Origin of the sequence: Nonomuraea sp. NPDC003804, assembly GCF_040610675.1 — a bacterium.
Taxonomy (GTDB): Bacteria; Actinomycetota; Actinomycetes; order Streptosporangiales; family Streptosporangiaceae; genus Nonomuraea.
Genome location: NZ_JBEXMT010000047.1, coordinates 1 through 55516, shown reverse-complemented (window position 1 = coordinate 55516; position 55516 = coordinate 1). Strand labels below are relative to the sequence as shown.

Below are 55516 nucleotides of genomic sequence, written 5' to 3'. Positions count from 1 at the left end.
CGCCCTTCTCGAACCTGGCGGCCGTCAGCAGCAGACCCGAGATCAGCTGGGAGGAGGCGGAAGCGTCGATCGTGACCTCGCCGCCGGTGATCGGGCCCCTGATCGTGAACGGCAGGGCGTCGTTGTCGACCTCGGCGCCGAGCGCGCGCAGGGCGGCGAGGATCGGGCCCATGGGCCGGGTGCGGGCGTGGGGGTCGCCGTCGAAGAAGACCTCGCCGTCGGCCAGCGCCGCCATGGGCGGCACGAAGCGCATCACCGTGCCGGCCAGGCCGACGTCGATGCGCGCGCCGCCGCGGACGGGGCCGGGCGTGACCTGCCAGTCGACGCCGGAGGCGCTCTCGTTGGACGGGGTCAGGTCGGTGCCGAGCGCGCGCATGGCCGCGGCCATCAGGTCGGCGTCGCGGCTGCGCAGCGCCTGCCGTACGGTGCCCGGGCCGTCGGCGAGCGCGGCCAGCAGCAGCGCCCTGTTGGTCACGGACTTGGAGCCGGGCAGGGGGACGGTCGCGGAGACCGGAGCGGACGCCGTCGGGGCCGGCCAGAGCGGAGCGGGCATGGTGCAAGCCTATCGGCAGCCGGCGCCTGACCCGCAGAGCGCACGACCAGGGGAGCTCGGGTCCCGGCGTCGCGTGGGGTGCGGGGCAAGATAGGGGTGCCGGGCGGCGTGGGGTGCCGGGCGACATGGTGGGCGAATCGGCCGATCGCGTGGCAGGGTGGAGGCATGTGCGGCAGATACGCCTCAGCGCGCAAGAAGCACGAGCTTCTGGAGGAGTTCCAGGTCGAGCAGGACGCCTCGCCCGACGAGGAGTTGTCGCCCGACTACAACGTGGCGCCGACCAAACGGGTCTACGCGGTGCTCAGCCGGGTGCCCAAGGACACCGAGCGCGGCGACTCGGGTGGGGAGAGCGAGGCGCGAGCCGCCAGCCGGGCGGTGCGCCAGCTGCGCGTCCTGCGGTGGGGCTTGGTGCCGGTGTGGGCCAAGGACCCCTCCATCGGCTCCCGCATGATCAACGCCAGGCTCGAGACGGTCGCGGAGAAGCCGGCCTTCAAGAAGGCGTTCGCCTCCCGCAGGTGCCTGCTGCCTGCCGACGGCTACTTCGAGTGGATGCCCGTCGAAGGCGAAAAGAAGAAGAAGAAGCAGCCCTTCTACATCCACCCCGAGGACGGCGGGGTGCTCGCGATGGCCGGGCTGTACGAGTTCTGGAAGGACCCGACCAGGGCCGCCGACGATCCGTTGAAGTGGCTGGTGACCTGCACGGTGATCACCACGCAGGCCGAGGACGACCTCGGGCACATCCACGACCGGATGCCGATGATGATCGAGCGGGAGCGCTGGGCCGAATGGCTCGACCCCAAGCTCGCCGACACCGAGCAGGCCTCCAGGCTGCTGGTGCCCGCCGACTCCGGCAGGCTGGTCGCCTATCCCGTCTCCACCGACGTCAACAACGTCCGCAACAACGGTCCGCACCTGATCGAGCCGCAACAACCGGAGGAAGAAAGCGCACTTTTCTAGCGGGTCGGTGTAAGAACCTCGCCTGATGGGCATCCGGTGAGGAAAGCGATGCTCTTCGTCAACTTCGAGTCATCGCTCCATTCACCACCCCCCGAACGCGCCGGGCGGGACCTCCGGGGAGTTCCGCTGCCGGCTGCCCCCGCCTACCCGGAGGTGCGGACGTGGACGACACGACCGCTCGCGAGCGCCTGGAAAGCATGCTCGCCGAGCTCGACAGGTCGATCGGCGTGCTGCGTGGAGACCCGGTGGCCGTGGCCGACCGCTCGGCGGCCGACGCGGGCTCCGACCTGACCGACTCCGACCGCGCCCAGGCCATGCTGTCCGTGGCGACCGCCCATCGTGGCGCGATCGTGGCCGCGCTCAAGCGGCTCGACGAGGGCACCTACGGCGACTGCGTCGACTGCGGCAGGCCGGTGCCCGAAGGAAGGCTGGAGGCCCGTCCGGAAGCCGCCAGATGCGTCCAGTGCCAGGCGAAGCGGGAGAGAAGGCGCTGACCCTCACTTCTTGAGCGCGCTGGCCACCAGGTGGATGCCTACGGTGTCGTCGTCGTCGGGGTGGGCGTCGAGCTCCGTGCGCACCAGCCAGGCCAGCGCCCGGGTGTCGGTGGCCAGCACGTGGTCCACGGTGGAGGGGGACAGGACCGTGCGCGGCCTGATCCACTCCACCTCGAGGCCCGCTCCCGTGAGCAGCTCGCGCAGCTGGCCGCTGCTGAAGCAGCGGGTGATGCTGCCGTCGGGCCACGGCACCAGCATGACCTCGCCGGTCTGGCGCAGGTGGGCCCAGTAGTTCTGCTCGGCGAGTATCGCCATGCCCAGCACCAGGGAGTCGACGCACACCAGGGCGCGCCCACCGGGGCGCAGCACGCGGACCACGTCGTCCATCGCCGACTCGGCCATCAGCTCGATGGACAGCGCCCGCTCCTCCGCCACCACCGCGTCGACGCAGCCGTCAGGCAGGAACCCCAGGTCGTCGGCGCGGACCTGGCGCACCCGGTCGGCATCGCGCAGCAGCTGCTGCCCCTCCAGCGCCCGGCGGAAGTCGACGACCTCGATCACCTTGTGGCCCGCCTTGGCGGCGTGGCCCGACCAGCGCCCGCGGCCGCCGGAAAGATCGAGGATGGTGGAGGGACGACCGGGAAGCCAGCGATCGAGCTGCTCGGCGACGACTGCACGATAGAACGTCCAGTACGGCCCGAGCGTGCCTGAGCCGTTCAGTTCCTCGGCCGGAATGGGCAGCACACGCGTCTCCTGTGTTCCGGAAAAGGTACGTTTGTTTTTCCCCGTACCGAGTCGTTCGTCACCTCCATCTTGTGGGAACAGACGCGTGCGCGGGCGTGTTGCAGACGAACATGCTCACATTGCTCGAACCCGTCCCCGGTGGCCTGCCGGTCGCTGACGAGCGGGTATCCTCCCCTGAGTACGGTGTACCGGCACAGCAGGCCACCGGCGATCTTAGGGGGGTGGGTCCGGTGCCCGCGACAGGCACGGAGACTCTGGAGCAGCGCAGCGAGCGGTTCGAGCGTGACGTCATGCCGTACCTCGACCAGCTCTACTCCGCCGCGCTCCGGATGACCCGGAATCCGGCTGACGCCGAGGATCTGCTGCAGGAGACCTTCGCCAAGGCGTTCGCGTCCTTCCACCAGTTCCAGGAAGGCACCAACCTCAAGGCCTGGCTCTACCGGATCCTCACCAACACCTTCATCAACAGCTACCGCAAGAAGCAGCGGGAGCCGAAGCAGTCCGGCACCGAGGAGATCGAGGACTGGCAGCTGGCGCGCGCCGAGTCCCACACCTCGGGCGGGCTGAAGTCCGCCGAGGTCGAGGCCCTGGAGCACCTGCCCGACGGCGACATCAAGGAAGCGCTCGCCGCGCTGCCGGAGGAGTTCAGGATCGCGGTCTACCTGGCCGACGTCGAGGGCTTCCCGTACAAGGAGATCGCCGACATCATGGGCACGCCCATCGGCACGGTGATGTCGCGACTCCACCGCGGACGCAGGCAACTGCGGACGCATCTCGAGGACTACGCACGCGAGCGTGGCCTGGTCCCGGCGGAGGGATCCAAATGAGCTGTGGTGAGCCGCACGAGACGGACTGTCGTGAGGTGCTCGACAAGGTCTACGCCTATCTCGACGGTGAGCTCGCCGAGGGCGAGTCCGTCGACATCAGGGTGCACCTCGACGAGTGCAGCCCCTGCCTGCAGGAATACGACCTCGACAAAGCGGTGAAGGCGCTGGTCGCCAAGCACTGCGGATGCGATCCGGTGCCCGACGACCTGCGCTCGAAGGTCCTCGACCGCATCGCCAGGGTGCGCGCGGAGCTGGGCGACTAGCATTGCGCGCATGCGCGTGTTGGTGACCGGGGGCGCCGGCTTCATCGGTTCTCATCTCGTCGACGCCCTGCTGGAGGCGGGGCACGAGGTCGCGGTCGTCGACGACCTGTCGTCGGGCCGCCAGGCCAACCTGAGCGGTGAGGCCTGGCTGCACACGCTCGACGTCAGGGATCCCGCCCTGGTCGAGCTGGCCGTCGCGTGGCGGCCCGAGGTCATCTGCCACCTGGCCGCCCAGATCAGCGTCCGGGCGAGCGTGGCCGATCCGATGCGCGACGCGCGGGTCAACGTCGAGGGCACGATCCAGGTGCTCACCGCCGCCCAGCGCGGCGGCACGCGCAAGGTGGTCTTCGCCTCCTCCGTCGCGGTGTACGGCAGGCCGCCGGTCATCCCCGTCCCCGGCGACGCGCCCACCGACCCGCGCTCGCCGTACGCGGCGAGCAAGCTCAGCGGGGAGACCTACCTGGCCGCCTTCAAGGCGCTCCACGGCATCGACCACACCTCGCTGGTGCTGTCCAACGTCTACGGCCCGCGCCAGTCGCCCGACGGCGAGGCGGGCGTCGTGGCCATCTTCACCGACGCGCTGCTGTCGGGCGCGCCGACCCTCCTGTACGGCGACGGCGACCAGACCCGCGACTACGTCTACGTCAAGGACGTCGTCGACGGCTTCGTCAGGGCCTGCGGCGAGGCCGGCGGCGGCGGGCGGTTCAACCTCGGCACCGGCATCCAGACCACCGACCGCCACCTGCACACGCTCGTCGCCGCCGCGGCGGGCGCTCCCGACCGGCCGGGTTTCGCACCGCCCCGTCCGGGGGACCTTCCCGCTATGGCCGTCGATCCGCTGCCCGCCTTCGAGGGTCTCGGCTGGCAGCCGCGCACGGACCTGACGACCGGTCTGAAGGAGACCGTGGAGTGGGCCAGAAGTCGCCGCCGGTAGTTGGTTGATTACGCTTTGCTTGCGATTCCCGAGTCCCCTCCCTGTCGCCTGACGACTTCTGTAGCGTGAGCCTCATGCGCATGTTGACAGCACTGGCGGCCCCGGTGATTCTCCTGGTCGGCGGCGGTGGGGCCGTCCCGCCGGGCGTCTCCTGGACCTGATCGCCCCGGGGGGCCGCAATGCGTGGACTGCCGTGGGCCGCGAAGGTCTATCTGGTCGTCGTCATCGGGGCGGCGGCCGTTCTCGTCGGGCACAGCCTGCTCGCCGGGCACCTCGTCCCATCCGGCGACTACGGCACGCTCCTCGTGCTCGCGTTGCTCTTCCTGGTGTGCGAGTCGATGCCGACGCTCCTCAACGTCGAGCAGTTCGCGGTGTCGGTCAGCTTCTCGGCCGCGCTGGCCGCGGTGGTGCTGGTCGGCCCCGAGGGCGCGGCGCTGGTGGGCCTGACGGCCGTGCTGAGCGTCCGGCCCGGCCTGCCGCTGGTGAAGCGGCTGTTCAACGGGGCGCAGTTCGCCATCTGCGGCTACGTGTCCGGCAAGGCCTACCTGTTCTTCGGCGGCGTGCCGAAGGTCCCGCAGGTCAACGCCTTCGAGGCGCTGATCGGGCCCTACGCCGCGGCCGCCGCGCTGTTCGTCCCGCTCAACATCGTGCTCACGCTGACCATGGTGTGGCTGGTGACCCAGGTGCGGGCCGAGGAGCTGCCGGTCAGCGGCATGACCCAGTTCCTGCTGTCCTACTTCGGCTACGCCACCTTCGGGCTGCTGGTGGCGGGCCTGTGGGCCACCGTCCAGTCGATCTCGGCCGTGCTGGTGCTGCTGCCGCTCTTCGTGGCGCGCTGGGCCCTCGGGCAGTACCACGCGCAGCAACGCTCCTACGACGCGACGATCGCGGCGCTGTGCCAGGCGGTCGAGACCAAGGACTACTACACCCGCGGGCACTGCACGCGCGTGTCGCTGGCCTCCACGATGATCGCGCAGGAGATCGGCATGGGGGTGGAACGGCTGCGCGCCATCCGCTACGCGGGCATGCTCCACGACGTGGGCAAGCTCGGCGTGCCGACGAAGGTGCTGCAGAAGGACGGGCCGCTGACCGAGGAGGAGTTCGCGGCGATCCAGCTGCACCCGATGCGCGGGCTGGAGATCGTGCGCGGCATCGACTTCCTCGACGAGGCGTTCGCGGGCATCATGCACCACCACGAGCGGCACGACGGCAGGGGCTACCCGATGGGGCTGGCGGGTGACGAGATCCCCGAGTTCGCGCGGATCATCGCGGTGGCCGACGCCTTCGACTCGATGACCTCCGACCGCTCCTACCGGGGGGCCCGCCCGGTCGAGGTGGCGGTGGCCGAGCTGCGCAAGGGCGCGGGCACGCAGTTCGACCCGGTGATGGTGGCGGCGTTCGTCAAGGCGTTGGAGCGGGAGCCGTGGCAGCCGCCGCGCAAGGTCGACGCGCCGCCGGCCGACGCGGCCCAGACGACGACCAAGGACCACGACGACCCGACGATGCCGATCGAGGTGGTGGGCGGATCATGACGGCCTGCCGCGGCCCGGCTGGGGGAAAGGCCGGGACATGATGACGGGGGACACGGCGACGGCCGGCAGCGCTGTCCGGGGGGCCGGGGGGCCGGGGGAGCCCGCGGCGGGCCGTACGAGGGGGACACGATGAACCGGGCCTTCCAGGGACTCGACTCGGGGCAGTTGCTGCTGATCGCGGGCGCCGGCCTGGTGGCCGTCGCCGGCGTCGCCCACACCGCGGCCGTCGGCCTGGTCCGCCCCGACATCGCGGTCGGGTTCGGCGCGCTCATCGCGATCGGCGAGCTCGCCAGGCTGACGATGCCCGGCAACAGGGAGGTGGCGCCCATCGGGGCGGCCGCGGCCCTCGGCTACACGCTGCTGCTCGACCTCAGCAACGTCCCGCTCGGCCACACCGCGCTGCAGGTGGTCGCGGTCATCGCGGTCGGGATGATCGCCGGTGCGCTGCCGCACCTGGCGGTGGGCCGCCCGCCCAGGCTGGACGCGATGGCCAGACGGCTGCTCACCGGCGCGCTCCTCGCCTTCGCCTTCCGGCCGCTCGCGCCCGCCCTCTACACCCTCACCCAGGAGCCGACCGAGACCTGGTGGCCCGCGCTCATGGTGATGGTGATGCTGATCGCGGTCACCCTCCTGGCCGACGTGCTGATCGCGGCCATGCTGAGGGCCGAGCAGGTGCGCACCGCGTTCAAGGTCGCCGTCAGGGACGAGCTCAGGATGGCCTTCCCGCTGGGCGCCGCCGTGGCCGCCTCCGGGGTGCTGCTCGCCCTCGCCTGCCACAGCATGGACCTCATGGCGCTGCTGGTGTTCGCCGCGCCCCTGCTGGTCACCCAGGTGGCCTTCCGCAAGTACGCCGGCATCAGGGCCACCTACCTGCAGACCGTGCGGGCGCTGTCGAGGGTCACCGAGGTCGGCGGTTACGTCGAGCCCGGCCACTCGCGCCGGGTGAGCAGGCTGGCGGTGGCGATCGGCAGGGAGCTCGGCATGGCCGAGCCCGAGCTGCTGGAGCTGGAGTACGCGGCGCTGATGCACGACATCGGGCAGCTGTCGCTGCGCGACCCCATCCCGGGCGGGGCCACCGTGCTCACCGATCCGGCGCAGGCCCGGCGCATCGCCGAGCTGGGCGCCGAGGTGATCAGGCAGACCGGCGTGCTCGACCGGGTGGCCGATCTGGTCAGGCGGCAGTGCGACTCGATCGCCGAGGACCCGCCGCGGGCCAGCCGTATCATCAAGGCCGCCAACGCCTACGACGACCTCGTCGGCGGATCCACCGACCGCGACCGGGCGGGGGCCGCTTTAGAACGGCTCAGGCTCGGCATCGGCGGCGAGTACGACCCCGAGGTGATCGAGGCGATGGCGCGCGTGGTGGACCGGCTCGCCCCTGTGCACCGGCTCTGAGCCCGCGTCGGCGGCGACAACGACGCCGGCCTGGCGTCCGCGCGCCCGGTGACCGTGACAGAGTTGCAAGCATGCAAGAGGGGAGTCCGCGTGGCTGAGGTGCGCGCCGAGATGGTGGCGAACGTGTGGCAGGTCGTCGTCGCCGAGGGCGACACGGTCGTGGAGGGCGACACGCTCGTCATCCTCGAGTCCATGAAGATGGAGATCCCGGTGCTCGCCGAGGACGACGGTGTGGTCACGCGGCTGAAGGTGGCCGAGGGCGACGTGGTGCAGGCGGGCGACCTGATCGCCGTCATCGACTAGCCGGACGTCGTCCCTTCGGGGTTCAGCCGGTCGAGGAACTTCTCCCTGTCGACCACCGTCCGCTCGATCGTGCCCGTGCCCACCACCCGGGCGCGTTCGCGGGCGGTGAACGTGAACACCAGGCGCCTGCCGTCCACCGCCGTCAGTTCGGCGCCGATCTCGACGTGGGCGCCGACGGGGCTGGCGGCCAGGTGGTGGAGCTCGACGCGGGTGCCGACGGAGGTCTGCCCTGCCCCGAGGTGGTCTCTGACGGCCTGGACGGTCGCCATCTCCGCCAGCGCCAGCAGCCTCGGCGTGGCCAGCACGGGCACGTCACCGCTGCCGATCTTGGTGGCGAGGTCCTCCCTCTCGACCATGATGAGCAGCGACGCGTGGAGACCCGGGGCGAGTGTCATGCGGCCAGCCTACTGAGATCACATCTCGGGCACCGGACAGACAGAAAGCCTCACCAGGCACCAGGATAGGTTTGTACAGCTTGCGGCAATCTTGTGGTGACGTATTGGTACAAGCCGTACACTTCTCAGAATTCCGTGACCTCTGCGTTACCTCGCCGCGATACAAATCCGCTTTGTTGGAGAACCCTGGGGTCGGAGAGGTTGAAGACGACAGGGGGTAACGGGGGAGACATGGTGGCCCAAGGGACGACGCTTGCGGGGCGATATCGTCTGGACACCCGCATCGGCGCCGGCGGCATGGGTGAGGTATGGCGTGGAGAGGACATCGTCCTCGCCCGCACCGTCGCCGTCAAGGTGCTGCTTCCAGGCCGCACGGACGACCCGGGATTCGTCGCTCGCTTCCAGGGCGAGGCGAGGGCGATGGCGACGATCAACCATTCCGGTGTGGTCGACGTCTACGACTACGGGGTTCACCAGGTGGCGGGTGCGGGGGCGACCGTCTACCTGGTGATGAAGTTCGTCGACGGCGAGCCGCTCGACCGTTTACTGCAGCGCCTGGGGCGCATCGCGCCCGACCAGGCCATGGAGCTCATCGCTCAGGCGGCGGGGGCGCTGCAGGCCGTACATGACCAGGGCATCGTGCACCGCGACGTCAAGCCCGGCAACCTGATGGTGCAGCGCGACGGCACGCTGGTCCTGACCGACTTCGGCATCGCCCGCCAGGACGTGGCCAACCGGCTCACCGACGCCGGCATGGTGCTGGGTACCGCCGCCTACTGCGCGCCCGAGCAGGCGGAGGGCGCGCCGGTCACGCCCGCGGTCGACATCTACGCGCTCGGCGTGGTGGCCTACGAGTGCCTGGCGGGCATACGCCCGTTCGACGGCGACAGCCCCGTCACGATCGCGCTCAAGCACATCCGCGAGGCGCCGCCGCCGCTGCCCGCCGACATCCCGCCCGCGGTGCGGTCGGTGGTGGAGCGGGCGCTGTCGAAGGACCCCGCGCGACGCTGGCCCAGCGGCGCGGCCATGGCGGCGGCGGCCCGGCAGGCCGTGCGGGAGCCACACGCCGCGCCGCCCGTCTCTCCGCCTCCGCCGTCGCTGACCGACCTGCCGGCGGCCCACCAGGGCGCGCCGGCCACGCCGTCGCCGGCCACGGGCGCCATCCCGCCGCCCGACCAGTCCACGGTCGCCACCCAGGGCCCGCGGCGCGGCGCCCGCAGGGCCGCCAAGGCCGGTGGCGGCAGGGGCGTGCTCGTGGCGGGTATCGCCGCGGTGGCGGTGCTGGGCGTCGGCGCGGGCGCCGTCGCGCTCACCGGCATGGACGGGCCGGAGCCGGGCCCCGTGGTCACCTCGCCCGTCGCGGTCGGCGGCAAGACGAAGGCGATCAAGCCCAAGCCGCCGAAGTCGACCGAACCCACCGACCAGCCCGAGCCGTCCGAGGAGCCCGAGCCGACCGAGGAGGAGCCCACCAGGCCGCCCACCACGCAGCCGCCGACGAGGAAGCCGACGGTCACGCCCACCGGCTCGCCCACGCCCACCCATCAGAAGCAGCCGATGGTGCCGGACGTCGTCGACCTGTTCGTCGACCAGGCCACCGCGAAGCTGCAGAAGGCGGGCTACAAGATCCGGGTCAAGGCCGTCATGGTCATGGAGCCGGAGAGCTGCCCGAAGGTGTCGGCACAGGTGCCCGCGGCCGGCAAGCCGCTGGCCAAGGGCATGACGGTGACGGTGTCGACGGTGAGCGACCAGTGCCCGCCAGGCAAGTCGCCCAGCCCGTCGCCGTCGCCGTCCCCGACGCCTAGCGGCGGCTCGCCCTCCCCGACGGGCAGCGCCAAGCCGTAGCCGCTCAGACCCCCGTGGTGTTGCGGGGGTAGGCGACCTGCGGGTCGGTGGCGATGTTCACCAGGTACGGCACGCCGGAGTCGAACGCCCGCCGCAGCGCGGGCCCGATCTCCGACGGCTTGGTCACCAGCTCCCCGCCGCCGCCGAGCGCGGTCACCACCTGGTCGTAGCGCGTCTCGGGGCGCAGCTCGGCGGCCACGTCGTAGCCGTACAGCAGCTGCATGGGGTGCTTCTCCAGGCCCCACATGCCGTTGTTGCCGCACACCATGACGACCGGCAGCCGGTGCCTGACCAGGGTGTCGACGTCCATCAGCGAGAAGCCCGCGGCGCCGTCGCCGAGCAGCAGCACCACCTGCGAGGAGGGGCGGGCCAGGCGGGCGGCGATGGAGTAGCCGAGGCCCGTGCCGAGGCAGCCGTAGGGGCCGGGGTCGAGCCAGTTGCCCGGCCGGCGGGGCTCGACGTACTTGCCCGCGTAGGAGACGAAGTCGCCGCCGTCGCCGATCACCACCGCGTCGTCGTCGAGCACCTTGGCCAGCTCGCCGTAGATGCGCATGGGATGGATCGGGTCGGTGGAGGCCGCCAGCAGGTCGGCGTCGCCGGCGATGGCCTTGGCGGCCGCCTGGGAGAGCGTGTCGAGCCAGGAGGAGTAGCGCGAGGGCTTCACGCCCGCCTCTCCGCATGCCGTACCGAGGCTCCAGAACACCAGCGACAGGTCGCCGGCGGCCGAGGCGGCGGGCTGCATGTGGGTGGCCAGCTGTGACGGCGCGTCGGCGAGGTGGACGACGCGGGCCAGCGGGGCGCCCTCCTTGCCGCCGAACCAGCCGTAGCCGAGACGGAAGTCGAGCGGCGTGCCGATCACGACCACCAGGTCGGCCTGGCCGAAGGCCAGCCCGCGGGCGCGGGTGACCAACAGCTCGTGCCCCGCGGGCAGAATGCCGCGGCCCTGGCCGTTGGGGATGACGGGCAGCCGCCACGCCTCCACGAAGTCGCGGGCGGCCTCCTCGGCGCGGTCCATCCACACGTCGGAGCCGAGCACCACCACGGGGCGTTCGGCCTCGGCCAGCAGGGCCGCGATGCGGGCGATCGCGTCAGGATCGGGCTCGAGCGGGGAGGGCGTCTGGGTCTCGGCCTGGTGCATGGGCGAGGGCGAGAACAGGTGGTCCATGAAGAAGTCGATGAACACCGGCCCCCGGTGCGGGGCGATGGCCGTGCGGAAGGCGAGCTCGACGTCCTGGCCGATCGAGTCGGCCGCGGTGGCGGTGAAGGACAGCTTGGTGATCGGCTCGAGCAGCGGAGGATGGTCCATCTCCTGCAGCGCCCCGCTGCCCCAGCGCGACTGCGGCGCCCGGCCGCCCATGACCACGACGGGCGAACCGTTGAAGTGCGCGGTGGCGACGCCGCTGACGCCGTTGGTGATGCCGGGCCCCGCGGTCAGGACGGCGAGGCCGGGCTTCCTGGTCAGCCTGGCCGTCGCCTCGGCGGCGAACACGGCGCTCTGCTCGTGTCGGACGTCGAGGATGCGCATCTCCTCGTGCACGGCGCCGTCGTAGAGGGGGAAGACGTGCCCGCCGGACAGGGTGAACATGGTCTCGATGCCGTAGGCCTTGGCGACGGCGACTGCGGCGTCGCCGGCGTGCTTCGCAGACTCCATGGCCGGGAACCTACCAGCCGCTCACCGTTCCAAACAGGTTCCACAACAGCCCCTTGGGTCAGGGCTTACGACCGACCGCGCCGTATCCGTCGACCTCCGGCGGCGTGATCCCGTCCGGACGCCACCTCGACACCGACACCAGCCCCGGCTCCACCAGCTCCAGCCAGTCGAAGAACCGGGCGATCTGCTCGGGACTGCGCTGCATGTACGGCAGCGCCCCGCTCTCGTTGTACTGCTGGTGGGCCTGCCTGTTGGCCGCGCTGTGCACGTTGCTGCCGTCGTTGAGCGCCAGATAGCTGCCGGAGGGAAGGGCGTCGAGCAGCCTGCGGACGATGGACAGCGCCGCCTCGTCGTCGACCACGTGACCCATGATCCCGCTCAGGTTGAGCGCGATCGGCTTGCCGAAGTCGAGCGTCTTGGCGGCGCCCGTGAGGATCGTGTCGGGGTCGCGTACGTCGGCGTCGATGTAGTCGGTGGCGCCCTCCGGCGTGCCGGTCAGCAGCGCGCGGGCGTGGGCCAGGACGAGCGGGTCGTTGTCGACGTAGACGACGCGGGACTCGGGCGCGATGCGCTGGGCGATCTGATGGGTGTTGTCCGCGGTGGGCAACCCGGTGCCGATGTCGAGGAACTGCCGGATCCCGGCCTCGGCCGCCAGCCAGGTGATCGTCCGCCCCAGGAACGCCCGTGACGCCCGGGCACCTGCCGCCATGCCGGGGAAGATCTTCAGGAACTCGTCGCCGGCGACCCTGTCGACCTCGTAGTTGTCCTTGCCGCCGAGCCAGTAGTTCCAGATCCTGGCCGAGTGCGGCACGCTGGTGTCGATCTCTCGCATCGCCCCAATCTAGCCATCGCCGCCCGTTTCCCGGGTGACGGTCCTGATACCTGTTGGTCGCGAACTTCCGTCGTGACCCCCGCGTCTACCAGGCATGGGAATGATGACGGGGGCGGCGGTCATGACCGCCGCGAGCATGCTGCTGGGAAGCACGGGGGCGACGCTGCCGAAGGACTTCCTGCTGTGGGAGAACCGGTCGAGCGGCTGGGACATCTGGGAGGTGTCGGACCGGCCCTCGATGCCGCTCATGGTCGACGCCTGCCACGACAGCTACTGGAACAGGCGCGGGGGCGTCGAGAAGGGGCGCGTGGCGGCCAGGACGATCTACCGGCAGCAGGAGATCGACCTCGGGGGCGAGCAACTGGCGCTCTACCTGGACGAGGCGGGCGCCCGCGCGGCCATGGACGCGATGCGCGCCGAGCTGAAGACGTGCGCCTCGCGGGGCGCCGGCATCGAGCGGATCACCTACTACAGCAAGCCGCTCAAGCTCGGCGACGAGGCCATCAGGGTGGGGGCCAGGTACTGGGAGGGCGGGCTCAGGCAGGTCGCGGTCCGCAGGGGCGCGGCGGTCATGGTCTACACCGAGACGGCGTGGCCGACTCCCTCGCTGCCCATGAAGGAGTTCGGGACGCTGCTGAAGGACGCCAGGGAGATGGCGGGCAAGGTCTGCTGGCTGCCGGAGGCGGCCTGCTAGGTCCTGGGGCGAGGGGGCCCGTCCGCGACAGCGGCATCGGACACCCTCGCCACCGCACCGCGGGCCGAGCTCCACGACATGCTGATCGCTGCCCCCTCGGCGACCGGCGCCACGCATGACAGGCCGCGGTCGCTGCTGTCGTCGCTACCCGCGCGGCCTTCCGCACACCCGCGAGCACCACCGACGCCCGACCGCACGGCGAGGCGACCTGAGGCGCCGGTCCCACCTCGTCCACGTGCCGGGGCGCCGAGAGAGAACGGGAGCCCCCGGGGAGAGACCTCGCCTTTCAGGGGCGGCGCAGGCGGGTGACGAACTTGTAGCGGTCGCCGCGGTAGAGGGACTGGGCCCACTCCACCGGGTTGCCGTCGGCGTCGAAGGCGTGCCTGGTCAACAGCAGCATCGGCAAGCCCACGTCGACGCCCAGCATCTGCGCGTCGTACGGCGTCGCCAGGACGGTCTCGATGACCTCCTCGGCGTCCGTCAGCCGCACGTTGTAGGCGTTGTGCAGCGTCTCGTACAGCGACGAGTGCACCTCGAGCTCCCGCCGCAGCCTGGGGAAGCGGCGCGCCGACAGGTGGGTGGTGTCGATGGAGACCGGTTCGCCGTTGGCCAGGCGGAGCCGGTGGATGCGCAGCACCCGGCCGCCCGGGTTGATCGCCAGCCGCCTGGCCAGCGCCTCGTCGGCGGTGATGTAGCTGATGTCCAGGATCTTCGTGTCCGGTTCCAGCCCCGCGGTGCGCAGGTCGCCGATGTAGGAGGTGAGCTGCAGCACCTGGGCCACCTTCGGCTGGGCGACGAAGGTGCCCTTGCCCTGGATGCGTACCAGCCTGCCTTCCACCACCAGCTCGGTCAGCGCCTGGCGGACCGTCGTGCGGGAGGTCTCGAAGCGCACGGCCAGCGTCCGCTCGGGCGGCAGCGAACTGCCCGGCGTGAGGCTCTTGGTGAGCTCCAGCAGACTCCGTTTGACGTCGTAGTACTTGGGTACGCGAGGGGACTCTTCTGTCACGCGCTCACCTTCACTCCAGCCACGGCGGTGAGGGCGTGTCTGATCACCGCGAGATCATCGGAACTCAGATTGGCCCGAGTGGTCAACCACAAGCAAGAGGGGCTTGCGGGCACCCGGAACAGTTCGGCCTTCGCACGCGCACGTATGGGCAGCTCGGGCTGATTGTGAAGGATATCCGTGGCCAAGCGTGCGGTGACAACCGCCTCTGCTGTGGCACGCCGGATCAAGGCCTCGAACACTTTCCTGGGCTCCGCGGTGTGATGGTTCTCACAATGTGAGATGCCCCGAAACAGCACCAACCGCACTTTGCCCGGGGCGAGTTGGTTGTTGTAGCCGAAAGCACGCATGATGCACTCGTGCCGACTCTCAGCGACCTCGTCGTCCGCCACACCGCTCTCGACGCGGCGGACCTCGACTGGCTGCACTCGCTGGTCTCCGACTGGCAGCTGCTCGCCGACCTGTCGTTCGCCGACCTCATCCTGTGGGCCCCGCTGCTCGACCGCGCGGGCTCGGGCGAGGCGCGCGCGGGCTCGGGTGAGGCGCGCGCGGGCTCGGGTGAGGCGCGCGCGGGCTCCGGTGGGGCGCGCGCGGACGAGCCGGGCCAGCCGCTCGGCGACAGCGGCTGGATCGCCATCGCGCAGATGCGGCCGACCACCGGCCCCACGGTCTACCACGACGACATCGTCGGCACCATCGTGGCCAAGGGCGAGCGCGGCCTGATCGACACCGCGTGGAACGAGCGGCGCATCTGCCGCGAGGGCGACCCCGACTGGTCCACCGGCGTGCCGGTCCGCGAGGAGACCATCCCGGTACGGCGAGCCATGCCCGGCGGCGAGGGCCGCTTCCTCGGCGTGATCCAGCGCTCCACGAACCTGTCGTCGGCCCGCACCCCTTCGCGCCTGGAGCTCACCTACCTGCAGAGCGCCTCCGACCTGGCCCAGATGGTGGCGGAGGGCCGCTTCCCGTTCTCCGGCGAGGAGCCGATCCTCGTCCGCTCCCCCCGCGTCGGCGACGGCCTGCTGCGGCTCGACCGCGCGGGCCGGGTCACCTACGCCTCGCCGAACGCCCTGTCGGCCTACCGCCGCCTGGGCCTGCACGCCGACCTGGTGGGCGCCGAGCTCGGCCGGCTGACGGCGGCGCTGTGCTACAGCGACGAGCCGATCAACGAAGACCTGATGATCGTGGCCAGCGGTCGCGCGGCCAAGGAGACCGAGGTCGAGTCGGGCGGCACGATCGTCCAGCTGCGGGCCATCCCGCTGATCGTCGGCGGCGGCCGCATCGGCGCCCTGGTGCTCATCCGCGACGTCACAGAGCTGCGGCGGCGCGAGCGCGAGCTCATGACCAAGGACGCGACGATCCGCGAGATCCACCACCGCGTCAAGAACAACCTGCAGACCGTCGCGGCGCTGCTGCGCCTGCAAGCGCGCCGCCTGCAGCTCCCCGAGGGCCGCGAGGCGCTGGAGGAGGCGGTACGGCGGGTCGGCTCGATCGCCATCGTCCACGAGACGCTGTCGATGGCGCCTGAGGAGTTCGTCGACTTCGACGAGATCGCCGACAGGGTCATCGCCATGGCCGGCGAGGTGTCGGCCGCCGAGGCGGCGGTGACACCGCGCAGGGTCGGCACCTTCGGGGTGCTGCCCTCGCTCATCGCCACGCCGCTGGCGATGGCGCTGACCGAACTGCTCCAGAACGCCCTCCAGCACGGCCGGCCCCGGCGGCTGCAGGTGGTCGTGTCGGCAGGGGGCGAGCGGCTGCACGTCGTGGTGTGGGACGACGGCACGGGGCTGCCGGAGGACTTCGACCTGGACAGCTCGACCAGCCTCGGCCTGCAGATCGTGCGGACCCTGGTGGAGGGGGAGCTGTCGGGCAAGCTGGCGATCGAACCGCGACAGGGCGGGGGGACCGAGGTCACGCTGTCGATCCCGCTGCCGTCCTCGTGACGGCGGCTGCCCGGGTATCCCGGCGGTCGTGCGCCAACTCGGGGTCTCGTCACGGGAGGTTGCGGGCGGTCGTGCTCCGGCCTGTGGCGTCGCGGGAGAGTGCGGGTTCGCGCTCCGGCCGGGGCGTCGCTGGAGACTGCGGGTTCGTGCTCCCGCCAGGGCGTTGCCGGGGACTCCGGGCGCTCGGCACACGCGCGGGGCGCGGGGCGCTCGCCCGCCGGAGGGCACCGGGCCAGGAAGGACCTCAGTCCGCGCCCGTCGTGCGGGGCGCGGACTCGGGTCTCGGATACCGCGACCCCTCGGGGCCGCGGGCCTGGCGGGAAAGTCTCACGCGCCAGGCGTCAGGGGAGACGGGTGGTTCGAAGGTCAGGCGGACGCGCGAGCGCGGGCGCGGGCGGTGCGGCGCTTGAGGGCGCGGCGCTCGTCCTCGCTGAGGCCGCCCCACACACCGGCGTCCTGTCCGGATTCCAGGGCCCACTTCAGGCAGGCGTCGACGGCCGAGCAGGAACGGCACACCTGCTTGGCCTCCTCGATCTGCATCAGGGCCGGGCCCGTGTTGCCGATCGGGAAGAACAGCTCGGGGTCCACGTCACGGCAGGCAGCTCGGTGGCGCCAGTCCATGCGTCCACTCCTTCGTAGATGGAGTCCGCCGATCGCCGACTCCGTGCGGTCTACTTTGTGAAGACTTTCACTAACTAGCGCGAACCTTTACCCGAATCCTGGTGGGACCCGGGGGAGGTCGCGCCGTCTCGGGGTAGGACCCTTGGGTGGGTTAAAGGTCCTACGTTCCGACTACTGCTGAGACTTCCAGCCACGCAGAGTGCACGCAAGAGGTTTGGGGCGAAGTTTTGGGGGATATGGATGTCGGATGCATCACACAATGACCGAATGTAACCAGCTAGACCAGCACGTGTAATGCGTTCGGGATAGACCGGAACGTTACGGACTCGCGTTCCCCCAGGTAGTCACCGTCGAGCTGGAAGGCGACAGGACGCTCCGCGGAGATCGTGAACTCCGGCTCGTCGTGGAGCTGGACCAGGTGCCTGCCGTGCGGAAGGCTGTCACGTTCCGTGAGGATCTGGTGGATGATCCCGACCACCGACGGCAGCCCCATCCGCTGGAGTCCCAGCAGGTCGATCCCGGTCTCGAAACTCGCCCACGGCGTCGGCGAGACCGGGCGGGGACCGACGTAGGTCCACGGCGAGGTGTTGCAGATGATCGCCATGAAGACGCCCTCGGCGGTCGGGATACCCGGGCCCTTGACGGTCATCGCGGGATGCCGCTTGTCCGTGGACAGGTAGTGGCGCAGCGCGGTGATCACGTAGCGTGCGGGGGTCGCCTTGCGGCCCGCCCCGCGCAGGCCCTCGACCGCGCGCACCACCTCGGCGTCGTAGCCGAGCCCCGAGCAGAAGGTGAAGTAGCGGCTCTCGTCCTCCCAGAGGGCCTGGCCCAAACCCACCGACCTCCTGCGTCCCTCCCGCAGCGCCTCCAGGACCGCGCCGGTGGCCTCGACCGGGTCGTTGGGCAGGCCGAGCGCGCGGGCGAAGACGTTGGCGCTGCCTCCCGGGATCACCATGAGCGACGGGCGCTCGGCCTGGTCGTGACCCTCGCCCTCGAGCAGGCCGTTGACCGCCTCGTTGACCGTGCCGTCGCCGCCGAGCACCGCGACGGCGTCGTAGCCCTTGGCGTGCGCGGTGCCGGCCAGCGCGGCGGCGTGGCCTCGATACCCGGTCTCCTCGACGGTCAGGTCGACGGCCGCGCCGAGCGCGCGGATGAGCACGTCACGCGTGCGGTGGTTCGTCGTCGTGGCCTTGGGGTTGACCAGGAGCATCGCGCGCATACGGCCAGCGTAGCCAATGATCGATGTCCGTCTTGTCCGGATAAGGGCAATGAGTGGGCTACATATCGCTTTGATGGGCTTTCGGGGGTCGTCGGGTGGCCGGTTGGGAGACCGGAGGACCAGGACGGGATGATGGGTCGGGCCCGTTCCGGCCCACGGGCCGACGTGACGGCGGCCGGCCGAAGTCCTGCTGGAGTAGCGTGGAAGACGGCTGGTCACCGGTGACCGCCTTGGCCTTGACCCCGCTTGCCGTACGGAGAGAAACAGAACCATGCGCCCTTGGAGTTTGGTGGTGGCGGCCGTGATCGTGGCGCTCGAAGGGCTGGTGGCGCTCGGGCTCGGGGTCTACGCGGCGGTCGGCACGCTCACGGGCCAGGCGACCGAGACCCTCGCGGGCGTCGCCGAGGCCGCCTTCGGGCTGCTCATCGGCGCAGGGCTGATCTGGGTGGCATGGGGCGGGCTGCTCAGGGCCGAGCGCTGGGGGCGGGCGCCCGGCGTGCTGACCCAGATCTTCATGATCCCCGTGTCGGTGACGGTGATCCAGTCGGGCCAGCCCGCCATCGGCGTACCGCTGCTGGTCGTCGCCATCGCGGGACTGGCCACGCTGCTCGCGCCGCCGACCACGAAGGCGTTGTACGGCGACTAGTCTTCGGCCGTCAGGCCCTCGCGCAGCTGCGCGAGCGTGCGTGCCAGCAGACGCGAGACGTGCATCTGCGAGATCCCGAGCTCGGTGGCGATCTGCGACTGCGTCATGTTGCCGAAGAACCGCAGCAGCAGGATGCGCTTCTCGCGCGGGGGCAGCCGCTCCAGCAACGGCTTGAGCGACTCGCGGTACTCGACGCCCTCGAGCGACTCGTCCACGATGCCCAGAGAGTCGGACACGGCCGGCGCGTCGTCGTCGCCCGAGTCGGGGGCGTCGAGCGAGACGGTGGAGTAGGCGTTGGCCGACTCCAGGCCCTCGAGCACCTCCTCCTCGGTCATCTTCAGGTAGGCGGCCAGCTCGGCCACCGTCGGCGCGCGCCCCTCCCGCTGCGACAGCTCGCTTATCGCCTTGGTCAGCGACAGCTTGAGCTCCTGGAGCCGGCGCGGCACCCGCACCGCCCAGCCCTTGTCGCGGAAGTGACGCTTGATCTCGCCGACGATCGTCGGGGTCGCGTACGTGGAGAACTCCACCCCGCGCGCCAGATCGAACCTGTCGATCGACTTGATCAGGCCGATGGTGGCGACCTGGGTCAGGTCGTCGAGCCACTCGCCCCTGTTGCGGAAGCGACGGGCCAGGTATTCCACCAGGGGGAGATGAAGCTCGACCAGCTCGTCCCTGATGCGCTGCCGGCGCGGATCGTCGGGGCCCAGCTCGGCCAGCTCGGCGAAGAGCATGCGGGCGCGCACCCTGTCGGGCACGGCGTGGTCGCTGGCGGCCATGGCTCCAGTCCTTTCCGTCACGCCGGCCTCGCCGCGCCTCGGCGCTTACGCAGGACGATCGCCATACGGTCGGGGGAATCGGTCACCGCGTCGACGTCGTCGGCCAGGGCGGTCAGCACCATCCACGCGAAGTCATCGCGCTTCGGCGCCGAACTGCCCACGGTCGCGACCTCTACTCTGACCTGCATCTCCTGCCCGGTCAGCTCGAATTCGGCCGTCAGGTCGGTGCCAGGCACGGCCTCGTTCAGCAACATGGCGCAGGCCTCGTCGACGGCGATGCGCAGGTCCTCGATCTCGTCGAGCGTGAAGTCAAGCCGTGCGGCCAGGCCGGCAGTGGCCGTGCGCAGCACGGACAAGTACGCGCTCGCGGCGGGCAGCCTGACGCTCACCACATCACGGATCACGCGCGCCTCGGTGTCCTCGGTCACGTTCCTCCTCGCGTATAGGACGCTCTCTGCAACTTACCGCCACCTGGAGGCGATTGGTGTCCTCAGACGCGCCAACCAACGAAAAAGGCCCCGCAGGTGCGGGGCCCTTCGGCGCTGTTCAGGCCGCCTTCGTCTCCCAGAAGATCTTGGCGATCTCGTCGATCTTGCCGAGGAGCTCGTCGGCCTTGTCCACGTCGACCGTGCCCTTGCCGCCCGCGGCGCCGGCGAGCTTGGTGGCCTCCCAGAACAGCTGGTGCAGCTGCGGGTAGGTCTCCAGGTGCGGGGGCTTGAAGTAGTCGGTCCACAGGACCCACAGGTGGTGCTTGACGAGCTCGGCGCGCTCCTCCTTGATGGTGAGGGCGCGAGCGCGGAAGACCGGGTCCTCGTTGGCCGCGTACTTCTCCATGATCGCCTTGACCGACTCGGCCTCGATACGGGCCTGGGCAGGGTCGTAGACGCCGCAAGGGAGGTCGCAGTGCGCCGAAGCGACGTGCTTGGGTCGCATCAGTCGTGCGAGCATCAGAAAGTCCTTCCTTGATGCTGTATCAGCTTGGTCCGGTTACTGACCTTACTCGGGTCTGCCCGATCGCCCTTGTATCAGGGGCTGCTCTGCACGCGCCGGTGGGCGAAAAGGCCCCTCACTGATCGCCCTTCCGGCGTCTCGTCGTAGCGGAATCGGTAGCACTTCCGCGATGACGCCGGGCAGTCCGGGCGGCTACGTTGACGCACGGGAGGATTCCATCGCGTAGGGAGATCACCAGCCCATGAGGGTGCGTGTCGAAGGAGACTCCATGCGGCCGGCGCTCCGGCCCGGAGACTGGCTGCTGGTACGGCGCGGCGCCGCCGTGCACCCCGGCGACCTGGTCGTCGCCAGGTTGCCCGGAGACCCGTCGCAGCTGATCGTCAAACGGGCCCAGTGGCGTGGCGCGGACGGGTGGTGGCTGGAGAGCGACAACCAGCGCGCCTCGGGACGCAAGGACAGCTGGGACTTCGGTCCCGTCGACGACATCGTGGGCCGCGTCGTCCTCCGCTACTGGCCGCTCCTGCGGCGCGCTCGGTAGGCGACCTCTCGGGGCAGGGGCGTTCCTGCGCCGCGCTCGGTAGTCGGCCCCTCGAGGTGGGTCAGGGGGCGTTCCTGCGGCGGGCGCGGTAGGCGGCCACGTTCGCCCTGCTGGCGCAGCGCTCGGAGCAGTAGCGGCGCGAACGGTTGGACGAGGTGTCGACGAACACGTTCGCGCACCGCGCCGCCCTGCACACGCCCAGCCGGTCGACGCCCAGGTCGGTCACGACGGCGGCCAGACCCATCACCAGGCCGCCCTCCGCCAGGTGCAGATGCCAGCCCTGCCCGTCGTGGGCGGAGATGTGCGGATGGACGGGGTGCCGCGCGAGCAGGGCGTTGAGCAACTCGACCGCCTCCTCGTGCTTCCCCGCGTCGGCGAGCGCGAAGACGGACGTGAGCTCCTCGCGCAGGCCGTTCTCATCAGGGAGCTCGCCGTTGACCAGAAGGACGGCCAACTCCGCGTATGAGGTCAGATCCAACCTGTTAACACTCCTTACACATGCGCGCGTCTCAGTATGTGGCAGAATCAAAAAACGGGTGACCCCCGTACCCCCTCACGAAGACGCCTGTTGCTTCACACCTCTCGTGCGGCGTCTGGTTCGTGTCCATTCCGATGACTACTGGGGTCGCTGTGGCTGTCACGCCCGCTTCTGCATCTCTCGAATCCCTCGACCTGGATCCGGCTTTCGCCCTGCACCGCGGGGGCAAGCTCGAGGTCCGCTCCACCATCCCCGTCCGCGACGCGGACGACCTGTCCCTCGCCTACACGCCGGGGGTGGCCAAGGTCTGCACGGCCATCGCCGAGTCCCCCGAGCTCGCCATGGACTACACCTGGGTGGCCAACGTCGTCGCGGTCGTCTCCGACGGCACCGCCGTCCTCGGGCTCGGCGACATCGGGCCCGCGGCCGCCATGCCCGTCATGGAGGGCAAGGCGCTGCTGTTCAAGGAGTTCGGCGGGGTCGACGCGGTGCCCATCTGCCTCGACTGCACCTCGGTCGACGCCCTCGTCGAGACCGTCGCCAGGCTCGCGCCGTCCTTCGGCGGCATCAACCTCGAGGACATCAGCGCACCCCGCTGCTTCGAGGTCGAGGAGCGGCTGCGCGCCATGCTCGACATCCCGGTCTTCCACGACGACCAGCACGGCACGGCCATCGTCGTCACGGCCGCGCTCCAGAACGCCGCCCGGCTGACGGGCCGTCCGCTGAGCGCGCTGCGCGCCGTCGTGGCCGGCGCCGGCGCCTCCGGCGTCGCCGTCACGCGCATGCTGCTCAACGCGGGCATCGGCGACATCGCGGTGTCCGACTCCCGGGGCCTGATCTACGCGGGCCGTTCCCACCTGAACCCCTTCAAGCAGGCCCTGGCGGCCGACACCAACAAGGCCGGCCGCACCGGCTCGACCGAGGAGGCCCTGGCCGGCGCGGACGTGTTCGTCGGCCTGTCGGGCTCGACGGTGTCGGAGGAGGCCATCGCCTCCATGGCGGACGACTCGATCGTGTTCGCGCTGTCCAACCCGACGCCCGAGGTGCACCCGTCGGTCGCCGCCCGCCACGCGCGGGTGGTGGCGACGGGGCGCTCCGACTTCCCCAACCAGATCAACAACGTGCTCGCCTTCCCCGGGGTGTTCAGGGGCGCGCTGGACGTCCGCGCGACCACCATCACGGAGAACATGAAGGTGGCGGCGGCCGCGGCGCTCGCGGACGTGGTCGGCGACGCGCTGCGGGAGGACTACGTCATCCCGAGCCCGTTCGACCCGCGGGTCGCTCCGGCCGTCATCGCGGCCGTGGCCGCCCAGGCGCGTGAGGACGGCGTGGCCAGGCTCTGACGGCAGCCAAGCCCCCGGCGCCCGGCGCCGGGGGCTTGTCCCGCGGGTTTACTCCCAAGAAAGTTTGCTGTTCCTTTTGGGAACGGCGATATTGGCGTTACGTTCCGTGCTACAACTAGAGCGCTCTGTAATGACGTGTGACTCTCCGCCGAGGGGGGCCCATGGAACGCGAGGCCAACCGGCTGCTCAAGGCGCTCATCACCGAAGCGGGCTTCTCCCACAAGGGGCTCGCCCGCAGGCTCAACGATGTGGGGGTGGCCCGCGGCACGCCCGGACTGAAATACGACCACAGCTCCGTCCTTCGCTGGATCGGCGGGCAACGGCCACGCGACCCCGTCCCCGGCCTGCTGGCGGAGATCTTCGCGTTGCGCCTCGGCCGCCCGGTCACGCCTGAGGACCTCGGCATGCCGGCCATCACGACGCCCCTCCACCTCGGGCAGGAGTTCACGCACACGTGGCAGGAGGGGGTCGCGACCGCGACGGCCCTGTGGCGGGCCGACGTCGAACGGCGCAAGTTCCTCGTCGACTCGACCTTCGCGATCGCGGCGGGCGCGGTCGGCGCCATCCGCTGGCTGACCTTCCCGCCCGAAGGCCTCCCCTCGGCGGCCGGCGGGCGCAGGGTCGGAACGGCCGACATCTCCGCCATCCACGAGGTCACCCGGTCCTTCGGCGAGCTCGACAACAGGTTCGGCGGCGGCAGGGTCCGCTCGGCGGTGGTCAAGTACCTCGACACCTCGGTCACCCCGCTGCTGCGCGACGGCTCGTACGGCGAGAGCACCGGCAAGCGCCTGGCCTCCGCCGCCGCCGAACTGACCAGGCTGGCCGGCTGGATGGCCTACGACCTCGAACAGCACGGCCTCGCCCAGCGCTACCTCATCCAGGCCCTCCGCATGGCCCGCGGCGCCGACGACGACGGCCTCGGCGGCGAGATCCTGGCCGGGATGAGCCACCAGGCCCTCTACATGGGCCAGCCCGCCCACGCCCTCGACCTGGCCCGCGCCGCCCAGCAGTCCGCGCTGCGCTCAGGCATCCACACGCTCATGTCCTCCTGCCACGTCCTCGAGGCCCACGCGCACGCCGGGCTCGGCGACAAGCGGTCGTGCGCCGCCTCGCTCGCCGCGGCCTCGCGCGCCTTCGACCGGCGGACGCCGGGGGAGGAGCCGGCCTGGCTGGCGTACTTCGACGAGGCCTACCTGGCGGCCAAGTTCGCCCACTGCTACCGGGATCTGGGGGAAGGGGCACGGGCCGTCCAGTACGCGCGCCGATCGCTGGACATGGACGGGCGGTACGTGCGCGGGCGGATGTTCAACCTCTCGCTGCTGTCGGCCGGGCTGCTGCAGTGCGGCGAGCTGGAGGAGGCGTGCACGACGGCGACGGAGGCGCTGGGGCTGGCCGGCGAACTGCAGTCGGTACGGACGCGCTCGTACGCGCTGGACCTCCGCCGGCGGCTGGAGCCGTACCGGTCGGAGCCGTCGGTCGTCACACTGAACGAGCGGGTGGCGGAACTGAGCTCCTTCTAGGGCTGGGCCGTCTGAGCCCCGGCCCTCTCAGAGGCCAGCCCTCCTCTGGGGTCGGCTCTCAGGGCCCGGCCACTCTCCTGGGGTCGGCTCTCAGGGCCCGGCCACTCTCCTGGGGTCGGCTCTCTGGGCCCGGTTCCCAGGGTCCGGGCCCTCGCTGGGTCCGGCTCTCTGGGGCCGGCCCTCCAGGACTGGGTCGTCGTGGAGCCCGGCGCCGGTGCGGCGGGCCGGCTCGTTCCTTTCGAGCCGGGCCCGCCGTCCCGGAGGTCTCAGCTCAGCATCTCGCCCTTGGGGCCGATGATGCTCTTGGTCTCCGCGTACTGCGCCTTGTTGTAGACGTCCGCGGTCTCACCGTCGAAGAGCGGCGAGCTGATCATGTCGACCCGGTCGTTGCCGTCCTGGTCGATGAACACGCTGGTCACGCCGTTGACGTAGCCGAGGCGCTTGCTGTTGCTGTACTTCAGCAGCCACGGGCCGCCGTCCGCGCCGCCGGTCATCGAGCACTTGAGGACCTGGTGCGTCTCCGCCCTGACCGTGTTGATCTGGTAGGACTTCGTGCCGGTCTTGCCGTAGCAGTACTTGGGGGTGACGCCGGTGTACGGCTTGCTGCCGTCGGGGTGCTCGTCGCCGGGGTAGCCGAAGGCGAAGACGGGCTGGTTCAGCGGCTGGTTCCACGCCATGCCCTGACCGCCCACGGCGTCACCGAGCTTGCCGGTGTCTTTTGCGACGCCGATGTAGTAGTGGTCGCGGAAGTAGCGGACCGTCTTGCCCGCCTTCACCCACTGCTTGACGTAGTAGTGGGTCTCGTACCAGGCGATCTCGGCACCGTTGTTGACATCGGCGTCGAGCTGGCCGAGGAACTTGCCGTCGGCCTTGAGCTTGCTCAGCTCCTGGTACTTCTCCTTGCTGATCGCCGTGGGGCCGACCTTCTCGTACTGCTCGCCGTTCACGTTGGCCGCAGTGCCGATGGCGGCGTCCTCGTACTGCTTCTCGGTCACCTCGACCTTGGTGAGGATCTTCTCGCCCGTGTAGTCGTGACCGACCTTCTCAGGGGTGACGTCGAAGTCCTTCGACCAGTACGGCCCGCCCGCGCCGTACTTGTCGAAACCGGTCTTGTACTCGTCTTCCTTGATCTCCTCGTGCTTGGTCCACTTGTCGCCGGCCCACGAGGAGAACTCGCCCTTGGTGACCTCGCGGCTCCCGGTCAGCTCGAAGCCGTTGTGGACGGCGACGAAGGCGAAGTCGCCGTCGTAGTCGTCGTAGGTGTCGAGGTCGTAGGTGGTGAAGGCGTAGGCGCCGGAGAAGACGCCGTAGGGCGCCTTGCCCTGGTGGTAGCCGGGGACGAAGACCCACTTGGCGAACACGTCATGGCCCTGCTCGTACACGCAGTGGCCCGCGGTCGCGACCAGGTTGCGGTGCCTGGACTGGATCGAGGTGGCCGAGCACCACCGGTAGTCGCCCTTGCGGTCGACGAAGAAGACCTTGCCGATCGTCTTCGGCAGGTTGACGTTCTTCACCTTGCCGCCGGTGGTCGCGGCGCCGATGGGGGCGACGATGCCGGGCTTGCCGTCATCGGGCTTGTCCGCGCTGACCCTGACGAGCTTGGCGACGTCCTTGCTGTCCCAGTGGAACTGGCTGGCCTTCTTGAGCGCGGCGCCGTTGGCGTCCAGCCAGAACAGGGCGGTGCTGTAGGCGTCGGCGGGCTTGGGGGCCAGCGGGTCGGTGACCCAGTGCGGTGCGGCGGCGGCCGGAGCGGCGAGGGCGGCGCCGGCCAGACCGGCGGCCGCGAGGGGGATGAGCAGGCGCTTCAACGGGAGGCTCCACAGAGTTAACAAAAGGGGTGTTGAGACCCTATCGACCTGTGATCACTCCCGTAAGGGAATCCGTCTGAGTGTTTGCTCCGGACGTGGAGCCCTTCAGACCCAGGAAAAGGCCGAAGGGCCCGGCAGAAGCCGAGCCCTTCGGGTGAAGCAGGCGAGCTGAGGTTTGGACCCCCGAGCTCAGGTCAAGCGTGTTACGGCTTGGGGAACGGGAACATCGCGCCCGAGGCGGTGTTCGCGGCAGCCTTGTAGACAGTCGCGGTCTCACCGTCGAAGTACGGGCTGGAGATGTAGTCCACGCGGTCGTTGCCGTCCTGGTCGTTGAAGGTGCTGGTGACACCGTTCACGTAACCGAGGCGCTTGGCGTTGCTGTACTTGAGCAGCCAGGGGCCACCGTCGTAACCGGGGGTCACCGGGCACTTCAGCGCCAGGTGCTCCTCGATCTTCTTGGCGGCCGAGCCCTGGAGCTTGGCGCTGGTCTTGCCGTAGCACCACTTCGGCGTCACACCGGTGTACGGCTTGGAGCCGTCGGGGTGCTCAGCGTAGGGGTAACCCCAGGTGCGGACGACCTGGCCGGTGGGCTGGTTGTACGCGAAGCCCTGGCCACCGACGACGTCGCCGAGGCGGCCGTTGTCGACGAACTTCACGTCCTGGATCCAGTAGGTCTCCACCCAGTAGCGGGTCTGAGTCGTGCTCTTGACCCACTTCTTGATGTAGAACTGCTGCTTGAACCAGGCAATCGCGTTGCCCTTGTCGTCCTTCTTGACCGTCAGCTCGCCGAGGAACTTGCCGTCAGCCTTGGCGGCCGAGAGCGAGTCGTACTCCTCCTTGCTGATGGCAATCGGGCTGCCGGTGAGGCCAACGTACTTGGCGTTGTTGTCCAGGCCGTCGGGGGCAGCAGCGTACTGACCCGCGGTGACCTCGACGCCGATCAGCTTGATGCCGTTGTGGCCGTCAGCGTCCATGTACTTCTGGGCGTCCGCAGCGGTCTTGACGTCGTCCGGCTTGGCGACGGTCTCGACCTTGGGGTCGACAGCCTTCGACTTGAACGGGCCGTTCTCGCCGTACTTGTCCACACCCGCGGAGTACTCCGCAGCGGTGATGTCCTTCTCGTCAACCCACTTGGTGCCGACGTGCTTGTCGAACTCGCCCTTCGTGACCTGGGTCTTGGCGCCGTAGCCGCCGCCAATGCCGTTGTAGACGGTCACGAACGCGTAGTCGCGGTCGAAGTCCTCGTAGACGTCGAAGTCGTAGTGCGTGAACGCCTGCTTGCCGACGTAGAGGCCGTACGGAGCCTTGCCCTGGTAGTAACCGGGGACGAAGACCCAGCGGGACACGACCTCGTTGTTGGCGGCCAGGTCGTAGACGCAGTGACCAGCAGTCGCAACCAGGTTCTTGTAGTTGGACTGGATCGAGGTGCCGGAGCACCACTGCAGCTTGCCGTCACGGGTCTCGAAGAAGACCTTGCCGAGGGTCTTCGGCACGTTCACGTTGTGAACCTTGGCCGCGACCTTCTTCTCCTCGCCGATGGGCGCGACGACACCCGGCTTGGTGTCGGCGGTGTAGCCGCCCTTGGAGACGAGCTTCTTAACTTCCTTGTAGTCCCAGTGGTAGGCCGTGGCAGCCTTGAGGGCAGCGTTGTCGGACTTCGTCCAGAAGTTGATGATGTCCGCGACCTGCTGAGCGCTCTTGGCCAGGTACTCGTCGTTGGGGACGGGCGTGGCCGAGGCGGTGCCGGCGAGGCCGGCGGCCAGCAGACCGGTGGCCAGGATGGCCCCACCAGCCGGGAGGAGGATGCGCTTCAAGGTAACTCCTTGCGCTGTCGTGGAACGCCTCTTGCGTCCCATGCGTCAGTAAAGGGATAGCCAGGAACATACAGTGCCGATCTTGGAATCCGGTAGCCGCTTTGGCGGGAAAAGAGCGCACAAGTCGGGCGTGATCGTTCTGTGATGTTTAAGAGGCTGAAGCGCACACGCGGTGTCTGCGGGGGTTTGGGGATCGTTTCCGCAGATCATCATAAGGATGTTGTTAGTGTGACTGGTGAGGTTGCTGCTCGGTCGTCACGGTGAGTTAGTGGCTGATGTGACGTACATCACATTGATCCGATGGCACCGATTCGGGCTCCGGTGCGTCGAAGGGGCCAGCAAATTTCGATCACACCTCCGAACCAGGCGCCAACACAGAGGGGCCCGACGGATGTCGGGCCCCTCTGGCATTGCTCGGTGAGCCGCGGAACCAGCCCTCAGCTCGGTCGTACGGCGACGCCGTTAGAAGATCTTGCCGGACCACACGTTCGCAGCGGCCTTGTAGACGGAGGCGGTCTCACCGTCGAAGTAGGGGCTGGAGATGTAGTCGACGCGGTCGTTGCCGTCCTGGTCGTTGAAGGTGCTGGTGACACCGTTCACGTAGCCGAGGCGCTTGGCGTTGCTGTACTTGAGCAGCCAGGGGCCACCGTCGGCGCCCTCGGTCATGGAGCACTTCAGTGCCACGTGCTCCTCGATCTTCTTGGCGGCGGAACCGACGGTCTTGGCCGTGGTCTTGCCGTAGCACCACTTGGGCGTGATGCCGGTGAAGTTCTTGTGACCGTCGGGGTGCGCCGCGGCCGGGTAGCCGAAGACGCGGACGTACTTGCCGGTGGGCTGGTTGTAGGCGAAGCCCTGACCGCCGACGTTGTCGCCGAGACGACCAGCGTCAGCAGCCTTCACGTCCTGGACGTAGTAGGTCTCGACCCAGTAGCGGATCCGCTCGGTGGTCTTGACCCACTTCTTGACGAAGAACTGCTGCTTGTACCAGGCGGTGGCCTGGCCGTTCTTGTCCTGGGTGGTGGTGAGCTCGCCGAGGAACTTGCCGTCGGCCTTGTCGGCCAGCAGCTTCTCGTACTCTTCCTTGCTGATCGGCAGCTTGACGCTCAGCCGCTCGAACTTGGCGTTGTTGTCCCAGCCGGTGGTCGCGTTCTCGTAGACCGACTTGACGACCTCGACACCGGTGAGCTGGACACCCTTGGTCGGGCCCTTGCCCAGGATGTAGTCCTCGATGTTCTTCGAGGAGACATCATCGGGCTTGGCGACCGTCTCGACCTGCGGGTCGAGGGCCTTGGACTGGAACGGGCCGTTGATGCCGTACTTCTCGACACCCGCGACGTACTCGTCCTTGGTGATGTCCTTCTCGTCGACCCACTTGGGGCCGGAGTGCTTCTCGAACTCGCTCTTGGTGACCTTCGCCGGAGCCGAGCTGCTGAGGTTGATGCCGTTGTAGACGGTGACGAACGCGTAGTCGCGGTCGTAGTCCTCGTAGACGTCGAAGTCGTAGTGCGTGAAGGCCTGCTTGCCGACGTAGATGCCGAACGGAGCCTTGCCCTGGTAGTAGCCGGGGACGAAGACCCACTTGGACATGACGTCGGAGTTGCCGGCCGTGTCGTACACGCAGTGACCGGCGGTGGAGACCAGGTTGCGGTAGCGCGACTGGATCGAGGTGGCCGAGCACCAGCGGGGCTCGCCCTTGGAGTTGACGAAGAAGACCTTGCCGATGGTCTTCGGCATGTTGACGTTCTGCGACTTGGTCGCGGTCTTCTTCTCTTCACCGATCGGCGCGACGACACCCGGCTTGGTGTCGGCGTTGTAGCCGCCGGTCGACTTCAGCTTGGCGACGTCCTTGCTGTCCCAGACGTTCGACTCCTTGGCCGCGCGGAGAGCAGCACCGTTGGAGGCGGCCCAGTACTCGGCGATCGACTTGGCGGCCGCGGCGTTCTTCGCCATCGGGTCGCTGGCGACGTCGGGGGCGGCGTGAGCGGTACCAGCCAGACCGGCGGCCAGCAGACCGGTGGCGAGGATGGCGCCACCGGCGGGGAGGAGGATGCGCTTCAAGGGAACTGCTCCTTGCTCTGTCGTGGGTCGCAACATGCGTCCCATGCGTCAGTAAAGGGATAGCAAGGACCATAACGCGGTGATCTTCGCAGGTGGAAGCCGTTCTGCGGCATCTGAGAACCGCCCTTACCGGCGTGACCTTTCCGTTACCAGTCAGAGATGATCGCGAAGCGTGATCGTCGCGACACGTTTTCGCAGGGCCTCGCGGGGTTGTTGCGAATGGTGCTCATGAGGGGTGAGTGAGGGGATACGCTACGTGACCGGCTTGATGTGACTCAGATCACAGAAACTTGATGGCACCGAATCGGCTCTCGCTCCGTCTAATATCACTCGATCTTGCCAGGAAACCTTCAGGAAAGCGGCCTCGCGCCTACTTTCCGGTCGCCGACGTGACGCTGAGTGCGGGCTCGCTGGATGTGTGAGGCGTGGTGGCGTCGCCGGGTTGACCGTCCGGGGCGCGCGACGGGTGCGGGCCGGCCCGCCCCGCCGACGGTCGCCCGTGCGGCAGTCATCTGTACGGCTGGCCGTGGCGATGCTGCCGGCGGCTGGGGGAAGGAAACCGAGGGGGCGATCTCGCGCTCACCTCTTCATCCCGTCTGCCGGACCTGGAAGCTCCCGAGGCAAGCGCCTTGAAGAGGGGTGGGAGCCGTCGGGCGCGTTGAGGGCTGCAATCCTGGACGGCCGCCGGCTGGCTGCGCCAAGGACTTCGCGGGCGCGCCGTTCATGCGCGGGAAAAGAAACGGGTGCGAGGGTCCGATGGACACCCGCACCCGCGGAAAGGCTCTTCGGTGTGGTCGACGACCCGGCGGCTACCTGCTCCTGGGGCGAGCGGGTTGGTGACGACGAGCCGGGCGTGAGCACGCGACCATGTGGAAGGACGTCAGTCGCTGTCGAACAGGTCCTCGACGCTGTTGGCCGTGATGGACTTCGGGACCAGGCGTTCAGCTGGTCGGGGTCGGAGCAGTCGAGGATGCGCTTCTCGGCCTCGGGTGAGACGTCGATGCCTCGTGTGCGGAAGGCGAGGATGATGTCCTTGGCCCGAGCCTCAGCTGCGCCTTCGGCTTTCCCTTCGGCTTTCCCTTCGGCTACGCCTTCGGCGACCCATTGGCGGACGTAGTCGCTCTTGTACTTGTCGGTTCCTGCCGCCATGAGTCCCTCCACCAACTTCCGCGCCGATAGTTCAGGTAGCAGCGTCAGCGCGACACCCGCGAGAGGTCTTCGGCGCGGGCACTCGACGATGTGGGCGGACGTCAGTCGCTGTCGAACAGGTCCTCGACGCTGTTGGCCGTGATGGACTTCGGGAACCAGGCGTTCAGCTGGTCGGGGTCGGAGCAGTCGAGGATGCGCTTCTCGGCCTCGGGTGAGACGTCGATGCCTCGTGTGCGGAAGGCGAGGATGATGTCCTTGGCCCGAGCCTCAGCTGCGCCTTCGGCTTTCCCTTCGGCTTTCCCTTCGGCTTTCCCTTCGGCTACGCCTTCGGCGACCCATTGGCGGACGTAGTCGCTCTTGTACTTGTCAGTTCCGACTGCCATGAGCCCCTCCACGAACCTCTGCGCCGCTACCTTGGGTAGCAGCGCCAGTACGACATCAGCATAAGTCTCGCCCAGCCCGTCGGCCATAAGCGGCGCTGCCTTGAGGAAGGCGTCCATGACCTGTTGCCCGTCGGCTCCGGGCGTGCGCCCATGCGCGACGACGGACAGCGCGGCCAGCTCGGGCTCGGCCACGGCCTGGGCCACGTCCGTGATTCTGGGCAGTTGATCGGGGCCCATCACCAGTGGGGCGAGCCTCCACCCTGGGTGTCCCATGTCGATCGGGGTGGCGCAGTGCCTGGCCGTCTTGCTGCTCAGGCACATCACCAGCAGCACGGTGTCGCACTGCAGGCGGGCTCGGAGGGTGGCCAGGTAGACCGGCCAGCTCCACTGCTTGTCCTCGTCGGGACGTAGCTGCACCTCCACGACCACACCGAGAACCGGCTTGCTGCCGGCCCTGTGCACGACCACGGCGTCGGCTCGATATTCGGCGGGTTTGCAGTCGACGAGGTTCTCCGACTCCACGCGCACCTCGTCATGACTGGCGAGGGTGACGCCCTGCCCGTGGATGAGGGTCGCCGCGAGCGTGGGCCGCTTCCGGAAGAGATCGATGACGGTCTCGTGAGCGATCGAAGGCACAACGATCACTTTACTGAACGTGGTCATCTCGTGACTGTCGGTTTGGATCTTTGAAAGGTGCGGCTGTGGGCCGTCTGATGCGGACGGCCCACGTCTCGTTCATTCTGGTTCCGGTACGGCCTCAGCCGAGGCGGCGAGGAAGTCGGGGGGCGACGCCTGCCACGCGGGGATGTTCAGCGCGTCGAGCGCCGCGATGATCTGGCGCTCCTCGAAGGCGAAGTGCGACTCCACGATGGCGGCCAGCCCGTCGAGCTCGCGCCGTACCCGTTGGGCGTCGGCCGGGTCGGTGCCCACGTCGGCGGCGAGGGACTCGATCCTGCGGAGGATGTCGGCCACCAGGTGGTGGTCCTCCTGGAGCTTCGCCAGGACGGGGCGGAGGGCGGGGAACTCCTCGGCCAGGGCGGGGAAAGCGGTGCGCTCCTCGCCGGTGTGGTGGCGTTCGAGCGCCGAACAGAAGGTGAGGCAGTGGGCGCGGAGCTCGCGCGGGCGGTGGTCGCCGCCGTCGAGGAAGGCGTCGAGGCTGTCGCGCAGGGCGGCGAGCTCCTCACGGAGCCAGGAGTGGACGTCGATCAGCTGGGTGCCGAACGCCTGGAGGCGGTCGGTCGGATCGGTGGGTGTGGGCACATGATTCCCGTGTTTCGGCGCCTCCGTGCCCGCGACGGTCTCTTTGCCGGATGCACTGCGACGCTGAGGCGGGATTTCAGCATTCTTCGCGGGGGGTGTCAAGCGCCCCTGGGGTGAGGGAGGCGCCGGGGATCGCAAGTCGATGAGGGGAGCGTAGGCATGAGAAAGGGCCCGGGAGGGAGGTGCCGGGCCCTTTCTCTAACTGCTGGACGTTATCGGAGCAGCTCGCCGTTCGGGCCGACGATCCGGCCGGACGCCATGTTCTTGGCCGCGTTGTACACAGCGGCGGTCTCACCGTCGAAGTACGGCGAGGAGATGTAGTCCACGCGGTCGTTGCCGTCCTGGTCGGCGAAGGTGCTGGTGACACCGTTCACGTAGCCGAGACGCTTGCCGTTGCTGTAGTTCAGCAGCCAGGGGCCGCCGTCGTAGCCGGGGGTCACGGGGCACTTCAGCGCCACGTGCTCCTCGATCTTCTTCTCGGCCGAGCCGACGGTCTTGGCGGAGGTCGCGCCGTAGCAGTGCTTGGGGGTCACGCCCGTGTACGGCTTGCTGCCGTCGGGGTGGGGCGCGTACGGGTAGCCGAAGGTGCGCACGATCTTGCCGGTCGGCTGGTTGTAGGCGAAGCCCTGGCCGCCGACGTTGTCGCCGAGCCGGCCCGCGTCCTCCGGCTTGGAGCCGTCGAACTTGATGCCGTTGTAGACGGTGACGAACGCGTAGTCGCGGTCGTAGTCCTCGTAGACGTCGAAGTCGTAGTGCGTGAAGGCCTGCTTGCCGACGTAGATGCCGAACGGGGCCTTGCCCTGGTAGTAGCCGGGGACGAACACCCACTTGGACATGGTGTCGGCGTTGCCGTCGGTGTCGTAGACGCAGTGGCCCGCGGTGGCGACCAGGTTGCGGTAGTTGCCCTGGATGGAGGTGGCCGTGCACCAGCGGGGCCTGCCGCTGGCGTCCAGGAAGAACACCTTGCCGATGGTGCGGGGGATGTTGATGTTCTGGGCCGTGCCGGTGCTGACGGAGTTACTGGTCGGGGCGACCATGCCGGGCTTGCCGTCAGGGGTGTAGCCACCCTTGCTGACGAGCTTCTTGACCTCGCTCGAGTCCCAGTAGTACGCGCTGGCCTGGCGGAGGGCGGCGCCGTTCGACTTCCACCAGAAGCTCGCGATGGACGAGGCGTCCCTGGTGCTGGTCGCCATGGGGTCGGAGGCGATGTCGCGGGCGGCCTGGGCGGTGCCGGAAAGGCCGGCGGCCAGCAGGCCGGTGGCCAGGATCGCGCCACCAGCCGGGAGGAAGATGCGCTTCAAGGTATAACTCCAGGTTTCCTTTGCGCTGACTGTGACGCCTGTTGCGTGCCAAGAGTCAGCAAACGGATAGCGAGGAACCTACAGCGGAGGGTTTGGTCATGGGAATTTCCCGTTGATCATGTCAACGGACAAGTCGGACGAATCACACCGCTCGTGATCTGTCTGAGATGAAGTGACCTTGTCTGGTCTGTGCTGATCAGGAGGCTTCTGACGCCTAAGTGATCAATTGGTTGCCATGGAGTTCGTGTGATCCGGGTCACATTTTGCGCGGGGTCAGGCGAGCGAGTCGCTCGCGGCGTGATCGTAGACCTCGAACGTCGTCGTCGTGAAGTACGGCGAGGACACCGCGTCGAACTTGCCGACCGCGTCGAGGTTCCACGTCAGGCTGTTGACCCCGTTGAGGTAGCCCAGGCGCGTCGACGACTTGTAGCCGAGCATCCACGGCCCGCCGCTGGCGCCGGTGCTGAAGTCGCAGCCCGGCAGCAGCACGCCCCACTGCAGGTTGCGTGTCGGGTTGACGGTCCGCTTGGTGGTGCCCTCACAGGTCTTGAGCGTGCGCCCGTCGAACGGGTGGGTGTTGTCCGGCTGGGCGCCCGCCGGGTAGCCGAAGGCGCTGATCTGGTTGCCGGTCTTCTTGCCGACCGTCAGGCCGAGGCCGCCGATGTTGTCCTCCAGGCGGCCGACGTCCTTCATGGCGAGCTTGCCGTTCTCGGTCGTCCAGCGGAAGCCGCGGTGCACCGAGACGAAGGCGTAGTCGTAGTCGTAGTCCCCGATGGCGGCCCAGTCCTCGTGCATGTGGAGCGTCGAGCCGACGTAGATGCCGTCGGGGGCCTCGCCGTCCTTGCCGGGGTTGGGGACGAAGATCCAGTTGGTGCTCTTGCCGAGGCGCGGGTCCCAGGCGCAGTGGCCCGCGGTGGCGACGAGGCTGCGGTTCCTGGCGGCGACGGCGCTGGCCGAGCACCAGTACTCCTTGCCGCCCAGCTGGAAGTAGACCTTGCCGATCGTCCGGGCCGCACCGCCCTTGGCGGGCGTGGTGGGGGCGATGTCGCGCGGCGCGCGCGTCCTGGCGATGGTCTGGGGGCTCAGCGATCCGGCGGAGGTGGAGGGCGACGACGACGGCGAGGAGCTCTTGGTGCCGGGGGTGGCGGGGGAGTAGCTGTCGGCGTCCTTGAGCTTCTCGGGCTTCCAGTACTCGGCGACCTTGCGCATCTCGGCGTCGGAGGCGGCCAGCGGCTCGGAGTAGACGTAGTCGGGCGGCGCGGCGGCGTGGGCGACCCCCGTGGTTCCGGGCAGCATCCCCGTGATTCCGGGCAGCATCAGCAGAACGCCGCTGACAGCGGCGATCGCGAGTTGCCTCAGGCGGGGGATCATGAAATGCCTTCCTTAGACCGTAACGCGTGATTTTTCCAGATCGTAAGCGTTATTGCAGCCTGGATTGGCGATCGTTATGTGATCTAGAAAAACCCGATATCCCGCGCGTCGGTCGTTGTCCCAGGTCAGAGGCCCAAGAGAGGCTTCTCGTCATGAGAAGACTCGCATGTGTGGCCGTTGTTTGCGGTACGGCTTTCGCCGCATCTTCCGGGGCCGCGACGGCCGAGCCCGACCCTCTATCCGTGATGGCAGAAATGATCTTGAAGAAGGTCGACCAGAAGCGGATGCTCGTGCTGAGCAAGGGGTCGCGCCTGGTGCTCCTGACGTGCGAGCCGTACCGCGTCTCCACCCATCCGGCGCCTCGGCAGGCGTGCGCGGAGCTCGAGGCGGCCGGCGGCGATCCCGCGGAGATCGAGCCCGACCCGCTCATCAGGTGCACCATGGACTACAAGCCTGTCAACGCCGCCGCCGTCGGCATCTGGGACGGCCGGATGATCAGGTACCGGCACACGTTCGGCAACGCGTGCATGATGCGGCTCTCGACGCGGTCCCTCTTCTCCTTCGAGCCGGTTCCCCCGCGCTGACCTGCTCCGGCACGCCCTCACGCGCCGGACGGGGCGTGCCCGGGCCGCGCCACCCGTCACCACGGCGACGAGCGCCAGGGACCGGTGGCGACGCGGCGAGTACGGCGCGGCCGATCCGTTTCCGTGCGCGCGGGCCAGCCGGAACACGCCAGGCACCGGCGCCGGCGCGGCGAGTACGGCACGGCCGAGCCGGAACAGGCGCACCCCTCTCGACCTGTAGCGTCGAAGACGTGAAGTACATGCTCATGATCTACACGAACGCCGTCGCCGCGCAGGCCGTCAACGAGAACATCGACGACGCGATGGCCACGGTGGAGGATCTCATCGCCGAGCTCACCGCCAGGGGCGAGTGGGTGAGCGGCGAGGCGCTGGCCGACCAGGCGGGCTCCCGCACCATCAGGTTGAAGAACGGCGTGGTCGCCGTCACCGACGGCCCCTTCCTGGAGTCGAAGGAGTACCTGGCCGGCTACTGCATCATCGACTGCGAGACGCCCGAGCGGGCGCTCGAGATCGCCAGGCGCTGGCCCGACGTCGCCTACGGCGGCACGATCGAGCTCCGCCCCGTCTTCGAGGAATGACCAGGAACGGCGTGGAAAGACGGGGGGATGACGGGGCATGACGGTGGAGCAGGGGCCGAGGGCGTGCCGATGAGGGAGGACCTGCTCAAGGAGCTGGCGCCGCAGGTGCTGGGCGTGCTCGTGCGACGGTACGGGCAGTTCGACGCGTGCGAGGACGCGGTGCAGGAGGCCCTGCTGGCCGCGGCGACCCAGTGGCCGAGGGACGGCCTGCCCGACAACCCGAAGGCCTGGCTGGTGACGGTCGCCTCGCGCCGGATGATCGACGAGATCCGCAGCGAGGAGGCGCGGCGGCGCAGGGAGGCGGAGGTCGCCCTGGAGACGGAGCCGCCTGAGGTCCCCGACACCGACGACACGCTGACGCTGCTGTTCCTGTGCTGCCATCCGGCGCTGACGCCTGCCTCGCAGATCGCGCTGACGCTGCGCGCGGTCGGCGGCCTGACGACCGCCGAGATCGCGGGGGCGTTCCTGGTGCCGGAGGCGACGATGGCGCAGCGGATCAGCAGGGCCAAGGCGACGATCAAGAAGGCGGGCGCCACCTTCGAGATGACGCCCGACCGGCTCGACGTGGTCCTGCACGTGCTCTACCTGATCTTCAACGAGGGCTACACCGCCACGTCCGGCCCCGACCTGCAGCGCGCCGACCTCACCGCCGAGGCCGTCCGGCTGACCAGGACCGTGCGCCGGCTGCTGCCCGACGACGGCGAGGTGGCGGGGCTGCTGGCGTTGATGCTGCTGACCGACGCCCGCCGGGCGGCGCGCACGGACGCCGAGGGGGCGCTGATCACGCTGGACGAGCAGGACCGGACCCTGTGGGACAAGGACCTCGTCGCCGAGGGCGTGGACCTGGTGACGGCGGCGCTGTCGCGGGGGCCGCTCGGGCCGTACCAGCTGCAGGCGGCGATCGCGGCGGTGCACACCGAGGAGGGCGAGACCGACTGGCCGCAGATCACGGCGCTGTACGAGCTGCTGGCGCGGGTCGCGCCGGGGCCGATGGTGACGCTCAACCAGGCGGTGGCGGTGGCGATGGCGCGCGGCCCTCGCGAAGGGCTGGCCCTGCTCGACACCGTCGAAGGGCTGGAGGGGCACCACCGGCTGTACGCCGTACGGGGGCACCTGCTGGAGATGGCGGGGCAGGAGGAGGCGGCGCGCGCGTCCTTCGTGAGGGCGGCGGCGCTGACGGCCAGCCTGCCCGAGCGGCGCTACCTGGAGGACAAGGGGAGGCCCCGGTCCTGAACGGACCGGGGCCGGTGGTGCTGCCCGCGACGGATCAGCCGGGCTGGTTGCCGCTCCAGCGGTTGGCGGCGGCCTTGTAGACCTTGTAGGTGTCGCCGTTGAAGTACGGCGAGGAGATGCGGTCGTAGCGGTCGTTGCCGTCGGTGTCCCAGGCGACGCTGTTGACGCCGATCAGGTAGCCGGTGCGGCTGGAGTTCTTGTAGTTATAGAGGAACGGTCCGCCGCTGGCACCGGAGGTGAAGGAGCACTTGAAGCCGACGTGCTCCTCGATGCGGAACTTCGGCGCCGGCGGCATGGGGGCCGTCGTGCCGTAGCACCACTTCATGGTCTTGCCGGTGAAGGGCTTGTCGCCGTCGGGGTGCTCGCCGGCGGGGTAGCCGAAGGAGAACACCGTGGCCTTGGGGTTGCGGTTCCAGGTGAAGCCCTGACCGCCGACGTTGTCGCCGAGCCTGCCGACGTTCTTCTTGACCAGCTGCCAGGTGCCCTTGTCGTCCTTCTGCCACGTCGGCTTGAAACCGTTGTAGACATTGACGAAGGCATAGTCGTAGTCGTAGTCCTCCTTCACCACGAAGTCGTCGTGCGCGTTGAAGGTCTTGGCGGCGTAAATGCCGTAGGGGGCCTTGCCGTCCCACTTGTTGTTGCCGTCCCAGTACGACGGGATGAACACCCAGTTGTCGTAGAAGACGTTGTGCTTGACGTCGTAGACGCAGTGGGCCGAGGTGGCGACGAGGTTGCGGTACTTGCCCTGCACCGAGGTGCCGGAGCAGTACTTCCAGCTCCTCCGGTCGTTCTCGTTGGCACCGGGCAGCGTGAAGAAGATGCGGCCGACCGTGTTGGGCAGGTTGACCTGCTTGGTCTTGATGGCCTTGGCCTTCTCCTGGCCGATCGGGGGAACGGATCCGGGCGGGCCGTCAGGGGCGGAGTTGGCGCCCTTCGCGCCCCTCACGTCCATGGACAGATCGTCGTTGATGTCGGTGGCCGCGCGGAGCTTGTCCGGCGTCCAGAACGCGATGGCGCTGGCTGCTGAGGTGGCCGCGTCCTTGGAGACGACATCGCTGGGGGCCGCGGCCTGGGCCGCGGTCGCGCTCATCAGGCCCGCGGCCATGCCGATGGCCGCGACGCCGACGGTGAGGCGCCTTGCTCGGGAAAACATGGAGCTCCTTCCGGTTCTCGGCGGCCCAGAGCGGGGAACTGTGCCCCGGTGGGCCAGGAAAACGTTGAGGACGCTACTGAATGGCGCAAGGCGCGAGCCAGGAAACGACGTGAAAAAGTCTGGCCCGGTTCCATTCCGTTATTGAAATAACTATTCCGCATGTATTCAAGAATGGTATTTCCGCAGGTCGACGCCGCAGTTCGATATCGCTGGCAACATTGTCACCAGGCGTCTCCCGCTTTACATACCGAACATTGCTGGTTATGTCGGCGTCATGGATCCACGCACCCCCTGCCTCGCTCGCCGACGCCATGAGCGCGCAGCTGGTGGGACGGCGGGTACACCTGACCACCGAGGGGAAGGTCAACACGGCCGTCTGGTGAAGCGATCATGCCCGGGGTCTTGCGTGGGGCGGGCCGAGGTCACCTCAATGGAGGTGTGCGCGATGTCATCGAGGCAGGCCCCCGGCGCAGGGGATGGGTCGGCATCGTGGTCCTGGTGGCCGTCCTCGCCGTCCCGGCGGTCAGCCTGCTGATCAGCAGGAGTCCGGACGGCCGGGCGCCCGTGGTCACCCCGTCGACGGCCGCGCCGACACCCGCGGCGGACCAGCGGGACCGCGCGCCCAACATCCTGCGCGCCTACCCGCGCAGCCTGGGCGACGAGGAGAGCATCGACGTGGTGTTCCCCGACGGCACCAAGGCCCAGGTTCGCTACCCGGTCGAGCTGCGCCTGGCCGCGCGAGGGTCCAGGCCCTACCAGGGAGCGTGGATCGGCGGCGAGCGGGCGATGTTCCGCAAGCTCTACGCGCCTCTCGGCGGGCTGCCCGAGGGCGGCACGCGGATCAGGAGCATGACCCGCAACGTCTCTCTGTGGTCCGCCGGGGAGGGGCAGGTGCTGCTGTTCGCGTTCGGCAGGTGGCGGATCGCCCTGCAGGACCGCCGCGACGGGCTGACCTTCGAGCAGCGGATGGAGTGGGCTCGCGCGCTCAAGGGGAGGGTGACCCGCGACGGCTACCTCGTGCTGACGGCCAGGGAGCCCGTCCACCTGTCGAAACCGGGCGACCGGCTCGGCGGCGAGCCCGCCGGCCCCGGGTTGCTCTTCGGCGGCGAGCTGCTCGGCCGGCCGGACGAGCTGGTGTCGCTGGTGCTGACGCCCCATTGCGACCGCAACAGCGGCATCCCTCCCGAGCTGCGACGCAACGCCACCTATGTCGACGGCGTGTGCAGGGGTGATGTCTTCGTCTCCGCGGCGGGCGCGGGAGTGTTCGTGCGGGCGGCACTGGAGGGGATCAAGGTGAAGCTCACCGAGTAGGGTGCGGCCATGTTCGCCGTTACCGCTACACAGACCGATCCCGACAACCCGCTGGCCGGGCTGACGCTCGGTGAGCATCCCGACCCCGAGGCCCGCGACGGCTGGACCACGGTGTCCGTGAAGGCCGCCGCCCTCAACCACCACGACCTGTGGACGCTCAAGGGCGTCGGCATCCGCCAGGACCGGCTCCCGATCGTGCTCGGCTGCGACGCGGCAGGCGTCGACGAGGACGGCAACGAGGTCATCGTGCACTCCGTCATCGGGCAGGGCGCCGACGAGACGCTCGACCCCAGGCGGTCGCTGCTGTCGGAGGTGCACGACGGCACGTTCGCCGACAAGGTGGCGGTGCCGCGCCGCAACCTGGTGCCCAAACCCGCCGCGCTGAGCTTCGAGGAAGCGGCCTGCCTGCCGACGGCGTGGCTGACCGCCTACCGGATGCTGTTCGACAAGGCGGGCATCGAGCCGGGGTCGACCGTGCTCGTGCAGGGCGCCGGTGGCGGCGTCGCCACCGCGCTGATCGCGCTGGGCCGGGCGGGCGGGTTCCGGGTGTGGGCCACCTCCCGCTCGGAGGAGAAGCGGGAGCGGGCGCTCCAGCTCGGCGCCGACCGGGTCTTCGAGCCGGGGGCCAGGCTGCCGGAGCGGGTCGACGCGGTGATGGAGACCGTCGGCCAGGCAACCTGGGACCATTCGCTGAAGGCGCTGCGTCCCGGGGGACGGATCGTCGTGTCGGGTGCGACCAGCGGGGCGGTGCCGCCCGCCGATCTCAACCGGGTCTTCTTCCTGCAGCTGTCGGTCGTCGGCTCGACGATGGGCACCCGCGACCAGCTCGCGCGGCTGGCGGTCTTCCTGGAGCAGACCGGCGTGCGCCCGCTCATCGACCGGTCGATGCCCCTGGACCAGGCGCGCGACGGGTTCGCCGCGATGCTCCAGGGCGAGCTGTTCGGCAAGGTGGTGTTCACGCTCGACGATAAGTGAGGGGTTACTCCGTCGCGCTCCCGGGTGATACAAAGAAAGGGAAGGTGTGTCACCCGAGAGGTCATGACCCATGGAGCCCTTCCGTCCGGGCACGATTCACTGGGACACCGCAGGCGAGTACCGCAACCTTCTCGTGGCCGGCAGCGCGCTCGTCCTGCAGACCATGCACCCCGCGGTGGGCGCGGCCGTGGGCGAGCACTCGACCTACCGGCAGGACCCCTGGGGCCGGCTCGCCCGCACCCTGAACTCCGTCCAGACCTGGGTGTACGGCGGCGCCGAAGCCGAACGCGAGGGCAGGCGGCTGAGAGAGATCCACGCCTCGATCAGCGGCACCGACGACAAGGGCCGCCCCTACCACGCCCTGAACGGCGAAGCCTACGCCTGGGTCCACCTCACGCTCTTCGAGCGCTTCGTCACGCTCAACCGCTACTTCGGCACGCCGTACTCCAGGGAGATGGAGCGCCGCCTCTACGCCGAGTCGCGGCAGCTCGGCAGGATCCTGCGGGTGCCCGAGCGGGAGGTGCCGCCCACACTGGACGACTTCTGGCTCTACTTCGACCGCATGGTGGCCGACCGGCTCGAACCGCATCCGACCGCGCTGGAGGTGCTGGCCACCATGCGCGGCACGCCGGCGCCGCCGATGGTGCCCAAGCCGCTGCGCGGGATCTGGCGGCCGGTGGGCATGGGATCGGGGGAGTTCAACCACTTCGTCACGGTGGGGACGCTGCCGCCTGCCGTACGGGGGGTGCTGGGGCTGGAGTGGTCGGAGAAGGACGAGCGCAGGCTGCGGCGGATCGGGCGGGCGGTGGCGGCGCTCACGCCGCGCCTGCCCGAACGGGTCCGCTACCTGCCGATCGCCTACCGGGCCAGGCGGGCCGCGCGCGAGCGCAACCGGCCGCTATCGGCGTAGCGCCGCGGCGAGAGGAACCGGCCGCTATCGGCGTAGCGACTCGCGGATCTGCTCGCCGGCGGCCTCGAGCGCCTCCTGGCAGGCCGACAGCGTCTCGCGGGTCAGGCGGCTCTCGGAGGCCTCCTCGCGCACCTTGGCGACGAAGTCGGCGAGCAGCTCGCCGAGCTCGGCGTCGAGTTCGGCCCTGCTGTCGGTCGTGCCGTTGTCGGCGGTACGGCCGCCGGCCGGGCCGCCGAGGTCGCTCCACACCTGGGTCCAGACGCGCCGCCACTCCCTCGACAGCCGCTCGCCCTCGCTCTGCCACTGGGCGGCGTGCTCCATCCACTGGCGCTTGTGCTGCTCGCTGATCCGGCGCACGTGCACCCGCTGCTGCTGCGCGGCGCCCCTCTTGACGTCCTTGGCCATCGCGGTCAGCTCTTCGCGCAGCGACTTGACCGTCTCGCGGACGTCCTCCTTGACCTCGCGGGCGATGTCGCGCACCGAGTCGGTGATCTCCTGTTCGAGGTCGGCCAGCTCGTCCAGGCGGGAGTCGAGCTCGGCGCGGCCCTTGTCGGTGATCGAGAACACCTTCTTGCCGTCGATCACCTCGTGGGTGACCAGGCCTTCTTCCTCCAGCCTGGCCAGCCGCGGGTAGATCGTGCCCGGCGAGGGGGAGTAGACGCCGAGGAAGCGGTCCTGGAGCAGCCTGATCACCTCGTAGCCGTGGCGCGGGCTCTCCTCCAGCAGCTTGAGCAGGTACAGCCGAAGCCTGCCATGGCCGAACACCGGGCTCATTCCTTCTCCCCCTTGAGCAGCGTGACATCGGCCGAGACGGTGGTGGCCGTGAGCGAGGCCATTCCACCACCCAGCCTTCCCGACAGCGACTTGGCCCCGAGGTCGCCGATCCTGTACAGCTCGTCGAAGGCCGAGTTCAGCCGGCCCGTGGTGGAGCGGATCGCGACATCGCTCTCCACGTCGTACGGCAGGCGCACCAGGATGTCGCCGGAGACGGTCGTCAGCGTGACGTGCCCGGTCGGGCGCAGGGCCAGGTCGGCGGTGATGCGTCCGGAGATGGTGTTGGCCCGCAGCCGCCGCGGCGTGCCGCCCGCGACCGCCAGGTCGCCCGAGACGCTCTTGAACGCCAGGTCGCCCTCCATCGCCCTGGTCTCCACGTCGCCCGAGACGGTCTCGGCGTGGACGTCGCCGCTCACTCCGTCCAGGACGATCTCGCCGGAGACGCTACGGACGTTGGTGCGGCGCTCGAACCCGGCGACGACGGCCGAGGCGGAGACCACGCCGACGCTGATCGGGCAGTCCTTGGGCACGGTGATCGTCAGCGTGGTGGCGCGCTTGCCCGAGCGTTTGAGCCAGCCGAGCAGGCCGTCCCAGGTGAGGTCCTTGTAGGCGATGGTGAGGGTGCCGTCGTCGTCATGGGTGACGATCAGCGGCGCCGAGTCGATCTCGGCCACGTCGAGCGTCGGTGGCCCCTCGCTGGCCAGGACGGCCAGTTTCCCCGCGACGACGCGCACGTTGAGCGCGGCCACGGTGTCGAAGGTGAGCTGCTGCGGGCGCTCGATCGTCCACTGCGACATGGTTCCGTCCTTCGTTGCCGACACGTCCACCACAAGACACGATATGTCGCGTTTCGTCAAACATCAAGATGTATCGCGTCAGGGCGCGTCGAGCGCCAGGCGTCACTCGTCGTCGTCGGAGTCGTGGCGGGCCAGCCACGTGGCCAGGCGCTCGATCGGCGTCTCGAAGTCGGGGTTGAGATCCACGAACTCGCGCAGCCGCTCGCCCAGCCAGAGGATGCTGACCTCCTCCTCGCCGCGACGCTCGACGAGTTCCTCGATCCCCCGGTCGGTGAAGTACATCTCTCTCCTGTTCCCTCGGTCGAGGCGAGCCCACGACCGTGAAGCAACTCTAACGAGCGCCCGGAGGTGCTCCGCCGTGAACCTTTCGCGCGCGGCCCGGTAAATACGGGCATTCGATCATTCGTACCGAAAGGCACCGCATGCCGCAGCCCGCCGCGACCGTGGAGGTCGCCGACGCCGAGCTGATCCGGCGGTCGTTGCACGAACCCGAGATGTTCGCCGCCGTCTTCGACCGTCATGCCCCGCACCTGCACAGGTACGCGGCGCGGCGGCTCGGCCCTGACGCCGCCGAGGACGTCGTCTCCGAGACGTTCCTGGCGGCCTTCCAGAGCCGCCACCGCTACGACGTGGCGTACGCCGACGCCAGGCCCTGGCTGTACGGCATCGCCTCCAACGTGATCAGCAAGCGGCGCAGGGACGAGATGTCCCGCTACCGCGCCTACGTCCGCAGCGGCGTGGACCCGGCCGAGATCACCGGAGGGCTCGTCGAGGACAGCGTGACCACGCTGACGGTGAACCGCCCGCTCGTCGCCGCGCTGGCCGGGCTCAAGCGGCGCGATCGCGACGTGCTGCTGCTGATCGCGTGGGTGGGGCTGAGCTACGACGAGGTCGCCCGCGCCCTGGACATCCCGGTCGGGACGGTCCGCTCGCGGCTCAACAGGGCCAGGAAAAAGGTTCGCCAGGCACTGGACGACACCACCACCACACCGAAGGACGGTCTCCATGGATGAGATGGACGAACTGCGTCGCCTCTGGGCCACCGTGCCCGAAGGATCGGCGGAGGACCTCGCCGGCTCCCGCACGCTCCTGGCGCGCGCCTACACCGCGGACCGGCACGCGCGGGGGCCGCGCCGGCTCCGCGTCATGACGGCCTGGCGGTCGGGCCTGCCGGTCAGGGCCGGGCGGTCGGGCCTGCCGGTCAAGGCCGGGCGGTCAGGTCTGCCGGTCAGGGCCGGGCGGTCGGGCCTGCTGGTCAGGGCGGTGGCCGTGGCGGGCGCCACGGCCGTGATCGGCGTGGCCGTCCACCTGGTCCCCGGCGCGCTGCCGCCCGCGAGCGCGCAGGACGTGCTCGAAAGGGCGGCCGACGCCGCCGCGGAACAGAAGGAGGTGACGCTGCGGCCGGGCCAGTACCTCCACGTCAGGTCCGTGGCCGCGCAGACCCTGACGGTCGGCCGCAAGGACGGCACCGGCGCCGACCACCTGGCCCTCACGGTCGCCGAGGACAGATGGGAGCCCGCGACGGCGGGCAGGCCCTGGCTCGTCAGAGAGGAACGGACGGCCGCCACCCCGCTGCCGGGCAGCCGCCTCCCCTCCCTGCCGTGGCGGCATGGCGTCGAGGACAGCGTCTACGAGTCGTCCTGCGACAAGACCCCCGGTGACGAGCTGTCGTACCTGCGGCTCGGCGACTGGCCCACCGACGTGGCCGCGCTGCGCGCCAGGATCGAGAAGGCCGCCGCGCAGGAGGCGGGACCCGCGAACCTGCGCCTGTGGACGACGATCAGCCGGCTGGTGCGGATGTCGGCCGCCCGCCCGGCCCTGGCCGCGCCGCTGTTCGAGGTGGCCTCCGGCCTGGACGGCATCAGCCTCGACGCCGAGGCGACCGACGCCGCGGGCAGGCCCGGCATGGCCGTCGGCATGGCCGAGAACGACAGCCTGCGCTCCGAGCTGGTCTTCGACAAGGACACCTACCGCTACCTCGGCACCCGCCACGTCGTCACGAAGGACAGGACGGAGACCCCGGGCGGCCACACCTTCGTCATTCCGAAGGGCACCGTCACCGGCACCGCGCTGCTCGGCGTCGAAGCGGCCGACACCATGCCCGAGCCGGCACCCCACGCTTCCCGACTCAAGATCCCCTGCTGAGCCTCAAGATCCCTACTGGAAGGACAACAACACCATGCTGGTACTTACCGCCCTGCTGGCGGCCGCCGTGGCCGTCACCCCCTCGCCCGAGTACGACGCCGCCCACACCAAGGCGGTCAAGCTGGAACAGGCCCAGGTGTCGTGCATGAAGGCGGCGGGCCTGGAATACCGGCCCCTCGACATCGAGAAGGCCACCAGGAGCGCCGCCGACCGCAAGGCGCTCAACGGGGACTACGCCGCCATGCGGGCCAAGCGGGCCACGGAGGGCTTCGGCGTCTGGTCCGAGCTGGTCCACCCCGAGCGCGACGAGGACAAGGACCACCCGAACAACGCGGTCGTCATGTCGCTGCCCGAGAAGCAGCACAAGGCCTACCAGACGGCCCTGGACACGTGCTTCTCCTCGTCGGCCAAGACCGTGCTCGGCAAGGACGTCCGCTCGCTCGACGACTACTACGAGCAGCTCGACAGCGCCTACGACACGCTGGCCGGCACCGAGCTGGACGGCGCCGCCAACCTGGTCAAGCTGGGCAAGTCCTTCGCCACCTGCCTCAAGGTCGACCCCGCCAAGCCCACGCGGCTGGCTGAGCGAGGCCGCCGCTTCTTCCTGGACGAGCGCACCAAGGTCGCGCGCGGGCAGGGGGTCAGCGCGCCTGCCGAGGCCACGAGCGTACGCCCGGCGATGACGCCCGCGCAGGCCAAGCCGTACCTGGACAAGGAGATCAAGGCCGCGCTCCAGGACCTCAGCTGCGGCAAGGACTTCTACGCCGCCTACGCGCCCAAGGCGTGGAAGCTCCAGCAGCAGGTCTACGCCGACTACGGCGTGCCGTTCGCCTGGTAACAGCACGCCGGAAGGGCCAGCAGCACCCCGGAAAGCCGAACGCCCCGGCCTGTCGGTCACAGGCCGGGGCGTTCGCGCGTTCCGCGAGCTGTCTGTCAGCCGAACACCGCGTGCTGGATCTCCTCCAGCTCCCTGTCGTGCGCGGCGTGCGAGCCGGTCGCGGGGGAGCTGTTGGGCGTACGGGAGATCCTGCGCAGGCGGCGACCACCGAACAGGTCGGGGTTCTCCGCCAGCTTCAGCGTCAGGTACGGCCACGGCCCCATGTTGACCGGCTCGTCCTGCGCCCAGATCAGCTCCACGTTGGGGCTGTAGCGGGCGAGCTCGGCGTTGAGCTCGTCCTCAGGGAACGGGTAGAGCCGCTCGATGCGGACGATCGCCGTCGTGTCGGCGGCGGCCGACTTCTCGCGGGCCGCGGCGAGGTCGTAGTAGACCTTGCCGGAGCACAGCACGACCCTGGTGACCTTGCCCGCGTCGACCGTGGTGTCGCCGATGACCGGCTGGAAGGTGCCGGAGGTGAACTCGGCGGCGGCCGAGGTGGCCTTCTTGTGCCGCAGCAGCGACTTCGGCGTGAAGACGACCAGCGGCTTGTGCCTGCCCGCCAGCACCTGCCAGCGCAGCAGGTGGAAGTAGTTGGCGGGCGTGGTCGGCTGGACGACGGTCATGTTGTCGAGCGCGCAGACCTGCAGGAAGCGCTCGATGCGGGCCGAGGAGTGGTCGGGACCCTGACCTTCGTAGCCGTGCGGCAGCAGCAGGACGACGCTGGACTTCTGGCCCCACTTCTGCTCACCGGACGAGATGAACTCGTCGATGATCGTCTGGGCGCCGTTGACGAAGTCGCCGAACTGCGCCTCCCACGCCACCAGCGCGTCGGGCCTGACCACGCTGTAGCCGTACTCGAAGCCCAGCGCCGCGTACTCGCTCAGCAGCGAGTCGTAGACGTAGAACTTGGTCGTGTCGTGGTTGAAGGTCTTCAGCGGCGTGTGGTCCTCACCGGTGTGGCGGTCGACCAGCACGGCGTGGCGCTGGACGAACGTGCCGCGGCGGGAGTCCTGGCCGACCAGGCGCACCGGGCGGCCGTCGATCAGCAGCGAGCCGAAGGCGATGGTCTCGCCCATGGCCCAGTCGATGCTGTCCTGCTCCACCATCTGGCCGCGGCGCTGGATGATCGGCGCCAGGCGCGGGTGCGGGGTGAAGCCCTCGGGCAGGTTGAGCTGGGTGTCGACCACGCGCTTGAGCGTCTCGTCGGAGATCGCCGTCTGCGTGTCGGCGTGGGACCACTTGACCACCTCGGTGGCGGGCACGTGCAGCTCCCCGGCGTCGGCGGGGTGCTTGGCCGCCTCGCGGACCTCGGTGAAGGCCTGCTCCAGCTTCGCCTGGTAGTCGCGCAGCGCCGACTCGGCCTCCTCGACCGTGATGTCGCCGCGGCCGATCAGCGCCTCGGTGTAGAGCTTCCTGGTCGAGCGCTTGGCGTCGATGATGTCGTACATCAGCGGCTGGGTGTAGGCGGGGTTGTCGCCCTCGTTGTGGCCGCGGCGGCGGTAGCAGATCATGTCGATGACGACGTCCTTGCGGAAGGCCTGGCGGTACTCGAAGGCCAGCCTGCCGACGCGGACGACCGCCTCGGGGTCGTCGCCGTTGACGTGGAAGATCGGCGCCTGGATCATCCGCGCCACGTCGGTCGCGTAGACGCTGCTGCGCGACGAGGCGGGCGAGGTGGTGAAGCCGACCTGGTTGTTGACCACGATGTGGACGGTGCCGCCGGTGCGGTAGCCGCGCAGCTGCGACAGGTTGAGCGTCTCGGCCACCACGCCCTGGCCGGCGAAGGCCGCGTCGCCGTGGACGAGCACCGGCAGGACGGAGAAGCCCTCCTCGCCGCGCTCCAGCAGGTCCTGCTTGGCGCGCACGACGCCCTCGAGGACCGGGTCGACCGCCTCCAGGTGGGAGGGGTTGGCGACCACGGAGGAGACGATGGTCTTGCCGCCCGGCGCGGTGAAGGTGCCGGTGGCGCCGAGGTGGTACTTCACGTCACCGGAGCCGTGGGCGGTGCGCGGGTCGATGTTGCCCTCGAACTCGCCGAAGATCTGGCCGTAGGACTTGCCCACGATGTTGGCCAGCACGTTGAGGCGGCCACGGTGGGCCATGCCGATGACGACCTCGTCGAGACCCTCGCCCGCGGCCTCGCTGATGACCGAGTCGAGCAGCGGGATCAGCGACTCGCCGCCCTCGAGGGAGAAGCGCTTCTGGCCGACGAACTTGGTCTGCAGGAAGGTCTCGAACGCCTCCGCCGTGTTGAGGCGCGCGAGAACGTGCAGCTGCTCCTCGCGGTCGGGCTTGGCGTGGGGCTTCTCCACCCGCGCCTGGATCCAGGCCCGCTCCTCGGGGTTCTGGATGTGCATGTACTCGATGCCGACCGTGCGGCAGTAGGAGTCGCGCAGGACGCCCAGGATCTCGCGCAGCTTCATCAGCGGGCGGCCGCCGAAACCGCCGGTGGCGAACTCGCGCTCCAGGTCCCACAGGGTCAGCCCGTGGGACTGGATGTCGAGGTCGGGGTGCTTGCGCTGCTTGTACTCCAGCGGGTCGGTCTCGGCCATGAGGTGGCCGCGGACCCGGTAGGCGTGGATGAGCTCGATCACGCGGGCGGACTTGGCCACGTCGTCCTCGTGGGAGGCCGACACGTCCTGCGTCCAGCGGACCGGCTCGTACGGGATCCTGAGCGCCTCGAAGATCTCGTCGTAGAAGCCGCCCTCGCCCAGCAGCAACCGGTGGATCGTGCGCAGGAAGTCGCCGGACTGGGCGCCCTGGATGATCCGGTGGTCGTAGGTGCTGGTGAGGGTCATCACCTTGGAGACAGCCAGGCGCGACAGCGTGTCGGGCGAGGCGCCCTGGTACTCGGCCGGGTACTCCATCGCGCCGACGCCGATGATCGTGCCCTGGCCCGGCATGAGGCGCGGCACGGAGTGGACGGTGCCGATCGTGCCCGGGTTGGTCAGCGAGATCGTCGTGCCGGTGAAGTCGTCGACGCCGAGCTTGCCGCCGCGCGCCTTGCGGACGACCTCCTCGTAGGCCATCCAGAACTGGCGGAAGTCCATGCCCTCCGCGGCCTTGATGGACGGCACGAGCAGCTGGCGCTCGCCGTTGCTCTTCTGCACGTCGATCGCCAGGCCGAAGCCGACGTGCTCGGGCTTGACCAGCGTCGGCTTGCCGTCGACCTCGGCGTAGGAGTGGTTCATCTCCGGCATGGTCTTCAGCGCCTTGACGATGGCATAGCCGATCAGGTGCGTGAAGGAGACCTTGCCGCCACGACCGCGCGCGAGGTGATTGTTGATCACGATGCGGTTGTCGATGAGCAGCTTGGCGGGAATGGCCCTGACGCTGGTGGCCGTCGGCACGACCAGCGAGGCGTCCATGTTCGCGGCCGTGCGGGCCGCCGCGCCGCGGAGCTTGACCTCTTCGGCGCCGGCGGGCACGGGGGTGGAGACCTTGGGCTTCTCAGTAGCGGTGGTAGTCACGGCGGCCTTCGGTGCGGCGGGGGCGGGCGCGGTCGCTGTGCCGTTCGCCGCCTCCCTGGCCGGGGTTCTGCCCGGTCCATAGTCAGGGTTGTAGTCAGCGAAGAAGTTCCACCAAGCCTGATCAACAGACTCGGGGTCCTGGAGATACTTCTGGTACAGCTCGTCGACAAGCCATTCGTTCTGACCGAAGCTTGCCAGCGGGTTTGTCCGCGACGACTCAGACGACACGGCGGAAATCGCCCTCTTCCGCAGATCGGCATTGATAGAGAACCTGTCCAAGGCTACTCGCCCGGACCGGCATAGTGCGCCCTTGAGGCCACACCACTCCGCCTGATCCTCTCAGGAGAGTTCGAAGTGGTCACGCCTCCCTAGTCATTCCTGGGGGTGCAGCCATTGTTACCATTCGGTATCGACCATCTGGTGCAGGTTTTACCTCCTGCTAACAATGAGTCGGCTTTCGACCCTAATGTCCGATGTGATCCGGTTCAGCAGGTCGGCCAGCTCCTCCCCGGCCTCCTTCAGCTCCTCCAGCGACAGCGGTTCGAGCCGCTCCAGGAGGAAGAGCGCGTCGGTGGTCTCCTCGGTGATCCTGGTGCGCGCCACCTGCCGCCAGTTCCAGCGCCTGCACGTGACACCGGAGTCGTCGCGCCAGACGACCTCGCCCGGCTCCGGCGTGCCCAGCGCCTCCTCCGACGGCTCGTCGCCCCTGGCCCGCAGCAGGTGCGCCGCGCCCTGGTAGTGGCCGAGGTCCTCGCCGCCGATCGGCAGCACGTGCTTGACGCTGACGGCGTTGTAGGCGTCGACGACCAGGTTGATCTCGGGCAGCGGCAGGCGGCGGGTCAGCGCGTCGACCGAGGGTCTGGTCCGCTGCGGCTTGGCGCCGAACGCCCGGTAGGCCGCCCGCCACGGGTCGATCTTGTCCTGCTGGACGGCGTGCGAGGATGCCTCCTCGAGCCAGGCGCGCGAGCGGTCGTCCGTGGGGCCGTTGCGCAGGCCGTACGCGGTCATCACCAGCACGGCGAAGTCGGGCCGCAGCTCGAAGATCTCGGGGTCAACGCGAACGTCGTCAATCATCTTCCCAGCTTAGAAGGACACTCGCATGAACCATCTCGTCCTTGATCTCAAGTATCACTGGGCCGTCTTCGGTCTGGCGCTGTTCCGGCCCGTGGTGACGCTGAACGGCTATCCGGTGCCGGTCCGATGGGGGCGCAACGTGATCCCCGTGGTGCCCGGCTCCCATCACCTGCATGTGCACGTGCCCGGCATCCTGCCGCCCCAGGTGGGCGCCGCCGACCTGCAGGTGTGGGTGGCGGCTGGCCAGTCGCTGCCCGTGGAGTACCGGGCGCCGGCGTGGTCCTTCTCGCCGGGGGCGCTCGGGCCCGCTCCCCAGTCGTGGAACGGTCTGGCCTACCAGCTGGCGCTGCTCGGGGTGCTGCTCGTGCCGCTGGCCTTCATCCTCTTCCTGCTCGGCGCGGTGCTCGTCTCGATCGCCCAATAGTCTTTGCAAAAAACCCTTTGCGATTTACCCTGGGTGGCATGGAGGACGCCTTCCACATCAGCGACCCGCGCACGCTCAAGGTCGTCGCCCACCCGCTCAGGGTCAGGCTGCTGGGCCTGCTTCGCGCCGAGGGGCCCGCCACCGCCAGCTCGCTGGCGCGCACGGTGGGCGAGAGCTCCGGCTCGACCAGCTATCACCTGCGCGAGCTGGCCAAGTACGGCTTCATCGAGGAGGACCCGTCCGACGACGCCAGGGAGCGCCGCTGGCGGGCCCGGCACCGCTTCACCGCGTGGAACACCGCCGAGCTCTCGGACACCCCCGAGGGCAAGGAGGCCGTCGCGATCATGCACCTGCGGCAGATCGAGTCGATCGCCCGCTCGATGGAGGAGTTCCAGGAGGGCGAATGGCCGGTGGAGTGGGTCGAGGCCGCGGGCATGGGCGACCGGCTGGCCAGACTCACCCCCGAAGGCGTCAAGGAGTACTTCGAGCGCGTCGCCGACCTGCAGCGCGAGCTGGAGGCCAGGTACGGCGCGGCGCCCGGCGCCGAACAGGTCTACCTCGGCACCACGGCCTTCCCCCGGAGGTCGCGATGACCCCGGGGCCCTCTGGAACCCCTGAGAGCCCGGGGACCTCTGAAAATTCGGGGACCTCTGAGAGCTCGGGGATTTCTGAGAGTTTAGGGATCCATGAGACTAAGGGGACCCCTGGGGTCCCGCCGACACCGCTGACCCCGCTTTCGGCGCGCCGCCGCTACATGCTGGTCAGCCTCCTCACCTGGCTGCCGCCCGGCCTGATGATGGCCCCGATGGTGCTGCTCATGACCGAGCGGGGCCTCACCATCGCCGAGGTCGGCGCGGCCATGGCCGTCTACTCGGCGGTGAGCATCGCGCTCGAGCTGCCCACGGGCGGCCTGGCCGACATCGCGGGCCGCAGGGTCGTCCTGTCGGTGTCGGCCGCCTTCATGGCGGCGGGGCTGTCACTCATGGTCGTGGCCGACTCCTTCGTGCTCTTCGCGGCCGCCGCGGTGCTCAACGGCGCGGCGAGGGCGCTGTCCAGCGGGCCCGCCGAGGCCTGGTACGTCGACACCCTGCACGCCGCCGAGGGCCCCGCCGCCGATCTCAAGCCGGGGCTGTCCAGCGGATACGCGATGCAGGCGGTGGCGCTGTGCGGCGGCACGCTCGTCGGCGGGATCGTGCCCCTGGTCGTGCCCGGCGGGCTGGCCGTACCCCCGGGAATGGGCGCGGTCGCCGCCGTCGTGCTGCTGGTGGTCGTGCTCTTCGCGCTGCCCGAGCCGCCCCACCCGCGCGGCACGCTCGGCGAGGTGCTGCGCGCCGTGCCCGCCACCGTGGCCGCGGGGCTGCGCATGGCCGCCTTCGACGCCGTGCTGCGGCGGCTGATGCCGATCGCGGTGATCTTCGGCGTCGCGCTGGTCGCCGTCGAACTGCTCACCCCCGTACGGCTGGCCGCCCTCACCGGCGAGGCGGAGACCGGCGCCACCGCCTACGCCTTCGTCGCCGCGATCGGCTTCGCGGGCAGCGCCCTCGGCAGCGCGCTGGCCCCCAGGATCGCGGCGCTGCTCGGCGGCTCGGTGCGCGGCGCGGTGGCGGGCATCGTGGTGACCGCGCTGTCGCTGGCCGCGCTCGCCGCCACCGCGCGGCTGGGCGGCGCGGCCGGCCTGGTGACCGCGGGGCTCGCCTACGCGGGGATGTTCACCGGACTGTCGATCAACGCGCTGCTGCGCACCGAGCTGACCCACCTGCGCGTCACCTCCGCCGAGCGTGCCACGATGACCTCCGTGACCGCGATGTCGCTGCAGGCGGGCGCGGGCCTGGCCAACCTGGGCCTCGCCTCGCTCGCGCTCGCCCTCGGCACGGCGGCCGCGTGGTGGCTGGCCGCGGCCTTGGTGCTGGCCTCCGCCCTGCTGTTCGTCAGGCTCCCCGCCGTCCGTCCTGCCGCCCCGGAGGAGCAACCGGCCGCGTGACGCCCCTTCCCTGACCTCCGTCCCCGCGCCCACCCGGGCGTGGCGTCCGCCTCGCCGTGCGAACCGCTCCGGCGTTCACCCGGGCGTGCGTGCGCCTCGTCGTGCGAACCGTTCCCCCCGCGGCACGGGCGCTCGTCGGGTCGTGCGAACCGTCTCCGCACGCACCCGTGCCGTGCGAATCGGGACCCGCGCGGTACGGGTGCTCGTCGGCCGTGCAACCGTTCCGGCGTGGCAGGGGTGCTCGGCCGTCGGGTCGGGCGGGCGGGCGCGTTCTGACGTGCCCGGCGAGAAGGCAGGTGGGGCGGCGGAACCGAACATGGTTCTGGAACAATGGCGAGATGGCGAAGTTTGTGGTGACGGCGGCGAACGAGGCTCAGCGGGCCGCCTGGTTGGACGGAACGCTTCCCGCGGTCGAGAAGGTACGGCCGGGCCTGTGGTCGATCCCGGTGCCCATCCCGGTCAACCCGTTGCGCTACGTCCTGGTCTACGCCCTCGAGCTACCCGACGGCGTCGCGATCATCGACGCGGGCTGGAACACCGACGAGGCCTACGAGGCGCTGGCCGCGGGCCTGGCCGTCGCCGGCTACGCGATCACTGACGTCAAGGCCGTGCTCGTCACCCACATCCACCCCGACCACTACGGCCTGGCCGGCCGCATCCGCGAGGCGTCGGGCGCGTGGATCGCGCTCCACCCGGCCGACGCCCGGCTGCTGAGCGACCGCTACGACGACGAGTACGTGGAGTCGCTGGTGGAACGGGAGAAGGCGCTGCTGGTCAGGTCGGGCGTGCCGGAGCGGACGCTGGGGGAGCTGGCGGGCGCGTCGATGATGATCAGGCACATGGTGACGATGGCGCCGCCGGACCGGCTCGTCGAGGACGGTGACCGGCTCGACCTGCCCGGCTGGGACCTGCGCGCGGTCTGGACGCCGGGGCACTCGCCCGGACACCTGTGCTTCGTCTCCGGTGAGCGCAGGGTGCTGTTCTCGGGCGACCACGTGCTCGCGAAGATCACCCCGATCGTCGCCGTGCACCCGCAGTCGGGTCCCGACCCGCTGGCCGACTACCTCGACGCGCTGCTCGCCGTGCGCAAGCTGGATGTGGAGGAGGTGCTGCCCGCCCACGAGTACCGCTTCATGGAACTGGCCGAGCGGGTGGACCACGTGATCGGCCACCACGAGGAGCGGCTGGCGGAGATCGAGGGCGTGGTGGCCGCCCACGACGGCATCACCTGCTGGGACATCGCCACCCGGCTGACCTGGTCGCGGCCGTGGGAGTCGATCCAGCCGTTCATGCGCAGGGCGGCCACCAACGAGACGCTCGCGCACCTGGTGTGGTTGGAGAACAAGGGGCGGGTCAGGTGTGTCCAGGGCGAGCCGGACATATGGTATTCCATGTAAATCCTGTAGGAAAAGTTGACTAGATCCGACGGGATGCGTAGCGTCGGTCGCGACGGCTGAGCAGCGGCCAGAGGAGAGCGATGAGCATCGTCACCGTCGTCGGCAACCCCCGAGCGGGATCCCGCACCCACGGCGCCGCGATGGCGGCCCCCCCCCCCCCCCCCCCCCCCCCCGCCCCCCCCCCGGGGATCGACGGCCACCACCCCAACGGAAGAAGAAAAAAAGGAAAAACAAA

General features: G+C 69.5%; 54 protein-coding genes (1 of these 54 cut by a window edge). 28 read left to right on the top strand and 26 right to left on the bottom strand.

All coding sequences use genetic code 11. The features are described from left to right. On the bottom strand, positions 1-553 hold the start of the coding sequence (gene aroA / locus ABZX22_RS41795; protein WP_354921724.1) for a 3-phosphoshikimate 1-carboxyvinyltransferase. The gene continues 728 nt to the left of window position 1, outside the view; 553 of the gene's 1281 nt are visible here — the first part of the coding sequence; its start codon is at positions 551-553; its stop codon lies beyond the left edge, outside the window. Between the two features lie 165 nt (positions 554-718). On the opposite strand from aroA, the gene ABZX22_RS41790 reads away from it, so the two are divergent. After that, positions 719-1510 carry an SOS response-associated peptidase gene (locus tag ABZX22_RS41790; protein ID WP_354921721.1) on the top strand — a complete coding sequence of 264 codons (792 nt, stop codon included), beginning with the start codon at positions 719-721 and terminating at the stop codon, positions 1508-1510. 161 nt (positions 1511-1671) lie between these two features. Beyond that, a complete protein-coding gene (locus ABZX22_RS41785) occupies positions 1672-2004 on the top strand; it encodes a TraR/DksA C4-type zinc finger protein (protein WP_354921718.1) in 333 nt (110 codons plus the stop codon). A gap of 3 nt (positions 2005-2007) precedes the next feature. Here the strand turns inward: ABZX22_RS41785 and ABZX22_RS41780 are convergent, their stop codons facing one another. Continuing rightward, positions 2008-2748, bottom strand: a complete 741-nt coding sequence (locus ABZX22_RS41780; protein ID WP_354921715.1) for a methyltransferase domain-containing protein — start codon at positions 2746-2748, stop codon at positions 2008-2010. A gap of 221 nt (positions 2749-2969) precedes the next feature. Here ABZX22_RS41780 and ABZX22_RS41775 point away from each other — a divergent pair, with 221 nt between their 5' ends. The 6 genes from ABZX22_RS41775 (at position 2970) to ABZX22_RS41750 (ending at position 8002) form a co-directional block, all read left to right on the top strand. Further along, a complete protein-coding gene (locus tag ABZX22_RS41775; protein ID WP_354921712.1) occupies positions 2970-3575 on the top strand; it encodes a sigma-70 family RNA polymerase sigma factor in 606 nt (201 codons plus the stop codon). Then, entirely contained in the window at positions 3572-3838 is a 267-nt protein-coding gene (gene rsrA, locus ABZX22_RS41770) for a mycothiol system anti-sigma-R factor (protein ID WP_354921708.1), read from the top strand. Before ABZX22_RS41775 ends, rsrA begins: the two co-directional genes overlap by 4 nt. Positions 3839-3848: 10 nt before the next feature. Continuing rightward, positions 3849-4772 carry an NAD-dependent epimerase/dehydratase family protein gene (locus ABZX22_RS41765; RefSeq protein ID WP_354921705.1) on the top strand — a complete coding sequence of 308 codons (924 nt, stop codon included), beginning with the start codon at positions 3849-3851 and terminating at the stop codon, positions 4770-4772. 179 nt (positions 4773-4951) lie between these two features. Continuing rightward, the gene (locus tag ABZX22_RS41760; RefSeq protein ID WP_354921702.1) at positions 4952-6304 is read left to right on the top strand and encodes an HD-GYP domain-containing protein; all 1353 of its coding nucleotides are present in this window, start codon (positions 4952-4954) and stop codon (positions 6302-6304) included. Positions 6305-6433: 129 nt separating this feature from the next. Then, entirely contained in the window at positions 6434-7699 is a 1266-nt protein-coding gene (locus ABZX22_RS41755) for an HD domain-containing phosphohydrolase (RefSeq protein ID WP_354921699.1), read from the top strand. Between the two features lie 90 nt (positions 7700-7789). After that, positions 7790-8002 carry a biotin/lipoyl-binding carrier protein gene (locus ABZX22_RS41750; protein ID WP_354921696.1) on the top strand — a complete coding sequence of 71 codons (213 nt, stop codon included), beginning with the start codon at positions 7790-7792 and terminating at the stop codon, positions 8000-8002. On the opposite strand, the gene ABZX22_RS41745 is transcribed toward ABZX22_RS41750, so the two are convergent. Further along, positions 7999-8397: a hotdog domain-containing protein gene (locus ABZX22_RS41745; protein WP_354921694.1), complete on the bottom strand. Its 399-nt coding sequence runs from the start codon at positions 8395-8397 to the stop codon at positions 7999-8001. The genes ABZX22_RS41750 and ABZX22_RS41745 overlap by 4 nt on opposite strands. Before the next feature lie 231 nt (positions 8398-8628). On the opposite strand from ABZX22_RS41745, the gene ABZX22_RS41740 reads away from it, so the two are divergent. After that, on the top strand, positions 8629-10239 hold the full coding sequence (locus tag ABZX22_RS41740) for a serine/threonine-protein kinase (RefSeq protein ID WP_354921691.1): 1611 nt from the start codon (positions 8629-8631) through the stop codon (positions 10237-10239). Positions 10240-10243: 4 nt separating this feature from the next. On the opposite strand, the gene ABZX22_RS41735 is transcribed toward ABZX22_RS41740, so the two are convergent. Both ABZX22_RS41735 and ABZX22_RS41730 read right to left on the bottom strand, forming a co-directional pair. Further along, complete coding sequence (locus tag ABZX22_RS41735) at positions 10244-11890, bottom strand: acetolactate synthase (RefSeq protein WP_354921688.1); 1647 nt, start codon at positions 11888-11890, stop codon at positions 10244-10246. Between the two features lie 58 nt (positions 11891-11948). Next, positions 11949-12722, bottom strand: a complete 774-nt coding sequence (locus tag ABZX22_RS41730) for an SAM-dependent methyltransferase (RefSeq protein ID WP_354921685.1) — start codon at positions 12720-12722, stop codon at positions 11949-11951. Positions 12723-12816: 94 nt separating this feature from the next. On the opposite strand from ABZX22_RS41730, the gene ABZX22_RS41725 reads away from it, so the two are divergent. Continuing rightward, the gene (locus ABZX22_RS41725; protein ID WP_354921682.1) at positions 12817-13416 is read left to right on the top strand and encodes a hypothetical protein; all 600 of its coding nucleotides are present in this window, start codon (positions 12817-12819) and stop codon (positions 13414-13416) included. A gap of 286 nt (positions 13417-13702) precedes the next feature. On the opposite strand, the gene ABZX22_RS41720 is transcribed toward ABZX22_RS41725, so the two are convergent. Next, the gene (locus ABZX22_RS41720; RefSeq protein ID WP_354921679.1) at positions 13703-14422 is read right to left on the bottom strand and encodes a GntR family transcriptional regulator; all 720 of its coding nucleotides are present in this window, start codon (positions 14420-14422) and stop codon (positions 13703-13705) included. Next, positions 14419-14769: a hypothetical protein gene (locus tag ABZX22_RS41715; RefSeq protein ID WP_354921675.1), complete on the bottom strand. Its 351-nt coding sequence runs from the start codon at positions 14767-14769 to the stop codon at positions 14419-14421. Before ABZX22_RS41715 ends, ABZX22_RS41720 begins: the two co-directional genes overlap by 4 nt. A 9-nt stretch (positions 14770-14778) precedes the next feature. Here ABZX22_RS41715 and ABZX22_RS41710 point away from each other — a divergent pair, with 9 nt between their 5' ends. After that, complete coding sequence (locus ABZX22_RS41710; RefSeq protein WP_354921672.1) at positions 14779-16362, top strand: histidine kinase N-terminal domain-containing protein; 1584 nt, start codon at positions 14779-14781, stop codon at positions 16360-16362. Between the two features lie 366 nt (positions 16363-16728). Here the strand turns inward: ABZX22_RS41710 and ABZX22_RS41705 are convergent, their stop codons facing one another. Both ABZX22_RS41705 and ABZX22_RS41700 read right to left on the bottom strand, forming a co-directional pair. Beyond that, positions 16729-16983, bottom strand: coding sequence for a WhiB family transcriptional regulator (locus ABZX22_RS41705; protein ID WP_354921669.1), 255 nt, complete (start codon positions 16981-16983; stop codon positions 16729-16731). A 277-nt stretch (positions 16984-17260) separates the two neighbouring features. Further along, positions 17261-18202, bottom strand: a complete 942-nt coding sequence (locus ABZX22_RS41700) for a diacylglycerol kinase family protein (RefSeq protein WP_354921666.1) — start codon at positions 18200-18202, stop codon at positions 17261-17263. A 292-nt stretch (positions 18203-18494) separates the two neighbouring features. On the opposite strand from ABZX22_RS41700, the gene ABZX22_RS41695 reads away from it, so the two are divergent. Further along, positions 18495-18848, top strand: coding sequence for a hypothetical protein (locus ABZX22_RS41695; RefSeq protein WP_354921663.1), 354 nt, complete (start codon positions 18495-18497; stop codon positions 18846-18848). On the opposite strand, the gene ABZX22_RS41690 is transcribed toward ABZX22_RS41695, so the two are convergent. The 3 genes from ABZX22_RS41690 to sodN all read right to left on the bottom strand — a co-directional run bounded on the left by ABZX22_RS41690 (position 18845) and on the right by sodN (position 20572). Continuing rightward, on the bottom strand, positions 18845-19624 hold the full coding sequence (locus ABZX22_RS41690) for an RNA polymerase sigma factor SigF (protein ID WP_354921660.1): 780 nt from the start codon (positions 19622-19624) through the stop codon (positions 18845-18847). The genes ABZX22_RS41695 and ABZX22_RS41690 overlap by 4 nt on opposite strands. A 17-nt stretch (positions 19625-19641) precedes the next feature. Continuing rightward, entirely contained in the window at positions 19642-20052 is a 411-nt protein-coding gene (locus ABZX22_RS41685; protein WP_183655876.1) for an anti-sigma factor, read from the bottom strand. Between the two features lie 118 nt (positions 20053-20170). Next, entirely contained in the window at positions 20171-20572 is a 402-nt protein-coding gene (sodN, locus tag ABZX22_RS41680; protein WP_354921657.1) for a superoxide dismutase, Ni, read from the bottom strand. Positions 20573-20816: 244 nt separating this feature from the next. On the opposite strand from sodN, the gene ABZX22_RS41675 reads away from it, so the two are divergent. Next, positions 20817-21113 (top strand): S24 family peptidase, encoded by a 297-nt coding sequence (locus ABZX22_RS41675; protein WP_354921654.1) that lies wholly within the window; start codon positions 20817-20819, stop codon positions 21111-21113. Between the two features lie 61 nt (positions 21114-21174). Here ABZX22_RS41675 and ABZX22_RS41670 read toward each other — a convergent pair whose 3' ends face one another. Next, the gene (locus tag ABZX22_RS41670; protein WP_354921650.1) at positions 21175-21591 is read right to left on the bottom strand and encodes a CGNR zinc finger domain-containing protein; all 417 of its coding nucleotides are present in this window, start codon (positions 21589-21591) and stop codon (positions 21175-21177) included. A gap of 152 nt (positions 21592-21743) precedes the next feature. Here ABZX22_RS41670 and ABZX22_RS41665 point away from each other — a divergent pair, with 152 nt between their 5' ends. Further along, on the top strand, positions 21744-22934 hold the full coding sequence (locus ABZX22_RS41665; protein WP_354921647.1) for an NADP-dependent malic enzyme: 1191 nt from the start codon (positions 21744-21746) through the stop codon (positions 22932-22934). A 161-nt stretch (positions 22935-23095) separates the two neighbouring features. Beyond that, positions 23096-24454, top strand: a complete 1359-nt coding sequence (locus ABZX22_RS41660; protein WP_354921640.1) for a hypothetical protein — start codon at positions 23096-23098, stop codon at positions 24452-24454. Between the two features lie 266 nt (positions 24455-24720). On the opposite strand, the gene ABZX22_RS41655 is transcribed toward ABZX22_RS41660, so the two are convergent. The 7 genes from ABZX22_RS41655 to ABZX22_RS41625 form a co-directional block, all read right to left on the bottom strand. After that, the gene (locus tag ABZX22_RS41655; RefSeq protein ID WP_354921637.1) at positions 24721-26262 is read right to left on the bottom strand and encodes a hypothetical protein; all 1542 of its coding nucleotides are present in this window, start codon (positions 26260-26262) and stop codon (positions 24721-24723) included. Between the two features lie 203 nt (positions 26263-26465). Beyond that, positions 26466-28076 (bottom strand): hypothetical protein, encoded by a 1611-nt coding sequence (locus tag ABZX22_RS41650; RefSeq protein ID WP_354921634.1) that lies wholly within the window; start codon positions 28074-28076, stop codon positions 26466-26468. Positions 28077-28538: 462 nt separating this feature from the next. Then, complete coding sequence (locus tag ABZX22_RS41645; protein ID WP_354921631.1) at positions 28539-30134, bottom strand: hypothetical protein; 1596 nt, start codon at positions 30132-30134, stop codon at positions 28539-28541. 1250 nt (positions 30135-31384) lie between these two features. After that, the gene (locus ABZX22_RS41640; RefSeq protein WP_354921628.1) at positions 31385-32302 is read right to left on the bottom strand and encodes a hypothetical protein; all 918 of its coding nucleotides are present in this window, start codon (positions 32300-32302) and stop codon (positions 31385-31387) included. Between the two features lie 99 nt (positions 32303-32401). Then, on the bottom strand, positions 32402-32926 hold the full coding sequence (locus ABZX22_RS41635) for a hemerythrin domain-containing protein (protein ID WP_354921625.1): 525 nt from the start codon (positions 32924-32926) through the stop codon (positions 32402-32404). Between the two features lie 212 nt (positions 32927-33138). Next, the gene (locus ABZX22_RS41630) at positions 33139-34227 is read right to left on the bottom strand and encodes a hypothetical protein (RefSeq protein ID WP_354921622.1); all 1089 of its coding nucleotides are present in this window, start codon (positions 34225-34227) and stop codon (positions 33139-33141) included. Between the two features lie 273 nt (positions 34228-34500). Continuing rightward, positions 34501-35598 carry a trypsin-like serine protease gene (locus tag ABZX22_RS41625; RefSeq protein ID WP_354921619.1) on the bottom strand — a complete coding sequence of 366 codons (1098 nt, stop codon included), beginning with the start codon at positions 35596-35598 and terminating at the stop codon, positions 34501-34503. 254 nt (positions 35599-35852) lie between these two features. Between ABZX22_RS41625 and ABZX22_RS41620 the strand changes: the two genes are divergently transcribed. The 3 genes from ABZX22_RS41620 to ABZX22_RS41610 all read left to right on the top strand — a co-directional run bounded on the left by ABZX22_RS41620 (position 35853) and on the right by ABZX22_RS41610 (position 37993). Continuing rightward, the gene (locus ABZX22_RS41620; RefSeq protein WP_354921617.1) at positions 35853-36182 is read left to right on the top strand and encodes an SSI family serine proteinase inhibitor; all 330 of its coding nucleotides are present in this window, start codon (positions 35853-35855) and stop codon (positions 36180-36182) included. Positions 36183-36421: 239 nt separating this feature from the next. After that, entirely contained in the window at positions 36422-36760 is a 339-nt protein-coding gene (locus ABZX22_RS41615) for a YciI family protein (RefSeq protein ID WP_354921758.1), read from the top strand. Positions 36761-36787: 27 nt separating this feature from the next. Beyond that, complete coding sequence (locus ABZX22_RS41610; protein ID WP_354921614.1) at positions 36788-37993, top strand: sigma-70 family RNA polymerase sigma factor; 1206 nt, start codon at positions 36788-36790, stop codon at positions 37991-37993. Positions 37994-38027: 34 nt separating this feature from the next. On the opposite strand, the gene ABZX22_RS41605 is transcribed toward ABZX22_RS41610, so the two are convergent. Then, entirely contained in the window at positions 38028-39146 is a 1119-nt protein-coding gene (locus ABZX22_RS41605; RefSeq protein ID WP_354921611.1) for a serine protease, read from the bottom strand. Between the two features lie 438 nt (positions 39147-39584). Between ABZX22_RS41605 and ABZX22_RS41600 the strand changes: the two genes are divergently transcribed. The 3 genes from ABZX22_RS41600 to ABZX22_RS41590 all read left to right on the top strand — a co-directional run bounded on the left by ABZX22_RS41600 (position 39585) and on the right by ABZX22_RS41590 (position 42342). Continuing rightward, positions 39585-40457 (top strand): hypothetical protein, encoded by an 873-nt coding sequence (locus ABZX22_RS41600; protein ID WP_354921608.1) that lies wholly within the window; start codon positions 39585-39587, stop codon positions 40455-40457. Positions 40458-40466: 9 nt separating this feature from the next. Continuing rightward, a complete protein-coding gene (locus tag ABZX22_RS41595; RefSeq protein ID WP_354921605.1) occupies positions 40467-41432 on the top strand; it encodes a zinc-binding dehydrogenase in 966 nt (321 codons plus the stop codon). Positions 41433-41502: 70 nt separating this feature from the next. Then, entirely contained in the window at positions 41503-42342 is an 840-nt protein-coding gene (locus ABZX22_RS41590) for an oxygenase MpaB family protein (RefSeq protein ID WP_354921602.1), read from the top strand. Between the two features lie 24 nt (positions 42343-42366). Here the strand turns inward: ABZX22_RS41590 and ABZX22_RS41585 are convergent, their stop codons facing one another. The 3 genes from ABZX22_RS41585 to ABZX22_RS41575 all read right to left on the bottom strand — a co-directional run bounded on the left by ABZX22_RS41585 (position 42367) and on the right by ABZX22_RS41575 (position 44195). Further along, a complete protein-coding gene (locus ABZX22_RS41585; protein WP_354921599.1) occupies positions 42367-43116 on the bottom strand; it encodes a helix-turn-helix transcriptional regulator in 750 nt (249 codons plus the stop codon). Beyond that, complete coding sequence (locus ABZX22_RS41580; RefSeq protein ID WP_354921596.1) at positions 43113-43913, bottom strand: DUF4097 family beta strand repeat-containing protein; 801 nt, start codon at positions 43911-43913, stop codon at positions 43113-43115. Before ABZX22_RS41580 ends, ABZX22_RS41585 begins: the two co-directional genes overlap by 4 nt. Positions 43914-44015: 102 nt before the next feature. Continuing rightward, the gene (locus tag ABZX22_RS41575; RefSeq protein WP_354921593.1) at positions 44016-44195 is read right to left on the bottom strand and encodes a DUF6104 family protein; all 180 of its coding nucleotides are present in this window, start codon (positions 44193-44195) and stop codon (positions 44016-44018) included. Positions 44196-44335: 140 nt separating this feature from the next. Between ABZX22_RS41575 and ABZX22_RS41570 the strand changes: the two genes are divergently transcribed. From ABZX22_RS41570 to ABZX22_RS41560, 3 genes are read left to right on the top strand one after another with little or no spacing between them, the layout of a single operon-like run. Beyond that, positions 44336-44926 (top strand): RNA polymerase sigma factor, encoded by a 591-nt coding sequence (locus ABZX22_RS41570; protein WP_354921591.1) that lies wholly within the window; start codon positions 44336-44338, stop codon positions 44924-44926. After that, entirely contained in the window at positions 44919-46058 is a 1140-nt protein-coding gene (locus ABZX22_RS41565) for a CU044_5270 family protein (protein WP_354921588.1), read from the top strand. Before ABZX22_RS41570 ends, ABZX22_RS41565 begins: the two co-directional genes overlap by 8 nt. Positions 46059-46092: 34 nt before the next feature. Further along, positions 46093-46896 carry a hypothetical protein gene (locus tag ABZX22_RS41560; RefSeq protein WP_354921585.1) on the top strand — a complete coding sequence of 268 codons (804 nt, stop codon included), beginning with the start codon at positions 46093-46095 and terminating at the stop codon, positions 46894-46896. Between the two features lie 95 nt (positions 46897-46991). On the opposite strand, the gene ABZX22_RS41555 is transcribed toward ABZX22_RS41560, so the two are convergent. Together ABZX22_RS41555 and ABZX22_RS41550 are read right to left on the bottom strand one after the other, a co-directional pair. Further along, positions 46992-50633: a multifunctional oxoglutarate decarboxylase/oxoglutarate dehydrogenase thiamine pyrophosphate-binding subunit/dihydrolipoyllysine-residue succinyltransferase subunit gene (locus ABZX22_RS41555; RefSeq protein ID WP_354921582.1), complete on the bottom strand. Its 3642-nt coding sequence runs from the start codon at positions 50631-50633 to the stop codon at positions 46992-46994. A 201-nt stretch (positions 50634-50834) separates the two neighbouring features. Continuing rightward, entirely contained in the window at positions 50835-51479 is a 645-nt protein-coding gene (locus ABZX22_RS41550) for a phenylalanine--tRNA ligase beta subunit-related protein (RefSeq protein ID WP_354921579.1), read from the bottom strand. 25 nt (positions 51480-51504) lie between these two features. On the opposite strand from ABZX22_RS41550, the gene ABZX22_RS41545 reads away from it, so the two are divergent. The 4 genes from ABZX22_RS41545 to ABZX22_RS41530 all read left to right on the top strand — a co-directional run bounded on the left by ABZX22_RS41545 (position 51505) and on the right by ABZX22_RS41530 (position 55281). Next, the gene (locus tag ABZX22_RS41545; protein WP_354921577.1) at positions 51505-51903 is read left to right on the top strand and encodes a hypothetical protein; all 399 of its coding nucleotides are present in this window, start codon (positions 51505-51507) and stop codon (positions 51901-51903) included. A gap of 38 nt (positions 51904-51941) precedes the next feature. After that, complete coding sequence (locus ABZX22_RS41540; RefSeq protein ID WP_354921574.1) at positions 51942-52496, top strand: winged helix-turn-helix domain-containing protein; 555 nt, start codon at positions 51942-51944, stop codon at positions 52494-52496. 161 nt (positions 52497-52657) lie between these two features. Beyond that, entirely contained in the window at positions 52658-53884 is a 1227-nt protein-coding gene (locus ABZX22_RS41535) for an MFS transporter (RefSeq protein ID WP_354921571.1), read from the top strand. A 338-nt stretch (positions 53885-54222) separates the two neighbouring features. Then, complete coding sequence (locus tag ABZX22_RS41530; RefSeq protein ID WP_354921568.1) at positions 54223-55281, top strand: MBL fold metallo-hydrolase; 1059 nt, start codon at positions 54223-54225, stop codon at positions 55279-55281. Positions 55282-55516 lie beyond the last annotated feature (235 nt).

Excerpts from the sequence above, each read along its gene's own strand:
- ABZX22_RS41790 (WP_354921721.1), top strand. The coding sequence starts at position 719 with ATGTGCGGCAGATACGCCTCAGCGCGCAAGAAGCACGAGCTTCTGGAG.
- rsrA (WP_354921708.1), top strand. The coding sequence starts at position 3,572 with ATGAGCTGTGGTGAGCCGCACGAGACGGACTGTCGTGAGGTGCTCGAC.
- ABZX22_RS41765 (WP_354921705.1), top strand. The coding sequence starts at position 3,849 with ATGCGCGTGTTGGTGACCGGGGGCGCCGGCTTCATCGGTTCTCATCTC.
- ABZX22_RS41760 (WP_354921702.1), top strand. The coding sequence starts at position 4,952 with ATGCGTGGACTGCCGTGGGCCGCGAAGGTCTATCTGGTCGTCGTCATC.
- ABZX22_RS41755 (WP_354921699.1), top strand. The coding sequence starts at position 6,434 with ATGAACCGGGCCTTCCAGGGACTCGACTCGGGGCAGTTGCTGCTGATC.
- ABZX22_RS41745 (WP_354921694.1), bottom strand. The coding sequence starts at position 8,397 with ATGACACTCGCCCCGGGTCTCCACGCGTCGCTGCTCATCATGGTCGAG.
- ABZX22_RS41740 (WP_354921691.1), top strand. The coding sequence starts at position 8,629 with ATGGTGGCCCAAGGGACGACGCTTGCGGGGCGATATCGTCTGGACACC.
- ABZX22_RS41735 (WP_354921688.1), bottom strand. The coding sequence starts at position 11,890 with ATGGAGTCTGCGAAGCACGCCGGCGACGCCGCAGTCGCCGTCGCCAAG.
- ABZX22_RS41730 (WP_354921685.1), bottom strand. The coding sequence starts at position 12,722 with ATGCGAGAGATCGACACCAGCGTGCCGCACTCGGCCAGGATCTGGAAC.
- ABZX22_RS41725 (WP_354921682.1), top strand. The coding sequence starts at position 12,817 with ATGGGAATGATGACGGGGGCGGCGGTCATGACCGCCGCGAGCATGCTG.
- ABZX22_RS41715 (WP_354921675.1), bottom strand. The coding sequence starts at position 14,769 with ATGCGTGCTTTCGGCTACAACAACCAACTCGCCCCGGGCAAAGTGCGG.
- ABZX22_RS41705 (WP_354921669.1), bottom strand. The coding sequence starts at position 16,983 with ATGGACTGGCGCCACCGAGCTGCCTGCCGTGACGTGGACCCCGAGCTG.
- ABZX22_RS41700 (WP_354921666.1), bottom strand. The coding sequence starts at position 18,202 with ATGCGCGCGATGCTCCTGGTCAACCCCAAGGCCACGACGACGAACCAC.
- ABZX22_RS41690 (WP_354921660.1), bottom strand. The coding sequence starts at position 19,624 with ATGGCCGCCAGCGACCACGCCGTGCCCGACAGGGTGCGCGCCCGCATG.
- sodN (WP_354921657.1), bottom strand. The coding sequence starts at position 20,572 with ATGCTCGCACGACTGATGCGACCCAAGCACGTCGCTTCGGCGCACTGC.
- ABZX22_RS41675 (WP_354921654.1), top strand. The coding sequence starts at position 20,817 with ATGAGGGTGCGTGTCGAAGGAGACTCCATGCGGCCGGCGCTCCGGCCC.
- ABZX22_RS41660 (WP_354921640.1), top strand. The coding sequence starts at position 23,096 with ATGGAACGCGAGGCCAACCGGCTGCTCAAGGCGCTCATCACCGAAGCG.
- ABZX22_RS41625 (WP_354921619.1), bottom strand. The coding sequence starts at position 35,598 with ATGATCCCCCGCCTGAGGCAACTCGCGATCGCCGCTGTCAGCGGCGTT.
- ABZX22_RS41620 (WP_354921617.1), top strand. The coding sequence starts at position 35,853 with ATGATCTTGAAGAAGGTCGACCAGAAGCGGATGCTCGTGCTGAGCAAG.
- ABZX22_RS41615 (WP_354921758.1), top strand. The coding sequence starts at position 36,422 with ATGCTCATGATCTACACGAACGCCGTCGCCGCGCAGGCCGTCAACGAG.
- ABZX22_RS41610 (WP_354921614.1), top strand. The coding sequence starts at position 36,788 with ATGACGGGGCATGACGGTGGAGCAGGGGCCGAGGGCGTGCCGATGAGG.
- ABZX22_RS41605 (WP_354921611.1), bottom strand. The coding sequence starts at position 39,146 with ATGTTTTCCCGAGCAAGGCGCCTCACCGTCGGCGTCGCGGCCATCGGC.
- ABZX22_RS41595 (WP_354921605.1), top strand. The coding sequence starts at position 40,467 with ATGTTCGCCGTTACCGCTACACAGACCGATCCCGACAACCCGCTGGCC.
- ABZX22_RS41590 (WP_354921602.1), top strand. The coding sequence starts at position 41,503 with ATGGAGCCCTTCCGTCCGGGCACGATTCACTGGGACACCGCAGGCGAG.
- ABZX22_RS41585 (WP_354921599.1), bottom strand. The coding sequence starts at position 43,116 with ATGAGCCCGGTGTTCGGCCATGGCAGGCTTCGGCTGTACCTGCTCAAG.
- ABZX22_RS41580 (WP_354921596.1), bottom strand. The coding sequence starts at position 43,913 with ATGTCGCAGTGGACGATCGAGCGCCCGCAGCAGCTCACCTTCGACACC.
- ABZX22_RS41575 (WP_354921593.1), bottom strand. The coding sequence starts at position 44,195 with ATGTACTTCACCGACCGGGGGATCGAGGAACTCGTCGAGCGTCGCGGC.
- ABZX22_RS41570 (WP_354921591.1), top strand. The coding sequence starts at position 44,336 with ATGCCGCAGCCCGCCGCGACCGTGGAGGTCGCCGACGCCGAGCTGATC.
- ABZX22_RS41565 (WP_354921588.1), top strand. The coding sequence starts at position 44,919 with ATGGATGAGATGGACGAACTGCGTCGCCTCTGGGCCACCGTGCCCGAA.
- ABZX22_RS41560 (WP_354921585.1), top strand. The coding sequence starts at position 46,093 with ATGCTGGTACTTACCGCCCTGCTGGCGGCCGCCGTGGCCGTCACCCCC.
- ABZX22_RS41550 (WP_354921579.1), bottom strand. The coding sequence starts at position 51,479 with ATGATTGACGACGTTCGCGTTGACCCCGAGATCTTCGAGCTGCGGCCC.
- ABZX22_RS41545 (WP_354921577.1), top strand. The coding sequence starts at position 51,505 with ATGAACCATCTCGTCCTTGATCTCAAGTATCACTGGGCCGTCTTCGGT.
- ABZX22_RS41540 (WP_354921574.1), top strand. The coding sequence starts at position 51,942 with ATGGAGGACGCCTTCCACATCAGCGACCCGCGCACGCTCAAGGTCGTC.
- ABZX22_RS41535 (WP_354921571.1), top strand. The coding sequence starts at position 52,658 with ATGCTGGTCAGCCTCCTCACCTGGCTGCCGCCCGGCCTGATGATGGCC.
- ABZX22_RS41530 (WP_354921568.1), top strand. The coding sequence starts at position 54,223 with ATGGCGAAGTTTGTGGTGACGGCGGCGAACGAGGCTCAGCGGGCCGCC.